Genomic DNA, 55,478 nt, shown 5'->3' with positions numbered 1-55,478 from the left:
CTCGCGGTCTTCAGCAACGATCTCGCGCTTGGCATTGTACAAACGCGCGCTCGGCGTGAATGCCAGCGAGCGGCCTTCCAGCAGATAACGCTGGCCGGCCTCGAAGTGGTCGTAGCGAATGGTCAGGTAGCATAAGCGCTCCACCGGGCCGGTGAGCAGACTGCCACCGCCGCCAAACACTTCGAAGTCGAAACGTACCCGCAGCTCATGGCTACCGGGAGTCACCTGGAAAAAGCGCCCGTCGTTCAAGCGCTGGTTGTCGAGACGCTCGGCCATCAGCAACTTGCCCCCGGGGCTTGGCGTAGAGAAGTCGACCCAGGCCATGTGCGGGTCAACCGGTGGCAATGGCGTCTGGCAACCGGCGACCAGACCGACAACGAGCAACAGCAGCAAGGTACGCATGATGGATATCCGCAGATTCGAATAGCCAGCATAGCGCCGATCAACTGCTCTGGCAGCCCGCCGGTGTGCCCTGGCCGACGACCTTGCGCTGTTCATCATAAAGCTTGGCCCACGGCCGGAAGCCGATGCTGCCCGCCTGCAACTGATAGCGCTGGCCGGCGTTGAAATCCTTGAATTTCACGCTCATCTGGCAATCGCGCCACAGCGGTTCGGCATTCGGGCCGATGTTGGTGGCCTCGACCGGGAATTGATAGCGCACCTTCAGCTCATGGCTGCCGGGCTGCACTTCGAAATAACGTTTGTCGATGGCCTGGGTGGCATCGACTTGTACGGCTTGCAGCGCCGTGTCGTGTTGGCGGGCGTCGAGATCGATCCAGGCTTGCGAGGGGTCGGGGTCGGGCATTCCGAATCCGGCACAACCGGCCAGCGTCAGCAGGCCTCCTGTCAGCATCAACATGCGCATAGCGGTGCTCCTTGAGGCGGGATAGTCTTGGGGCGGACTTTCCGGGAAATTTCTTATTTTGATCAGGCCGTTTACCAGCCTTGGGTTACTTGATCGCGTTTTTCCGATTTTGTTTCCGGGTGTGTTGTTTTTGTTGCTCAACGGTTGCACCAGCGTCAGCTACTACAGCCAGTTGGCCAGCGGCCAACTGCAATTGCTGCGCGCACGGGAGCCGGTGGAGAAAGTCATCGCCGACCCGAACCGCGACGCCAGATTGCGCACGCATCTGGCCCAATCGCAGAAGGCACGCACGTTCGCCAGCGAGCACCTGCATCTGCCGGACAACCAAAGCTATCGTCTCTACGCCGACATCGGCCGGCCGTTCGTGGTGTGGAACGTGTTCGCCACCGCAGAGTTTTCCCTCACCCCGCAGAATCACTGCTTCCCGATTGCCGGCTGCGTGGCCTATCGCGGCTACTACAGCCAGAGCGCCGCCCGTGGCGAAGCGGCGCTTCAACGTCTGCAGGGCATGGACGTGTCGATCGGCGGGGTCGAGGCGTACTCGACGCTTGGCTGGTTCAATGACCCGATCCTCAATTCGATGATGGGCTGGGGCGACGAACGACTGGCCACGCTGATCTTTCATGAACTGGCGCACCAGAAGTTCTATGTGAAGGACGACACCGAGTTCAACGAGTCATTCGCCACCTTCGTCGAGCAGGAAGGCACGCGGCAGTGGCGCGCATCTCGGGGCCTGCCGGCGGAGTCGGATGCCAGGCTCAAGCAGCGTGACCAGTTCATCGGTCTGGTACTCGACACGCGCTCACGACTGGAGAAGCTCTATGCGCAGCCGCTGTCCGCCGAGCAGATGCGAGAGCGCAAAGCGGCGGAATTCGAGCGCTTGCGCCGGGAGTATCGGCTAATGCGCGACAGTCAGTGGGCCGGGGACAAACGCTATGACGCCTGGGTCAATGCGCCGCTGAACAATGCGCGGTTGTTGCCGTTCGGGCTGTATGACCAGTGGGTGCCGGCGTTTGCGGCGGTGTTCAGGCAAGTAGATGGGGATTGGCTGCGGTTTTATGCCGAGGTTGAGCGGTTGGGACGGTTGCCGGTTGATGAGCGTAAGGCGGCGCTGGAAGCGCTGGCCCAGTCCTAAGGAACTCGGAGGCATAACGGCCCTTTCGCGAGCAGGCTCGCTCCCACAGAGGCAGCGAGATCCAATGTGGGAGCGAGCCTGCTCGCGAAGGCTATTTCATCAGCGCTGCAAAAACGCCTGATGCAACTCGTCCAAGGTTTCAAAGTGATAAGCCGGCGCCTCGGCATTCAACTCTTCAAAACTGCCAAACCCATAGCCCACCGCCGCTGCATCGAGACCATTGCTGCGCGCGCCGATCAGGTCGTGCTTGCGATCGCCGATCATCAGGGTCTGTGCCGGGTCCAGGCGTTCTTCTTCGAGCAGATGCGCGATCAGTTCAACCTTGTTGGTTCGCGTGCCGTCCAGCTCGCTGCCGTAGATCACCTTGAAGTGGCGGGCGAAGTCGAAGTGCCGGGCGATCTCGCGGGCGAACACCCACGGCTTGGAGGTGGCGATGTACAACTGCCGCCCCTGCCCGCTCAAGGTTTCCAGCAGCGGCGTGACCCCGTCGAACACCCGATTCTCGTAGAGGCCGGTAACCTTGAAGCGCTCGCGATAGAAATTCACCGCTTCCCAGGCCTTGGCCTCGTCGAAGTCGTAGAACTGCATGAACGCTTGCAGCAGCGGCGGGCCGATGAAGTGTTCCAGTTTGCTCAGGTCCGGCTCGTCGATGCCGAGATTGGCCAGAGCAAATTGAATTGAGCGGGTGATGCCCTCACGCGGGTCGGTCAGGGTGCCATCGAGGTCGAACAGTACGGTCTGGTAATGCATGGAAATTCCCGAGCAGGTGTAGGGCGATTCAGAGCTGGTCGTAGCCTTCGGCCAGATGCAGGTCCTTGAGCTTGACGTAGTTCGCCGCGCTGTAAGTAAAGAAGGCGTTTTCCTTGTCGGTCAGCGGGCGCACTTGCTTGACCGGGCTGCCGACATACAGGAAGCCGCTCTGCAGGCGTTTGCCCGGCGGCACCAGGCTGCCGGCGCCGATGATCACATCGTCCTCGACCACCGCGCCGTCCATGACGATGCTGCCCATGCCGATCAACACGCGGCTGCCAACGGTGCACCCGTGCAGCATGACCTTGTGGGCGATGGTCACGTCATCGCCGATCAGCAAGGGAAAACCGTCCGGGTTGAACGGCCCGGCGTGGGTAATGTGCAACACACAGCCATCCTGCACGCTGGTGCGCGCACCGATGCGGATGCGGTGCATGTCGCCACGGATCACCGTCAGCGGCCAGACCGAGCTGTCTTCGCCAATTTCGACGTCGCCGATCACCACCGCCGAACCGTCGACGAATGCGCCGTTGCTCAGGCGGGGGGTGTGATTCTGGTATTTGCGAAGGGACACGATTAGTTCTCTCTCTGTCGCCGATAGCTGCGGTGAGTGTCGATTGTAATTAAGATGGGCGCATGTTTCTTCCAGCCAAGGTGCCAACCGTGAGCGTGAACAACCCTCTTTTGCAGTCCTACGACCTGCCGCCGTTCTCCACGATCCGTGCCGAACACGTCCTGCCCGCCATCGAAACCATCCTCGCGGACAACCGCGCCGCCATCGCCGAAATCCTCAAGACCCAGGGCAAGAACCCGACCTGGGCCGGTCTGGTGCTGGCGATGGACGAACTCAACGATCGCCTCGGTGCGGCGTGGAGCCCGGTCAGCCATCTTAACGCCGTGTGCAACAGTGCCGAACTGCGTGAAGCCTACGAGTCGTGCCTGCCGGCCCTGAGCGCCTACTCCACCGAAATGGGCCAGAACCGCGAACTGTTCCAGGCGTATGAAGCGTTGGCCAACAGTCCGGAAGCTGCCAGTTTCGACGTCGCGCAAAAGACCATTCTGGAACACGCCCTGCGCGATTTCCGTCTGTCGGGTATCGATCTGCCGGAAGCCGAGCAGAAACGTTATGCCGAAGTGCAGAGCAAACTGTCCGAGCTTGGCAGCCGCTTCTCCAACCAGTTGCTCGACGCCACGCAGGCGTGGACCAAGCACATCACCAACGAAGCCGCCCTCGCCGGCCTCACCGATTCGGCCAAGGCGCAGATGGCTGCCGCCGCGCAGGCCAAAGGCCTCGACGGCTGGCTGATCACCCTGGAATTCCCCAGCTATTACGCGGTGATGACCTACGCGCAAGATCGCGCGCTGCGCGAAGAAGTCTACGCCGCCTACTGCACCCGCGCCTCGGACCAAGGCCCGAATGCTGGCCAGAACGACAACGGCCCGGTGATGGAAGAGATCCTCGACCTGCGTCAGGAACTGGCCCGACTGCTGGGCTTCGCCAGTTTCGCCGAACTGAGTCTGGCGACGAAAATGGCCGAATCCAGCGATCAGGTGCTGAGTTTCCTGCGTGATCTGGCCCAGCGCAGCAAGCCGTTCGCCGCGCAGGATCTGCAACAGCTGCGCGCTTACGCCGCCGAACAGGGCTGCGCCGATCTGCAAAGCTGGGACAGCGGTTTCTACGGCGAAAAACTCCGCGAGCAGCGTTACAGCGTCGCTCAGGAAACCCTGCGCGCCTACTTCCCGATCGATAAAGTCCTCAGCGGCCTGTTCGCCATCGTCCAGCGTTTGTACGGCATCGAGATCGCCGAACTGAAAGGCTTCGACACCTGGCATCCGGACGTCCGCCTGTTCGAGATCAAGGAAAACGGCCAGCACGTCGGCCGCTTCTTCTTCGACCTGTATGCCCGCGCCAACAAGCGTGGCGGCGCCTGGATGGACGGCGCCCGCGACCGTCGACGCACCGTCGACGGTGTGTTGCAGAGCCCGGTGGCCAATCTGGTGTGCAACTTCACCCCGGCCGACAGCGGCAAGCCTGCGCTGCTGACCCACGATGAAGTGACCACTTTGTTCCACGAGTTCGGCCATGGCCTGCATCACCTGCTGACCCGCGTCGAGCACGCTGGCGTATCCGGCATCAATGGCGTGGCCTGGGACGCGGTCGAGCTGCCAAGCCAGTTCATGGAAAACTGGTGCTGGGAGCCGGAAGGCCTGGCGCTGATTTCCGGCCACTACGAGACCGGCGAGCCACTGCCGCAGGATCTGCTGGAAAAAATGCTAGCGGCGAAGAACTTCCAGTCCGGCCTGATGATGGTGCGTCAGCTGGAGTTTTCGCTGTTCGACTTCGAACTGCATGCCACCCATGGCGATGGCCGCAGCGTGGCGCAAGTGCTCGAGGGCGTGCGTGACGAGGTGTCGGTGATGCGTCCACCGGCTTACAACCGCTTCCCCAACAGCTTTGCGCACATCTTCGCTGGTGGTTACGCGGCGGGTTACTACAGCTACAAGTGGGCTGAAGTGCTGTCCGCCGACGCCTTCTCGAAATTCGAGGAAGACGGCGTGCTCAACGCCGACACCGGTCGGGCGTTCCGCGAGGCGATTCTGGCGCGCGGCGGCTCGCAGGCGCCGATGGTGCTGTTCGTCGACTTCCGTGGCCGTGAGCCGTCGATCGACGCGCTGTTGCGCCACAGCGGTCTGAGTGAGGACGCGGCAGCATGAGCGAAGGCCCTGTGATCACCAAGAAGCGCTTTATCGCCGGGGCGGTCTGCCCGGCGTGCAGCGAGCCGGACAAGTTGATGATGTGGAACGAGGATGGCGTGCCGCACCGCGAATGCGTGGCCTGTGGCTACTCCGACACCCTCAACGAGCAGGGCCTGTCGGTGCCCAAAGAGCTGGGCACGCGGGTCAATACCAGCGCGCTGAAACCTGCCGCCGACAAGAAGGTCCAGGCGGTGCAATTCTTCCCCAATCCGAAGTTGAAGAAAAAGCCTGACGAACAACAATGACAGCTACCGCCACCTGCCGATGATCGTCGTCAGGTGGCGGTAACTATCTACCACCTCACCCCCGCGCTTCGTGATTAGGCTGGTCAATCCAGCCCTCTCTCACGGAAGACGCCATGCCTGACACCAACCCCCTCCTGCAACAATGGCAGTTGCCGCCCTGGTCGGCGATACGCGCCGAGCATTTGCTGCCGGCGGTCGAGCGCATCGTTGCCGACAACCTGCTGATCATCGAAAACGTCATCGCCACTCAGGTCGACCACTCCAACTGGGACGATGTGGTCATCGCTGTCGATGAAGCCGACGCGCGTCTGGCTGAAACCATGGCAGTCATTGAATCCCTCTCGGTCAGTCATTCCGATGATCCCGAGTGGTTGTCCCAGGAAGCCCTGAGTACCCACGCCGCACAACGTTACAGAACTGCGAAAGCTGCCAATCGACGACTGCTCCAGGTTTATCAACGATTGGCGCAGAGTCCGGTTGCCGCCAGCTTCAGTGATTCACGCAAAGCCTCGCTGACAAAGTTCCTGCGCAGGTTTCAGCTGGCGGGGGGCGAATTGCCAATTGCGCAACGCGACGAACTGGCGCGCTTGAATGGCGAAATCGATCTGCTGGAAAAACGCTTTCAGAGCAACCTCAAAGCAGTCAACGCCGCCTGGAACAAAGACATCGACGATATCGCGCTGCTCGCGGGACTGCCCGCGCAAACACAGGCGCATCTGGCTGCCAACGCCAAAAAGGCCGGCCTGTCCGGCTGGCGCCTGACACTGGATCAAAACACTTACGACCAGATCATGAAGCGGGCACAGCACCGCGGTCTGCGCGAGGAATGCTTCAAAGCCTGGTGCACCCGCGCCTCGGATCAGGGGCCTTACGCCGGCCGTTTCGACAACGGACCGGTACTGGCAAAGCTCCTGGCCGCGCGTCATGCGAAAGCCCGGCTCCTGGGTTTCGACAACTTTGCCCATCTGCGGCTGCACGACCGCATGGCTGTGGATACCGATCAGGTCCGCCGTTTTCTGCGTCAGCAGATCGCCCTCAATGCAGCGGCGCTGGCGCGCGAAACCGATGATCTGCAAGCCTCTGCCCGCCAGCAGGGCATTGAACGGATAGAAGCGTGGGATCACAACTTCCTCGCCGAGCAATTACGCCTCAAGCAGGTGGGCGGCGGGGTGCAGGACCTGCGCCAGTTCTTCCCGCTGAACGCCACTCTGCAAAGTTTGCGTCGCTTCAGCGAGCACATGTTCGGCATCAGCATCAGCGAAAATTCCCGCCAGGAGCACTTCCACGACAACATTCGCCTGTGGGAAATCAGCGAGCATGATCAACCGATTGGCTTCATCTACATCGATCCCTTCCATCACGAGGCGGGCACCGACTTCGCCTGGACCGGCGTGCTGCGCAATCGACGGATCAATGCCGAAGGCCGACCAGCGCTGCCGATTGCCACGCTGCATTGCAATTTCACGGCCGCCGCGATCGGGCATCCGGACCTGCTTGGACATGACGATTTACGCGTACTGCTGCACGAATTCGGCCATTGCCTGCATCACGTGCTGACGCGTTCGCCGCACTACAATCTGTCCGGTATCTCGCACTTGAGCCGCGACGCGGCCGAGTTTGTCGGGCAACTGTTCGAGCAATGGGCGTTATCCGGGCAATTTCTGCGTTGGCTGGGTACCCATCACCAGACTGGTGAGCGCCTGTCCGAAGCACAGGCCACTGCCGCGTTTTCCACCACCGACGTCCAGCGCAGCCGGGAGACGGCGATACTGTTGCTGAGCGCGCTGTTCGACTTCGAACTGCACCGCTGTCATGGCGACGGGCGCACTGTTCGACAAGTGGTCGAGGATGTGCAAGGCGAGTTCGCGCACCTGTCCATCCCGACCTACTGCCGCTTCGCCAACAGCTGCGATTATCTGGTCACCGGTTACGAGGCGTCGCTTTACGCCTACAAATGGTCCGGTGTGCTGGCGAGCGAGGCGTTCAAACGTTTCGAACGTGAAGGCCTGTTCAACGAGCAGACGGGCCGGGACCTGCGCGAACACTTGTTGGCGGGGGACAGGCAGGCACTGCCCGCCGCACTGCAAGCCTTTCTCGGAAAACCGATCGACAGCGCGCTGTTTCCTGCGCCAGCCGATTGAGCTGATCAACGCTGGACGTGGGCCGAGTCGAACCAGCTCTTCATCGAACACATGGCGAATGCACTGGTGCTGCATTCGCCATTGATCAAGGCTTCGTGCAAGCGGTCGACGTCGGCTTGCATCACGTAGCGCACGCTGTCGTGAAAGCGCTGACTGTCACCAAAGCCACCCTCGGTCATTTCCTTGAGCGCCTGCTCTTTGCTCCAGCCCTGCACCACCACCCGGTACATGGCTGCCATCAGTCCGGTGCGGTCAGAGCCGTGCTTGCAGTGCATCAGCACCGGGCCGTTGGCCTCGGCGGACTGAATCGCGCGCAGAGCCTTGAGCACATCGCTGTCGTCGACGTGGTTGGTGCGATACGGCAGCTGCACTTGCTTGATGCCCGGCGCGGAGAGCCAGTCGCTATCAGCGTCAGGCAGGAAGTTGATTACGGTGACGACATGCAGATCATTCAACAGCGGCACCGCACTGCGACTGGGCAAGGCGCTGCGATACAGCGTCGGTGACATGCGGAACAGGTTGAACTGCGCCTCGACCGGCTGCGCCCACTCGGCCGGGCGAGAGGGCGTGGTGTCGGCAGCTCGGGCGGCAATGCCATGCAACAGCGCGACAAGCGAAAAACACAAAGCGGGGAAAAAGCGCATTCGAGACATGCTGGGCTGACCGATTCGGCAATCTTCATTGAAGGAGTTGCAGCTTCGCCGCCAGGCGGTCAATGCGCCGTGAGCCGGCCGTCAAAGAAACGTGAATCGTCGCCTCGCCGAGCTTTTTTCCGTGCGAACGGTTTTTCTTGATGCTTAGCCTGCTACCATTTGTCACATGATGTTGCAGACGGGACGGCTTTCAGCAGGCCAGTTCCCGATCGTCGCGACGCAAAATTCCTCGAGCTGCTCGCAGAAGCGGCTGATTTCTATGCCTGATGAGGTGCCCACATGTCTGATCAAGATCGAGACAACCCGCGGCGTGAGTTCTTGCGCAAATCCCTGACCCTGATTCCGGTGGTCACGCTTGCCGGTACCGGCCTGGGCAGCAGCGTGCTGCAAGCAGCACCTGAAAGCACACCGGCGCCTGCCGTGCCAAAACCGGCCGCTGCTGGCGCCGGTGAGTATCAGCCGAGCTTTTTCACCGCTGAAGAATGGGCATTCATCAATGCCGCCGTCGCCCAGTTGATCCCCAACGACGCGCAAGGCCCGGGCGCGCTTGAAGCCGGCGTGCCGGAATACATCGACCGCCAAATGAACACCCCGTACGCCGCCGGCGCGCTCTGGTATATGCAAGGCCCGTTCAATGCCGACGCTGCGCCGGAGATGGGCTGGCAGAGCAAACTGGTGCCCAAAGACATCTATCGCCTTGGCATCGCCGCCACGGATCAGTGGGTAAAAGGTCTGAGCGGTAAAACATTTGCCGAGCAAGACAGCGCTACCCGAGACGATTTGCTCAAGCAACTCGAAGCCGGCAAACCGCAGTTCGATGCGGTGCCGGCGAAGATCTTTTTCAATCTGCTGCTGCAAAACACCAAGGAAGGTTTCTTCTGCGACCCGATCCATGGTGGCAATAAAGGCATGGTCGGCTGGACCATGATCGGTTTCCCCGGCGCCCGCGCCGATTTCATGGATTGGGTGGAACGCAACGAGCAATACCCCTTCCCGGCAGTGTCGATTCGCGGCGAGAGGGCGTAAGCATGGCAACGGTAATGAAGAAGGTTGATGCAGTCATCGTCGGTTTCGGCTGGACGGGCGCCATCATGGCCAAAGAGCTGACCGAAGCGGGTCTGAACGTGCTGGCGCTGGAGCGCGGGCCGATGCAGGACACCTACCCCGACGGCAACTATCCGCAGGTGATCGACGAACTCACCTACAGCGTGCGGAAAAAGCTCTTTCAGGACATCTCCAAAGAGACGGTGACCATTCGCCACAGCGTCAACGACATCGCCCTGCCCAACCGCCAGTTGGGCGCGTTCCTGCCGGGGAACGGCGTCGGCGGCGCCGGGCTGCATTGGTCGGGCGTGCACTTTCGTGTCGACCCGATCGAATTGCGTATGCGCAGCCATTACGAAGAACGCTACGGCAAAAGCTTCATCCCCAAGGACATGACCATCCAGGATTTCGGCGTCAGCTATGAAGAGCTGGAACCGTTTTTCGACTTCGCGGAAAAAGTCTTCGGCACCTCCGGCCAGGCCTGGACGGTGAAGGGCCAATTGGTCGGTCAGGGCAAGGGCGGCAACCCATACGCGGCAGATCGCTCCAATCCATTTCCATTGGAAGCGCAGAAAAACACCGTATCCGCACAGCTGTTCGGCAAAGCGGCTACAGAGGTCGGTTACAAACCCTACAACCTGCCTTCGGCAAATACCTCTGGGCCGTACACCAATCCCTACGGCGCACAGATGGGTCCGTGCAATTTCTGCGGGTTCTGCAGCGGCTACGTCTGCTACATGTATTCCAAGGCCTCGCCGAACGTGAACATTCTGCCGGCGCTCAAGCCCCTGCCGAATTTCGAGTTGCGGCCCAACTCCCATGTGCTGCGGGTCAATCTCGACAGCACGAAAAGCAAAGCCACTGGCGTCACCTACATCGACGGCCAGGGCCGCGAGATCGAGCAGCCGGCGGATCTGGTGATTCTCGGCGCATTCCAGTTGCACAACGTGCGTCTGATGCTGCTTTCCGGGATCGGCAAACCCTACGATCCGATCAGCGGCGAAGGCGTGGTCGGGCGTAACTTCGCCTACCAGAACATGGCCACTATCAAGGCCTTCTTCGACAAGGACACCCACACCAACAACTTTATTGGCGCCGGCGGCAACGGCGTGGCGGTGGACGATTTCAACGCCGACAACTTCGACCACGGCCCGCACGGCTTCGTCGGCGGTTCGCCGATGTGGGTCAACCAGGCTGGCAGTCGACCGATTGCCGGTACTTCCAACCCGCCGGGCACGCCGGCCTGGGGCAGTGCGTGGAAACGCGCCACCGCCGATTACTACACCCACCAGGTGTCGATGGACGCCCACGGCGCGCATCAATCCTACCGTGGCAATTACCTCGATCTCGATCCGGTGTACCGCGACGCCTACGGCCTGCCGCTGCTGCGCATGACTTTCGACTGGCAGGAAAACGACATCAGGATGAACCGCTTCATGGTCGAGAAGATGGGCAAGATCGCGCAAGCCATGGGCCCGAAAGCCATTGCGGTGATCGGCAAGCAGGTCGGCGACCACTTCAACACCGCTTCGTACCAGACCACCCACCTCAACGGTGGTGCAATCATGGGCACCGATCCGAAGACCAGCGCACTGAACCGCTATTTGCAGAGCTGGGATGTGCACAACGTGTTCGTCCCGGGCGCCTCGGCGTTCCCGCAGGGCCTGGGCTACAACCCGACCGGACTGGTGGCGGCGCTGACCTACTGGTCGGCGAAAGCGATCCGCGAGCAATACCTGAAAAACCCCGGCCCGCTGGTGCAGGCTTAAGGAGCGATGACCATGAAAACTTTCGTTATCGCCACCCTCGCCCTGCTCGGCAGCACTGCAATTCATGCGGCCGATGTTGATCAAAATCTGATCAAGCAAGGTGAATACCTCGCCCGCGCCGGTGACTGCGTGGCCTGTCACACCGCCAAGGGCGGCAAGCCGTTCGCCGGCGGCCTGCCGATGGAGACGCCGATCGGCACGATCTACTCGACCAACATCACCCCGGATAAAACCGGCCTGGGCGATTACAGCTTCGAGGACTTCGATCAGGCCGTGCGCCACGGTGTGGCCAAAAACGGCAGTACGTTGTACCCGGCCATGCCGTATCCGTCCTACGCGCGGGTCAACCAGGCCGACATGCAAGCGCTGTATGCGTATTTCATGCACGGCGTCGAACCGGTGGCGCAGGAGAACAAGGCCAGCGACATTCCGTGGCCGTTGAGCATGCGCTGGCCGCTGATGGGCTGGCGCTGGCTGTTTGCGCCGAAGGTCGAGGATTACCAGGCCACGTCGGCCGATCCGGTGATCGATCGCGGGGCATATCTGGTCGAAGGCCTCGGCCACTGCGGCGCCTGTCACACCCCGCGCGCGCTGACCATGCAGGAAAAATCCCTGAGCGCGGCGGACGGCAGCGAATTCCTCGCCGGCAGTGCACCGCTTGAAGGCTGGATCGCCAAGAGCCTGCGCGGCGATCACAAGGATGGCCTCGGCAGCTGGAGCGAAGAGCAACTGGTGCAGTTCCTCAAGACCGGGCGCAGTGATCGCAGTGCGGTGTTCGGCGGCATGAGCGATGTTGTTACTCACAGCATGCAATACATGAGCGACGCCGACCTCACCGCGATTGCCCGCTATCTCAAAACACTGCCGGCCAATGATCCAGCGGACCAGCCGCATCAGTACGACGAGAAAGTGGCCAACGCGCTGTGGAACGGCGACGACAGCCAACGCGGCGCGTCGGTGTACATCGACAATTGCGCAGCCTGCCACCGCACCGACGGCCATGGCTACACCCGGGTGTTCCCGGCGCTGGCGGGCAATCCGGTGCTGCAAACGGACGATCCGACCTCGCTGATTCACATCGTGCTCAAGGGCGGAACCTTGCCGGCGACGCACGCAGCGCCATCGACCTTCACCATGCCCGGTTTCGCCTGGCGCCTGTCCGATCAGGAAGTCGCGGACGTGGTGAGTTTCATCCGTGGCAGCTGGGGCAACAAGGGCGCGCCGGTCAGTGCCAAAGAGGTTGCGCATCTGCGCAGCGAAGACATGCAAAGCACCTCCGGCGATGATCTCGGCCAGGTCACTCAACACAACTGAAAATAAAACCCCTGCATGATGTATTGATGCAGGGGGTTTTATTTATGAAGTTGTGGGCGATTACTTCTGCTTACGGATTAATGATAGCCACATAAGCTTTGGCCAAGGCGATCAACTTCGCCTTGTCATCACTATCAATATCGCCGTCACCGTCGACATCTTTCTTGTTGGTGCGAATAGTGAAGGTTTTGCCCTTGTCGGCCGATACCGCTACGACATAGATGGAATCGACCAGAGCCTCGGACGCCAGCTGTTGTTCTGCATCCCAGCCCAGTTCCTTGCGCGCCAGCTGCAGCGAAACAATGGTATTGGAGTCGGTGATGCTGGGCCGCATCATTTGCAGGAAAACACCGCGTTGATTCAAATAAGACATTCAATCAAATCCTTTTAATTAGTTGGCCGGAGTCTGTTGCCGGGAGTTCCAGAGCCTATATAGCGGATCTGTGTTGAGCAATTGCGCATCTGTGTCTTCGATTGTCGTTTATCAGCAAGGATCATCTAACGAACAACTTTATCCACGAGCGGCACCGCCAATTTCCTTAGCATCGCTGAACGGTACTGGATAACAGCGCACAGCCTCGGATACTGTATGCATATACAGAGTAGAGGTTTGTTCGATGATCACTCCAGTCCCGCCCCGCGGTCGCGGCACCGCAACCAACCCGCACAACCGCTTTGCGCCGAGTCGTTCAGTGGCCGAGGACGATGGCTGGTATCAGGAAGTACCGCAGACGCAAAACACCGAAGTGATCATCGAGAAGGCCAAATCGATCATCAGCCGCAATACCTCGCCGGATCTGCCCTTCGACCGTTCGCTCAATCCCTATCGCGGCTGCGAACACGGCTGCATCTATTGCTACGCACGGCCCAGCCACGCCTATTGGGACATGTCACCGGGCCTCGATTTCGAAACCCGCCTGATCGCCAAGACCAATGCCGCCCAGGTCCTTGAAGAACAGCTGAGCAAACCCGGCTATCAATGCGCGCCGATCAATCTCGGTTCCAACACCGACCCGTATCAGCCGATCGAGCGCGAATACCAGATCACCCGACAGACCCTGGAAGTGCTGCTGCGCTACCGACATCCGGTAACCATCGTCACCAAAGGTTCGCTGATTCTGCGCGATCTCGATTTGCTGACCGAGTTGGCGCAGCAACGGCTGGTAACGGTGATGATCAGCCTGACCACCCTGGACGATGAGCTCAAACGCATCCTCGAACCGCGCGCCGCTGCGCCCAAGGCACGCCTGCGCGCGATTCGGGTGATGCGCGAAGCGGGCATTCCGGTCGGCGTGCTGTGTTCACCAATGATTCCGATGATCAACGACAGCGAAATCGAAAGCCTGCTCACCGAGGCTCACGCTGCCGGTGCGCAGAGCGCCGCGTACATGATGTTGCGCCTGCCGCTGGAAGTTGCGCCGCTGTTCGAGGAGTGGTTGCAGGCGCACTATCCGCAACGTGCCGCGCATGTGCTGAGTCTGATCCGCCAGAGTCGCGGCGGTGAACTCTACGACAGCCGATTCGGCGCGCGGATGCGTGGTGAGGGGCCGTTTGCCGACCTGCTCGCACAAAGATTTGCCAAGGCCATCAAAAAACTTGGCCTGAACAAACGCGAGGGCTATAACCTCGACTGCTCGGCCTTCTGTCCGCCGGGTCGCCAGATGTCGTTGATTTAGCGACAATTGGCTTTGGGTTGACGGGTTGGAATCCTTCCGCCGAAACACGCCAGTCACGTTTTTTGTGACCTGGAACACACGTTCTAGAGCGTTTCATTCAGTTTCAGTTAAGTTTCGGCGGCTACCTTGTTCATCGAGTGACTGACGGGTCGGGATGACCCGGATGGTTTAAACAGCCACTGGCTTCATACCGGAATACCGGGGAAGACTCCCTGAATCCGCACAAGAGGATGAATCATGAGTGACAAGGATAAACAGTCGTTGGCTGCCTCGGCGCAAAGCCCTGAAGCACAATCCGCCGATGCAGCACTGCGACAGATCGTTGATGGCTTTTTACGCTTTCATCATGATGTTTTTCCGCAGCAGGAAGAACTGTTCAAGAAGCTCGCCACCGCCCAGGCGCCCAAGGCGATGTTCATCACCTGCGCCGACTCGCGCATCGTTCCCGAGCTGATTACCCAGAGCTCGCCGGGCGATCTGTTCGTCACCCGTAACGTCGGCAATGTGGTGCCGCCCTACGGTCAGATGAACGGCGGCGTCTCCACCGCTATCGAGTACGCGGTACTGGCGCTGGGCGTGCAGCACATCATCATTTGCGGCCACTCCGATTGCGGCGCCATGCGCGCGGTACTCAACCCCGACAGCCTGGAAAAAATGCCGACGGTCAAAGCCTGGCTGCGCCACGCTGAAGTCGCGAAAACCATGGTGCACGACAACTGCAACTGCACCGACGAAAAAGACAGCATGCCGATCCTCACCGAGGAAAACGTCATCGCCCAACTGCAGCACTTGCGTACCCATCCTTCGGTAGCCTCGCGCATGGCGAACGGTCATCTGTTCATCCATGGCTGGGTCTACAACATCGAAACCAGCGAAATCAAAGCTTACGACGCGGACCAGGGTCGTTTCCTGCCTCTCGACGGCAGCCATCCGATTCCTGTGGCGACGCCCAAAGCGCGCTTCTAAATCTTCCCAACAATCTGTGTGGTATGACGCCGGCCGCTGATTCAGCGGCCCGGCCTCGCCACGCCTGAAGAAAACTTCGGGAGAATCGCCATGCGTGCGGCTCAATTGAAAGCTGTGTTGCCACGGGAGCTGCTGGCTTCCGTGGTTGTGTTTCTGGTCGCCCTGCCGCTGTGCATGGGTATCGCGATTGCCTCAGGGCTACCGCCGGCCAAAGGTCTGATCACCGGCATCATCGGCGGTCTGGTGGTCGGTTGGCTGGCGGGTTCGCCATTGCAGGTCAGCGGTCCGGCGGCGGGTCTGGCGGTGCTGGTTTTCGAACTGGTGCGCCAGCATGGCATGGAGATGCTCGGGCCGATCCTGCTGCTCGCCGGATTTCTGCAACTGGTCGCCGGGCGCCTGAAGCTTGGCTGCTGGTTTCGGGTCACGGCGCCAGCGGTGGTCTACGGCATGCTCGCGGGCATTGGCGTGTTGATTGTGCTCTCGCAAATCCACGTGATGCTCGATGCCAAGCCGCAGCCTTCCGGGCTCGACAACCTCACGGCGTTCCCGGCGGCCGTAGCGCAAGCCTTGCCGTCGTTCGGCTGGCAGGCGGGTCTGCTCGGCTTGTCGACGATTGCGGTGATGTGGCTGTGGGAAAAATTCCGCCCGCATTCGCTGCGCTTCATTCCCGGCGCATTGCTCGGTGTGGGTCTGGCGACGGTGGCGAGCCTGATTCTGGCGTTGCAGGTCAAGCGCGTCGAGGTACCGGCGAATCTGGCCGAGGCGATCGATTGGCTCAAGCCAGCCGACCTGATGAATCTGGCCGACCCGACGCTGCTGATTGCCGCGTTCGCCGTCGCATTTATCGCCAGCGCCGAAACCCTGCTATCCGCTGCGGCGGTGGATCGCATGCACAGCGGCGTGCGTTCGGATTTCGACCGTGAACTGTCGGCGCAAGGTGTCGGCAACATGCTCTGCGGTCTGGTCGGCGCGCTGCCGATGACCGGAGTGATCGTGCGCAGTTCGGCCAACGTTCAGGCCGGTGCGACCACGCGCTACTCGACGATTTTCCATGGCCTGTGGCTGCTGGCATTCGTGCTGTTGCTGTCGAGCGTGCTGCAAAGCATTCCGGTGGCGAGCCTGGCGGGTGTGCTGGTGTATACCGGCTTCAAACTGGTCGACCTGAAAGCCTTCCGTGGTCTGGGTCGTTATGGACGCATGCCGATGTTCACCTATGCCGCGACGGCGCTGGCGATCATCTTCACTGATCTGCTCACTGGTGTGCTGATCGGTTTCGGCCTGACCATGTTGAAACTGGCATTCAAGGCTTCGCGCCTGAAGATCAGCCTGATCGACCTGCCGCAGGACGGCGAAATGGAGTTGCGTCTGGTTGGTGCAGCGACGTTCCTCAAAGTGCCGGCGCTGACGCAGGTGCTGGGCAGCATTCCCCACGGCACGACGGTGCATGTGCCGCTGAACAACCTGAGCTACATCGACCATTCGTGTCTCGAGTTGCTTGAGGAATGGGGCCGGGCGAATGCGGCGAAGGGGTCGAAGCTGTTGATCGAATCGCGCGGGTTGAAGCGACGGCTTGAGGGGCGGGTTCGGACCAATACCGGGATTGGTGCGGCCGGCTAGATAATCCATTGTGAACACAAACCCTGTGGGAGCGAGCCTGCTCGCGAAAGCGGTGTATCAGCCAACAGAGATGTTGAATGATCGACCGCATTCGCGAGCAGGCTCGCTCCCACATTGCATCTATGGTGTATGAGGGTTACGCGGCAGGCTGATCCAGCTCAAGCCCCACACCCAACCGGCGGCTCATGCACGGCCAGCGTTTCCACGCCGCGCCAGTGTCCGGGCTACTGAGTTTCTCGCGATAGGCTTCGACCGACTCCAAAGCAAAACTCTCTTCGTTGAGCATCTCGTCGATCGCGTGATGCACCGCTTCGTCCAGTTGGTTGGCAAATTCCTCACCGATCAATTGGTGAGCAATCAGGTTGGCGACCGTCATGTCCAAGGGGATCAATGGCTGGCCGAAGTGCTTGATGTACAGGTCGTTGACCTCTTCGACAAAGCGGTGTGCCAGATAGGCTTCGTCGAGCAGGCTGTCCAGGCCGACGTGCCCGGCCATGATCGCCGGCGGCTGGAGGAAATACTGCTCGGCGATTTTCAGCACCGGTTTGATCTGCGATTCGATTCCCGCTTCCCTGGCGACTTCATTGGCTGCATCCAGCAGGTCCGGTACTTCATCGATGTAGGCGGCAACAAAACGCGTCAGCACGCCTTGGGCGTCGGCTTCCGGCAACTGGATCGCCGGGTGCAGGTGAGGCAGCTTGCTTTCCAGCTGACGGGTCAGCAGGCCGGTGTCTTTTTCGTGCTGTTGGGCTTTTTGGATCTGCTCGCGCAATGCGGCGGTGTTCATGAAAACTCCAGGAAACAAGGCAATGAAATAGGGAAGACATAACTTAGCTGGCTTACGAAAAACGCTAAGACGCATTTGTCATAATTATTTCATCCTTGATGCAGCTGCGTTATATCCATTTGCCACCACTCGTCTGCATCCTTCTCCATTCGGGCACTTGAACGCAAGCGCCGGTTGTTTCAGCTCATTTACGTGTCCGGGTTGCAAATCCCGGGCGCTGTCTATACTCGCCAATGAATGGAGTTAGCTGATGACGCCCGACTGCACCCGCAGCAAGGCCCGGCGATTCAAGTTCGTAGTCTGATGCAGCCGCTCCCTTGCCGCAGGCGATACGCCGGCGGGATAACAAGAACGATAAGGGGAACCCGCAATGATGCGACATCCACATGTCTGGATGGGCCTCCTGTTGTGGTCGATTTTCAGCCCGGCCAACGCGGCATGGACTGTGAATATGGCGCCTGGAGCGACTGAAATCAGTCACGCAGTATTCGACCTGCACATGACCATTTTCTGGATCTGTGTGGTGATCGGGATCATCGTCTTCGGCGCCATGTTCTGGTCGATGATGGTGCACCGCCGCTCTACCGGCCAGGTCGCGGCCAAATTCCACGAAAGCACCGGCGTCGAGATCATGTGGACCATCGTGCCGCTGCTGATCCTGGTAGCCATGGCCGTGCCCGCCACCGCAACGCTGATCAAGATGTACGACACCAGCGAGCCGGACATCGATATCCAGATCACCGGTTATCAGTGGAAGTGGCACTACAAATACCTGGGCCAGGACGTCGAGTTCTTCAGCAACCTGGCCACCCCCGCCGAACAGATTCACAACAAAGAAGCCAAGGGCGAGCATTACTTGCTCGAAGTCGACAAGCCGCTGGTGCTGCCGATCGGCGCCAAGGTGCGCTTTCTGGTGACCTCGGCTGATGTCATTCACTCTTGGTGGGTGCCGGCATTTGCGGTCAAGCGCGATGCGATTCCCGGATTCGTCAACGAGGCCTGGACGCGTATCGACAAGCCCGGCCTCTACCGTGGCCAGTGCGCCGAATTGTGTGGCAAGGATCACGGCTTCATGCCGATCGTGGTCGAGGTCAAGGAACAGGCCGACTACGAAAAATGGCTCGCCGAGCGCAAGGCCGAAGCCGCACAGCTCAAAGAACTGACCAGCAAGGAATGGACCCTCGACGAGCTCAAGGAGCGCGGCGACAAGGTCTATCACACCACTTGCGTGGCCTGTCACCAGGCTGAAGGCCAGGGCCTGCCGCCAATGTTCCCGGCGCTCAAGGGTTCGAAAATCGCCACCGGGCCGATCAAGGATCACCTGAGCATCGTCTACCACGGCAAACCCGGCACCGCCATGGCGGCGTTCGGCAAACAGCTGTCGGAAGTCGATATCGCAGCGGTGGTGACTTACGAACGTAACGCCTGGGGCAACAACAAGGGCGACATGGTCACGCCAAAAGAAGTGCTGGAGCTGAAACAGGCGGAAAGCAAATGAGCCGGTCAATTGCGTATTCAGTGAACCGGTCGGGGCAGCGAGCCCCGGCCTGCCCCATCCACTTTCGTAAAGGAGACCGGCCATGAGCGCTGTCATCGATGACCACGGTCACGCCGACCACGCCCACGGCCCCGCCAAAGGCCTGATGCGCTGGGTGCTGACCACTAACCACAAGGACATCGGCACGCTGTACCTGTGGTTTGCCTTCTGCATGTTCCTGCTCGGCGGTTCGTTCGCCATGGTCATTCGCGCCGAGCTGTTCCAGCCCGGCCTGCAGATCGTGCAGCCGGAATTCTTCAACCAGATGACCACCATGCACGGTCTGGTCATGGTATTCGGTGCGGTGATGCCGGCGTTCGTCGGCCTCGCCAACTGGATGATTCCGCTGATGGTCGGCGCTCCGGACATGGCCCTGCCCCGGATGAACAACTTCAGCTTCTGGCTGTTGCCGGCGGCGTTTCTGCTGCTGGTCTCGACACTGTTCACCCCGGGTGGCGGACCGAATTTCGGCTGGACCTTTTATGCGCCGCTATCGACGACCTACGCACCGGAAAGCGTGACGTTCTTTATCTTCGCCATCCACTTGATGGGCATCAGTTCGATCATGGGCGCGATCAACGTGGTCGCGACCATCCTCAACCTGCGCGCGCCCGGCATGACCCTGATGAAAATGCCGCTGTTCGTCTGGACCTGGCTGATCACCGCGTTTCTGCTGATCGCAGTGATGCCGGTGCTCGCCGGCTGCGTGACGATGATGCTCATGGATATTCACTTCGGCACCAGTTTCTTCAGTGCTGCCGGCGGCGGTGACCCGGTGCTGTTCCAGCATGTGTTCTGGTTCTTCGGCCACCCCGAGGTGTACATCATGATCCTGCCGGCGTTCGGCGCGGTCAGCCAGATCATCCCGACTTTCGCGCGCAAGCCGCTGTTCGGCTACACCTCGATGGTCTACGCCACGGCGAGCATCGCGTTCCTGTCGTTCATCGTCTGGGCGCACCACATGTTCGTGGTCGGCATTCCGCTGGTGGGCGAATTGTTCTTCATGTACGCGACCATGCTGATCGCCGTACCTACGGGTGTGAAAGTGTTCAACTGGGCGAGCACCATGTGGCAGGGCTCGATGACCTTCGAGACGCCGATGCTGTTTGCGGTGGCGTTCGTCATCCTGTTCTCGATTGGCGGTTTCTCCGGGCTGATGCTGGCGATCGCCCCGGCGGACTTCCAGTATCAGGACACCTACTTCGTGGTCGCGCACTTCCACTATGTGCTGGTGCCCGGGGCGATCTTCGGCATCTTCGCCTCGGCCTATTACTGGCTGCCGAAGTGGACCGGGCACATGTACGACGAAACCCTTGGCAAGCTGCACTTCTGGCTGTCGTTCGTCGGCATGAACCTGACCTTCTTCCCGATGCACTTCGTGGGTCTTGCGGGGATGCCACGGCGGATTCCGGACTACAACCTGCAGTTCGCCGATTTCAACATGGTCTCGTCGATCGGCGCATTCATGTTCGGCGCCACGCAGATCTTCTTCCTGTTCATCGTCATCAAGACCATCCGTGGCGGCGCACCGGCCCCGGCGAAACCATGGGACGGCGCCGAAGGGCTGGAGTGGAGCGTGCCGTCGCCAGCGCCGTATCACACCTTCACCACGCCGCCGGAAGTGAAATGAACATGGAGTTCTTTGTGGGAGCGAGCCTGCTCGCGAAGAACGCTGACGCGGTGTGTCTGAAGCACCGCGGCGTCTGCTTCGCGAGCAGGCTCGCTCCCACAAGGGTTCATGTGGAGGCTGAAAATCATGGCTGACTCGATCTCGCTGAAGAAACTCGTCACCCGTCTGCTGCTAGTGGTGGTGGCGATGTTCGTCTTCGGTTTCGCCCTGGTGCCGATCTACGACGTGATGTGCAAAGCCTTCGGCATCAACGGCAAGACCGGCGGGCAGTATGCGGGCGAGCAAGTGGTCGACACCTCGCGCCAGGTGCGCGTGCAGTTTCTCTCGACCAACACCGCCGACATGCCGTGGGACTTTTACCCTAAACACGACGAGCTGACCGCCAATCCCGGTGCGGTGAACGAGATGGTGTTCATCGCGCGCAATCCCACCGACAAGCCGATGAGTGCGCAAGCGGTGCCGAGCATCGCGCCGAGCAACGCCGCGGCGTTTTTCCACAAGACCGAATGCTTTTGTTTTACCCAGCAGGTGCTGCAGCCCGGTGAACAGATCGAAATGCCGGTGCGTTTCATCGTTGACCGCGACATGCCCAAGGAAGTGAAGCACCTGACGCTGTCCTACACGCTGTTCGATATCACCGCCCGACATCCGCCGGTGGCTGTTAACACTGGCGGTTGAGCGTGGCCGATAAGGAGAACAATAAATGGCAACTCATGAGCATTATTACGTCCCGGCCCAGAGCAAATGGCCGATCATCGCCACGCTCGGGATGTTCGTCACCGTCTACGGCCTCGCCACCTGGTTCAACGATCTCAAGGCCGCACGCCCGGATTCCCACGGCCCGCTGATCTTTTTCGTCGGCGGCCTGCTGCTGGCGTACATGCTGTTCGGCTGGTTCGGTGCGGTGATCAAGGAAAGTCGCGCGGGGTTGTACAGCCCACAACTGGACCGTTCGTTCCGCTGGGGCATGAGCTGGTTCATCTTTTCCGAAGTGATGTTCTTCGTCGCCTTCTTCGGCGCGCTGTTTTACGTGCGCCACGTTTCCGGGCCGGCGCTGGGCGGTGAGGGGCCGAAAGGCATCGCGCACATGCTCTGGCCGAACTTCGAATTTGTCTGGCCGCTGCTGAACACGCCAGACCCGAAACTGTTCCCGCCGCCGAAAGAAGTCATCAGTCCGTGGGGCCTGCCGCTGATCAACACGATCCTGCTGGTCAGTTCCAGCGTGACCATCACTATCGCCCACCATGCACTGAAGAAAGGCCATCGCGGCGCGCTGAAACTGTGGCTGGCGATCACCGTGCTGCTGGGCATCGCGTTCCTCGGCTTCCAGGCCGAGGAATACATCCACGCCTACAAAGAGCTGGGCCTGACCCTCGGCTCGGGCATCTACGGCGCGACGTTCTTCATGCTCACCGGGTTCCATGGCGCCCACGTGACCATCGGCACGATCATCCTGTTCGTGATGCTGATGCGCATCATGAAGGGCCACTTCGACAACGAGCACCAGTTCGGTTTCGAAGCGGCGAGCTGGTACTGGCACTTCGTCGACGTGGTGTGGATCGGCTTGTTCTTCTTCGTCTATGTGCTCTGAAAACAGCTGCAAGTGGCGAGCTGCAAGCTTCAAGTCAAAGCGGGATGGCCTCTAACTTGTAGCTTGCCGCTTGAAGCTTGCCGCTCGCGTCTACCACGGCGCATGGGACACCAACTGGCCGCTGTAGAAACCCCAGGCCATCAGGCCGACGGTGATCACGGCCAGTGCCACCCGAACACTCAAGGCGATGACCAGCCGATTGGAGCTGCTGTCGTCCTTGACCAGGAAAAACAGGCCGCTGAACAGGCTGACGACCGTGGCAATCAGCATCAGGACGATCGCTGCTTTGAACATGGCAAGACTCCGGGGGACAGGCGATGCACTTGAGTATAGCGATCGCGATGACTGACTTTATGGCCCGCCCATGAAGCGCTTTCGCCCGGGCGTGATCCCCACCGTAGTGGTCGCCCTGTTGCTGCCGCTGATGGTTGCGCTGGGCTTCTGGCAACTGGGCCGGGGCGCGGAGAAAACCGCGCTGCTGGCCAGTTATGCCGAACGTCGCGTGGCCGAACCGCTGGCCAGCAGTGAACTGCCCGGCAACGCCGACCCGGCTTACCGCCGCGTGCGCCTGCACGGCCAGTTCGACCCCGCCCACACGCTGTTGCTGGACAACCGCCAGCGTGGCGGCAAGGTCGGCGTCGAATTGCTGCAACCGTTTCAGGACCAACGCAGCGGCCTCTGGCTGCTGGTCAATCGCGGCTGGCTGCCATGGCCCGATCGGCGCGTGCCGCCGCAATTCACGACACCGGCCGAGGCGCTGACGCTCGACGCCTGGGTCTATGTCGCCCCCGGCGCAACGTTCCAGTTGCACGCCGATCCGGTCAGCGATGTCTGGCCGCAAACCATTACCGCCGTCGAGCCGGGCAAATTGTGGCAAACCCTGGAGCGCGACGGTTTCGCCTACGAGTTACGCGCCGAACCCGGCCCCGCCAGCTATCAGACCGATTGGCCGGTAGTCGCGATGGGTCCGGAAAAACACCTCGGCTACGCCGTGCAATGGTTCGCCATGGCCACGGCGTTGCTCGGGCTCTACCTCTATTTCGGCTGGCACAACGCAAAGGAGAAACGCCATGGGAAGCGCCATGAATCCACCCAGCATGTCTGAGGCCAAACCCGTTCCCAGCCGCCGGCGCGGGCGCATTCAGTTGTTGCTGATCGTCCTTGGCGTGGTCGGGCCGATGCTGCTCGCCACCGGCATGTACAAATTGCAGTTCTGGGTGCCGGAAGGACGCAGCTATCACGGCGAGCTGATCGGTAACGGCCAGACTCGCGCCGACCTCGGCGTGCAGGCCGATGAGCAGCGCTGGCAGATTCTGGTCACGGCGCCGAAGGATTGCGCCGTCGATTGTCAGCAACTGGTTTATCTGGCGCGGCAGATCCAGATCAGCCTCGGCCGCGAAGCCGGGCGCGCCAGCCACGCCCTCGCCGCCGCGCAACCACTGAGCACCGATTACGCCGCCAAACTCGACCGCGAATATCCGCAGTTGCAGCGCTATCCGCTGGATGCCGGCATGTTCAACAAGACCACCGGCGACAAAGCCGTGCCGCAGCTGTGGATCGTCGACCCGCACGGCAATCTGGTGCTGCGTTACGAGCCGAATGTGAAGGGCAAGGATCTGCTCAACGACCTGCGGCATCTGCTGAAACTGTCGAACATCGGATAAGGGCATCGTCATGGCCAAACCTGGATTTCGCCTCGCGCTGTTTGCCACCCTGCTGGCACTGATTGTGGTGTTGCTCGGCGCCTATACGCGCCTGACCCACGCCGGCCTCGGCTGCCCGGACTGGCCAGGCTGCTACGGCTTTATCAGCGTGCCAAAAAGCGAGGCGCAACTGGCCCATGCCGAACTGCATTTCCCTGACGCGCCAGTGGAGGCGCACAAGGGCTGGAACGAGATGATCCACCGCTACTTCGCCGGCACCCTCGGCTTGCTGATTTCAGTTTTGGCCGGGCGCGCCTGGGCCAACCGGCGCCATCCGGGCCAGCCGGTGAAACTGCCGCTGTTTCTGCTGGCGGTGGTCATCGCCCAAGCGGCGTTCGGTATGTGGACGGTGACGCTCAAGCTCTGGCCGCAAGTGGTCACCGGGCATTTGCTCGGCGGCTTTGCCACGTTGAGTCTGCTGTTCCTGCTGACGCTGAGGTTGTCCGGCGTGCTGCCGGCGCTGACCGTACCGAAGCGCCTGCAATATTGGGCGACGGCGGGGCTGCTGCTGGTGATCGGCCAGATCGCCTTGGGCGGCTGGGTCAGTTCCAACTACGCAGCGGTGGCCTGCATCGACTTCCCCACCTGCCACGGCCAATGGCTGCCGCAGGCGGACTTCGCCAACGGTTTTCACCTGACCCAGCACATCGGCCCGAATTATCTCGGCGGACAACTCGATAGCGATGCGCGCACGGCGATTCACCTGACCCATCGCATCGGCGCTTTGCTGGTGACGGTCGTACTGCTCGGTCTGGCCTGGCAGTTGAAAGCGGTAGGCATGACCCGACTGGCCGGGTTGCTGCTGATCGCCCTCGCCGCGCAGATCACCCTTGGCATCAGCAACGTGCTGTTTCATCTACCGCTACCAGTGGCCGTCGCGCATAACGCTGGCGGCGCGGCGCTGTTACTGACGCTGGTGCTGGTCAATTATCACGCGCGCACCAGCCTGCTGCGGGTGAGCCAACCGGTGCTGGCGCGCTGGCGCTTGAGTGCGCACAAACCTGTCGTCGCGCCCATCGCATTGAAAGGAGAAACGCCATGGCGAGTCTGATTGGCCAGCGGGCGGCGCAAGCGCTGTGGCGCGATTATCTGGAGCTGACCAAGCCGAAAGTCGTGGTGCTGATGCTGATCACCTCGCTGGTCGGCATGTTCCTCGCTACCCGCGCCGGCGTGCCGTGGACAGTGCTGGTGTTTGGCAATCTGGGCATTGCCTTGTGCGCCGGCGGCGCGGCGGCGGTCAATCATGTGGTCGATCGGCGCATCGATGCGGTAATGGCGCGCACGCACAAACGTCCGCTGGCCGAAGGCCGGGTCTCACCTGCGGCGGCGTTGACCTTCGCCCTGGTGCTGGCATTGCTCGGCCAGGCGCTGCTGCTGACGTTCACCAATCAATTGACCGCGTGGCTGACTCTCGCATCACTGCTGGGTTACGCGGTGGTCTACACCGGTTTTCTCAAGCGTGCGACGCCGCAGAACATCGTCATCGGTGGCCTCGCCGGTGCCGCGCCACCGCTGCTGGGCTGGACCGCCGCCACCGGCCATGTCAGCGCCGAACCGCTGTTGCTGGTGCTGATCATCTTCGCTTGGACTCCGCCACATTTCTGGGCGCTGGCGATTCATCGCAAGGAGGAATACGCCAAGGCCGACATTCCGATGCTGCCGGTGACCCATGGCGAGCACTACACCAAAGTGCACATTCTCCTCTACACCTTCGCGCTGCTGGCAGTGAGTCTGCTGCCGTACGTGATTCACATGAGCGGCGCGCTGTATCTGGTCTGTGCGCTGGTGTTGGGCGCAAGGTTTCTGCAATGGGCCGTGGTGCTGTACCTTGGCACTCGGCCGCACGCGGCGATCAACACCTTCAAGTACTCTATTTATTACTTGTTCCTGTTGTTCATCGCCCTGCTCGTAGACCACTACTTACTGTTGAACCTATGACCCGAACCCAGAAAACCGTCTTCATCCTCGTCGCCGTGATCGCGCTGATCCTCGGGCTTACCGTGAATAAAGTGCTGAACGGCAAAGGCCAGGGCGATCCGACTGCGCTGATCGACGCCGGCATTATCCTGCTGCCGCAGAGCCGCAACCTGCCGGACGTGACCATGACCGATCAGGACGGCAAACCAGTTGCCATCGACGAGTTGAAAGGCAAGTGGAGTCTGTTGTTCTTCGGCTACACCTTCTGCCCGGACATCTGCCCGACCACCCTGGCGCAACTGCGGCAGATCAAGAGTGAATTGCCGAAAGAGGCTGTGGATAAATTGCAGATCGTGCTGGTCAGCGTTGACCCCAACCGCGACACGCCGAAGCAGTTGAAGCAGTACCTGGGCTACTTCGATCCGCAGTTCATTGGCCTGACGCCTTCATCTATCGAGGAGCTGCAGAAGGTGGCGAACGCGGTGAGCATTCCGTTCATTCCCGCCGATACCAGCAAGCCGAACTACACCGTGGATCACAGCGGCAATCTCGCCGTGATCGGCCCGGACGGCACACAGCGCGGGTTTATCCGCGCGCCGTTGAACAATGCCAAGCTGGTGGCGCAGTTGCCGGCGATGCTTGAGCGCAATTGACAGTTCAAAAGCTAAATAGCCCCTCACCCTAACCCTCTCCCAGAGGGAGAGGGGACTGACCGAGGTGTTTATTCGAATTGCGCCGACCTGCAATTGTGAGTCGAACTCAGGCTCGAAAAGCTTGAAGGTCGGCCCCCTCTCCCTCGGGAGAGGGCTGGGGTGAGGGGAAGCTTCAAGGCAGGTCGCAAGCCAGGCACCAGACACAAAAAAGGGGACGCCATTGGCGTCCCCTTTTTCATTGCAGCAACCTGAATCAGAACGCCGGCAACACCGCGCCTTTGTACTTCTCGGTAATGAACTGCTTCACTTCCGGGCTGTGCAGCGCAGCAGCCAGTTTCTTCATCGCGTCGCTGTCCTTGTTGTCCGCGCGGGACACGAGGATGTTCACGTACGGCGAGTCGTTGCCTTCGATCACCAGCGCATCCTTGGACGGATCAAGCTTGGCTTCCAGCGCGTAGTTGGTGTTGATCAACGCCAGATCGACCTGGGTCAGCACGCGCGGGATGGTCGCGGCTTCCAGTTCACGGAATTTCAGGTCTTTCGGGTTTTGCTCGATGTCTTTGAGGGTCGACAGAATGTTGCTCGGATCCTTCAAAGTGATCACGCCAGCCTTGGCCAGCAGCAACAGCGCACGGCCGCCGTTGGTGGCGTCGTTCGGGATCACCACGTTGGCACCACCGGGCAGGTCTTTCAGATCCTTGAGCTTGCTCGAATAAGCGCCCAGCGGCTCCAGGTGCACGCCGGTCACGGCGACGAGGCTGGTGCCCTTGGCCTTGTTGAACTCATCCAGGTACGGCTGGTGCTGGAAGAAGTTGGCGTCCAGACGCTTCTCCGCTACCTGTACGTTCGGCTGGATGTAGTCGGTGAAGACCTTGACCTTCAGATCCACGCCTTCCTTGGCCAGGGCCGGTTTGACGAACTCGAGGATTTCCGCGTGCGGCACCGGGGTGGCGGCAACGGTCAGGGTCTCGGCGTGGGCCGAAAACGCCGCAACAGCGGCGAAAGCAGCGATCAGTTTTTTCATTCAGCTAACTCCTTGTGAGGGCGCCCGCCAGCGAATGGCCCGCGCCTCTTGATTAAAAAACCGCTTATTTGCGCGAGAAATGCACGACCAGGCGGTCGCCAACCATTTGCAGCACTTGCACCAGAATCAACAGCAGCACCACGGTGACGATCATTACGTCGGTCTGGAAACGCTGGTAGCCGAAACGGATCGCCAGGTCACCCAGACCACCGGCGCCGACCACACCGGCCATCGCCGTGTAGGACACCAGTGTAATCGCTGTCACCGTAATCGCTGCGAAGATGCCCGGACGGGCTTCCGGCAGCAAGGCGTTCATGATGATCTGCCGCGTGGTCGCGCCCATCGACTGGGTCGCTTCGATAATGCCGCGATCGACTTCGCGCAGCGCGGTTTCCACCAGACGCGCGAAGAACGGCGTAGCACCGACCACCAGCGGCGGGATCGCCCCGGCCACACCCAGCGAGGTGCCGGTGATCAGCACGGTGAACGGGATCATCACGATCAGCAGGATGATGAACGGCAGCGAACGCAAGATGTTCACCACCAGCGACAGCACCGCGAAGAGGCCACGGTTTTCCAGCAATTGACGCGGGCTGCAGAGAAACAGCAGCACGCCCAGCGGCAGGCCGAGCAGCACGGTGAACAGCAGCGAACCGCCGAGCATCAGCATGGTGTCGCCAGTCGCCAGCCAGATTTCGTACCAGTCGATATTGGCGAAGAAACTCATCAGGTCAGCCATTAGCGCAACACCTCCATGTGAACGTCAGCGGCGGTGAAGCGGGCAAACGCCGCCTCCATGTCGCCACCGGTGACAGCGAGGGTCAGTTGCCCGTACGGAATGTCTTTGATGCGGTCAATGCGACCGGCGAGGATGCTGTAGTCGACGCCGGTTTCCCGGGCGACGGTGCCGAGCAACGGCGCATAGGTCGCTTCGCCCTGGAAGGTCAGACGCACGATGCGCCCGGGCACGTGTGCGAAGTCGTCACGCTGCTCGCTCTCGTCAATCTGCTCGCTTTCCTGGACGAAACGCTTGGTGGTCGGGTGCTGCGGATGCAGGAACACATCGGCCACCGGACCCTGCTCGACGATCACGCCGGCGTCCATCACCGCGACCTGATCGCAGACGCGCCGGATCACGTCCATTTCGTGGGTGATCAGGACGATGGTCAGTTTCAGTTCGCGATTGATTTCGGCCAGCAGTTGCAGGACCGATGCCGTGGTCTGCGGGTCGAGGGCGCTGGTGGCCTCGTCGCACAGCAGAATCTTCGGCTTGGTCGCCAGCGCACGGGCAATGCCGACGCGTTGCTTCTGACCGCCGGACAATTGCGCCGGGTACTTTTTCGCGTGGTCGGACAAACCGACCCGCGCCAGCAACTCGGCCACGCGTTGGTTGATTTCGCTGCTCGACAACTCACCGGCCAGGGTCAGCGGCAAAGCGACATTGTCGGCGACAGTCTTGGAGGCGAGCAGATTGAAGTGCTGGAAGATCATCCCGACCTGCTGGCGGAAACGGCGCAGGCCGTTGGCGTCCAGTGCAGTGACTTCTTCGCCGTCGACGATGATCTTGCCGCCACTGGAATCTTCCAGGCGATTGATCAGACGCAGCAGGGTACTTTTGCCCGCACCGGAATGGCCAATCAGGCCGAACACCTGACCGTTCTCGATGGCGAGACTGGTCGGGTGCAGCGCGGGAATATCCTTACCGGCAACGCGGTAAGTCTTGTGGACGTTTTGAAACTCGATCACGTAGCGAACCTTGTGGGGCGCGTTGGAAAAGGATCAGCGGTTAGCCGGGCGCGCATTTTAGCCTGTCCGTATAGAGGTTCTTAGCATTTATTTCGCAATTAACCTTCAATTTGGCAATAACGCGATCAAAGGTCAGATAAACGGAACGGCTGAAACGCTCATCAGTCACTACTTAAGCGACTTGAAACCCTGGGTGCCGTGCCCGGGAATCACTCAAGGGTCTGCGGAAGGCATCCGGGGCCAAACGAGGAGTTTACGTCTGATGAGCATCAAAAAGCCTGCACCCGATAAAAGCGAGATGGCCGGAACCGACACCCCGGATCGCGCCAACACCAACGCCAAGCTCGACAGCCTGGAAGAATTCCGTTCGGACGCCACCGGTCAGGCACTGCGCACCAATCAGGGCGTGAAGATCGCCGACAACCAGAACACCCTCAAAGCCGGGCCGCGCGGGCCGTCGCTGCTGGAAGACTTCATCATGCGTGAAAAAATCACGCACTTTGACCATGAGCGCATTCCGGAGCGCATCGTCCATGCTCGCGGCACTGGCGCGCACGGTTTCTTTCAGACCTACGAGAACCATGCAGCGCTGACCAAGGCCGGTTTCCTACAGGATCCGGGCAAGAAAACCCCAGTGTTCGTGCGCTTTTCCACGGTGCAGGGGCCAAGGGGTTCCGGCGATACCGTGCGTGACGTGCGCGGCTTTGCGGTGAAATTCTTTACCGATGAAGGCAACTTCGACCTGGTCGGCAACAACATGCCGGTGTTCTTCATTCAGGACGCGATCAAGTTCCCGGACTTCGTCCATGCGGTGAAACCCGAGCCGCACAACGAAATCCCCACCGGCGGCTCGGCTCACGATACGTTCTGGGACTTCGTCTCACTGGTGCCGGAATCGGCGCACATGGTCATCTGGGCGATGTCCGACCGGGCGATCCCGAAAAGCCTGCGCAGCATGCAGGGCTTCGGCGTGCACACCTTCCGCCTGATCAACGCCGAGGGCAAATCGCGCTTCGTCAAATTCCACTGGCGCCCAACCGCCGGCACCTGCTCGCTGGTGTGGGACGAGGCGCAGAAGCTCGCCGGTAAAGACACCGATTACCACCGTCGCGACCTGTGGGAAGCGATCGAGATGGGCGACTACCCGGAATGGGAACTGGGCGTGCAGATCGTCGAAGAAGAAAACGAGCACGACTTTGATTTCGACATCCTCGACCCGACCAAGATCATCCCCGAAGAAATCGTGCCGATTACGCCACTGGGCAAAATGACCCTGAATCGCAACCCGGACAATTTCTTCGCGGAAACCGAGCAGGTTGCTTTCTGCCCGGGCCACATCGTGCCGGGTATCGACTTCTCCAACGACCCGCTGCTGCAAGGTCGGCTGTTTTCCTACACCGACACGCAGATCAGCCGACTCGGCGGGCCGAACTTCCATGAGCTGCCGATCAACCGTCCGGTGGCGCCGTTCCACAACGGCCAGCGTGACGCACAGCACCGCACCACCATCGACAAGGGCCGCGCTTCTTACGAGCCAAACTCGATCGACGGCGGCTGGCCGAAAGAAACCCCGCCGGCGGCACAGGACGGTGGTTTCGAGAGCTACCCGGAGCGCATCGACGCAGCGAAGATCCGTCAGCGCAGCGAATCGTTCAGCGATCACTTCTCCCAGGCCCGCTTGTTCTTCAACAGCATGAGCGACCACGAGAAAGAGCACATCATCGCTGCCTACAGCTTCGAGCTGGGCAAGGTCGAGCGTGAGTTCATTCGTGCCCGTGAAGTGAACGAGATCCTTGCCAATATCGACCTGACCCTGGCCAAACGCGTGGCGGAGAACCTCGGTTTGCCGGCACCAGCCAAAGGCACGGTCGAAGTGCGCAAGACCTCGCTGGAGCAATCGCCAGCGCTGAGCCAGGCCAACCTGCTGCCAGGCAATATCAAGACGCGCAAGGTGGCGATCCTTGCTGCCAATGGTGTTGACGCTGCAGCCATCGATGCGATGAAGAAAGCGCTGGAAGCCGAAGGCGCCCATGCGAAACTGCTTGGCCCGACCTCGGCGCCAGTCAAGACAGCTGACGGCAAGGCGTTGCCGGTGGATGCGTCGATGGAAGGCATGCCTTCAATCGCTTTCGACGCCGTGTTCGTACCGGGTGGCGCGGCGTCGATTACTGCGTTGAGCGGTGATGGAGTGGCGTTGCATTACCTGCTGGAAGCGTACAAGCACCTGAAGGCGATCGCGCTGCACGGCGAGGCCAAACAATTGCAGGACTTGCTGAAGCTCGATGCGGATGCGGGGTTGTTGCAGGGCGCGGATGTGGGGGCGTTGACCAAGCCGTTCTTCGCCGCGATTGGCGAGCATCGGGTCTGGGCGCGGGAGCCTAGGGCCAAGGCGATTCCGGCTTAAGATCTTTATTGGCTGAGAGGACGTTTTCGCGAGCAGGCTCGCTCCCACAGGTACGCTGTTGCACCTGTGGGAGCGAACCGGCTCCGGGCGGCGTTCCGACGAAGCTTTTTATGGCTTGCGCGGGCTTAAAACCATCTGCGCCGGCACTGTGCGCAAGATCTGCTTTTCGATCAGCAAATCAAAATCAGGATCAAGCTTCTTTACTCGCTTGCTCAACAACGTCGCCAGCCACGGATAATCTGCGGTGCGCGGGGCCTGGATACTGACAGCGCACTCATAACTCACCACATCGGCGGCGATGGCGTCGAGTTGTCGTTGCAGCTTGTGAATATCGCCGATGTTCAACGCAACCGTCGTGCTCTCGGCGGTCGGGTCGATGACCTTGGCTTTCGGCCTGGCTTCGGCAGCCAGCAGCGCGGCCTCAGCCTTTTCCAACTCGGCCTTGCGCGCTTCGGTGATCGCGCCGTTGACGCCGCCGGTCAGCGCGGGCGCTTTGGGCATCAGGGCGCGAGCACGGCTCAATGCAGTGGCTGCAGCGTTGACATCACCCTTCTGCAGGACGATCTGGCTGCGGCGCAAATACGCCTCGGCCAGCTGCCGCTGGTACTGCTCAAGGGATTGATCGTTGGGGGTGTCGGCCTGTAACGCGGCTAACTGGTCTTCGGCGGTGGCCAGTTCGCTGCTGGCCAGGCTTTGCTCCAGCTGTGCGATGGCCGTAGCCCGCGCATCCGGGACTTCAGCCACCGGCGGCGTGCTTTGGCAGGCGCCCAGCAGCACTGAAAATGCGACAAGGAGCAGATAACGGGAGGCGAACGGCTTCATTCCTGCGACTCTCTAATTGCGCAAAAAGCGGCCAAGTCTACACCCCACGACGGGGCAGAACAAAACTCAACAGAAACAGCGCGGCTGCCGTCACAACGATCGACGGCCCCGCCGGGGTGTCCTTGAACCACGATAACGCCAGCCCGCCGCACACCGCGAGCATGCCCAGCAGGCTCGCGCCCAGCGCCATCTGCTCCGGCGAACGGGCGTGACGCTGTGCCGCAGCCGCCGGGATGATCAGCAGCGAAGTGATCAGCAGCACCCCGACGATTTTCATCGCCACGGCGATCACCACCGCGATCAACAGCATCAGCGCCAAGCGCAAACCCGCAACCGGAAGGCCTTCGACCCGCGCCAGTTCTTCGTGCACGGTGACCGCCAGCAGCGGCCGCCACAGCGTCACCAGCAACACCAGCACCGCCGCGGTGCCACCGAGAATCCACGCCAGGTCGCTCGGACTGATCGCCAGCAAGTCGCCAAACAGATAGGCCATCAGGTCGATCCGCACTTCATGCATGAAGCTTAGTACCACCAGGCCGAGAGAGAGCGTGCTCGGTGCAAGAATTCCCAACAGCGTGTCGGATGCCAGTGGCTGACGCTGTTGCAGCGTCACCAAGAGCACCGCCAGCAGCAGGCAACCGACCGTCACCGCCACGGTCGGGCTGACGTCCAGCAAAAACCCCAGTGCCACGCCAAGCAACGCGGCGTGAGACAGGGTGTCGCCGAAATAGGCCATGCGCCGCCACACCACAAACGAACCGAGCGGCCCTGCCACCAGCGCCAGGGCCAGACCTGCAAGCAGGGCATACAACAGAAAATCAGCCATGCTTGCAGCCGTCTCCATGAACATGAGGTTGCCCGCCGAGCGGGCCTTTGACCACCGAACCGTGCAGGTCGTGGGCGTGGTCGTGATGGTGGTGATAGATCGCCAGACTCGGCGCATTCTTGCCGAACAGCTCGACGAATGCCGGATCGCCGCTGACCTGCTCGGGATGCCCGGAGCAGCAGACGTGGCGGTTGAGGCAGACCACCTGATCGGTGGTGCTCATCACCAGATGCAAATCGTGCGACACCATCAGCACGCCGCAACCGTGGCGGTCGCGCAGCCTGGTAATCAGGCTGTACAACTCGGCCTGCCCGGCGACGTCGACGCCCTGCACCGGCTCGTCGAGTACCAGCAACTCCGGCTCGCGCAGCAGCGCCCGAGCCAGCAGCACGCGCTGCATTTCGCCGCCGGAAACGCTCTGCACCGGGCTGTCGATTACGTGTTCAGCGCCGACTTCCTTCAACGCGGCCAAGGCGCGTGGTCGGTCGACGCCGGGCACCAGGCGCAGGAAGCGCAGCACTGACAGCGGCAGGGTCGGGTCGACATGCAGTTTCTGCGGCATGTAACCGACGCGCAGCTTCGGTTTGCGCCAGACGCTGCCGCTGTTTGGCTTCAACAGCCCGAGCACGGCGCGTACCAGCGTGGTCTTGCCGGCGCCGTTGGGGCCGATCAGGGTGACGATCTGCCCTGGCTCGACGCTCAGCTCAATGTTGTCCAGCACGGTCTGCCCGGCAAACGTGACGGCGACCTGTTCCAGACGGATCAGCGCATTGCTCATCAGGCCCCCTGGCAACCGGCGCACAGGCCAACCACTTCGACGGTCTGCGCTTCGACGATGAAACCGACCTCTTTGGCGCTGCTGATGATCGCGTCGCTGATCACTTTTTGCTCAAGTTCGATAGCGGCGTGGCACTCGCGACAGATCAGGAACTGGCCCTGATGCGCGTGTTCCGGGTGTACACAGCCAACGAAGGCGTTGAGCGACGAAATGCGATGAACCAAGCCGTTTTCCAGCAGGAAATCCAGCGCGCGGTACACCGTTGGCGGCGCGGCGCGGCGGCCGTCCTGTTCGCTGAGCACAGCGAGGATGTCGTAGGCACCCAGCGGCTTGTGGCTTTGCCAGACCAGTTCCAGCACGCGGCGGCGCAGGGCAGTCAGACGCAAGCCCTTTTGCGCGCACAAGGTATCGGCCTCGGACAAAGCGCTGTGCACGCAATGGGAGTGGTCGTGGGGACGGCTGGCAATCGGTGTAATAGGCATGAGCGGCGACGAGATTTGCTGGAGACGTTATTATGTTACCCGTTCTCGCTTCCTTGAGTGGTCATCGTGTCCCGACTTTTTTCTGTTTTTGTGGCTTTTGTTGCCAGTTTTCTGCTGATCGGTACGGCTCAGGCCGAGGTCAAAGTGCTCACCAGCATCAAACCGTTGCAGTTGATTGCCGCTGCCGTGCAGGACGGCGTGGCGATTCCCGAGGTGCTGCTGCCACCGGGTGCCTCGCCGCACAATTACGCCCTGCGCCCGTCCGACGTACGGAAGGTGCAGTCGGTCGATCTGCTCTACTGGATCGGCCCGGACATGGAAGGTTTCCTGCCGCGCGTGCTCGGCGGTCGCAGCCTGCCGAGCGTTGCGGTGCAGGATCTGCCAGGGCTGAAGCTGAGGCATTTCGGCGCGGACAACCATTCCCATGCCGAAGAAGCCAACGAGCATGATCACGATCATCGCCCCGGCTCGCTGGATGCACATTTGTGGCTGTCACCGGTCAATGCGCGGGTGATCGCCGACAAAATGGCCGCCGACCTCAGCGCCGCCGACCCGGCCAATGCCCAGCGTTATCAGAGCAATGCCAAAGCCTTCGATGCACGTCTGGATGCGCTCGATCAGCGTTTAAAGAAGCGTCTGGCCAATGTCGAAGGCAAGCCGTACTTCGTCTTTCATGAAGCATTTGATTATTTCGAAGACGCTTACGGCCTGAAGCACGCCGGGGTGTTCGCGGTAGCCGCCGAAGTCCAGCCCGGCGCCCAGCACGTGGCGGCGATGCGCAAGCGCTTGCAGGAAACGGGCAAGACCTGTGTGTTCAGCGAGCCACCGTTGCGTCCGCGCTTGGCAGAAACACTGGTGGCCGGTTTGCCAGTGAAACTGGCCGAGCTGGATGCGCTGGGTGGTTATACGCCGGCGACCGCTCAGGGATATGAGCAGGTCCTGGAAAAACTCGGCAATGATCTGGCCGGATGCCTGGAATCTCTGTAACAACACAAACCCTGTGGGAGCGAGCCTGCTCGCGAAAGCGGTGGGTCAGTCAGCAAAAATGCTGAACGGGCCGCCGCCTTCGCGAGCAGGCTCGCTCCCACAGGTTCATGTTTGCTTGGCGAATCTACTCAGAGGGCGAAGGGCAACGGTGTATTGACCTTCTGCCGCTGCGCCAGGCGCTGCTCGAACTCTTGCGGATCGTGAATCAACACATCCTGCCCGGCGAACTGCTCGGCGGCGATCAGGCGTGACAGCCAGAACCGCACACAAGCGACACGCAGCATCGTTGGCCAGAGCTCAGCCTCCGCCGCCGTGAACGGGCGCAGCGCCGCATAGGCACCGAGAAACGCACGCGCACGCGGGCCATCGATCACGCCCTCCTCGTCCGAACACCAGTCATTCAACGCGATCGCCACGTCGTACAGCATCGGCCCCGAGCAGGCGTTGTAGAAGTCGATCAGCCCGGTCAGGTGAGTGCCTTCGAACATCGCATTGTCGCGGAACAGGTCGGCGTGAATGTTCGCCCGAGGCAGTGCAAGGATCTTGTCTTTGCGCTCGGTGATCTCATCCAGCGCCTTTTGCAGCAAGGCACGCGGCTCATCGCTCAGGTGCGAGAGAAATTCAGTGCCCTCCTCCAGCATCCAGTCCAGACCGCGATCGGTCTTGCGCTTGATCATGCGCTCGCCCTGGGTCGCCAGGTGCAGATGCGCCTGCAACTCGCCGACCTGGGCGCAGTGCTGGGCGTTGGCGACCTTGATGTGCTTGCCGGACAGGCGCGGTTGCAGCAGCGCCGGTTTGCCTTTGAGCTCACGCAGGGCCAAGCCGTCGGTGGTGCGCAGGGCGTAAGGCACCGGCAGATCGGCTTCGTGCAGCACGTCGAGCAGGTCGATGAAGAACGGCATCTCCTGCACCGGGCCGCGTTCGACCAGGGTCAGGACAAACTCGCCCTGCTCCAGGCTGATGAAGAAATTGGTGTTTTCGCTGCCGGCGGCGATCCCCTGGAAATCAAGCAGACGGCCGAGCCCATAAGGGGCGAGAAAGGTTTCCAGCTCGGGCCGAGCCAGGGGAGTGAACACAGACATTGAAAACTGCTCAGTTTTGGCGCCGCAGTCAGGCGACGCCGATTAAAAATCGGGAAGCTTACTTCCAGGTAAAGATTTCCCACGACGGAATCAGCATATCCGGCTGGTCGGATCTGATGTAATTGGCGTCCGAACCATCGGCGCGCACCAGGAAATACGGTTTGCCCTTCTTGGGCGTGACCTTGATCGCATAGACGAAGCCATTCCGGCTGTACTCCTGAATGGTTTTGTCCCCCTCCGTGCGAATGGTGACCTCGGGGTCGCCGCCCGGCGCATCATCCGCCGCCATCGCGGCCAGTGGTGAGACAGCGATCAACCCGACCAGCAGCAAGCGATTTAACGTACGCATGATAACCTTGTCCCTTTGTCGTCAACGGTCCCGCTATTCTAGCCCCGGACCCGCCGAAAAGGTTGATCCTGCTCATGAGCCAAGCCCCCCTCGTCCTGGTGGACGGTTCGTCTTACCTGTACCGCGCCTTTCATGCACTGCCGCCACTGACCACGTCCAAAGGCCTGCCGACCGGTGCGGTTAAAGGCGTGCTGAACATGCTCAAGAGTCTGCGCAAGCAGTACCCGGACAGCCCCTTCGCGGTAGTGTTCGACGCCAAGGGCGGGACATTTCGCGATGAGATGTACGCCGAATACAAGGCCAACCGGCCAAGCATGCCCGATGACATGCGCGTGCAGATCGAGCCGCTGCACCAGAGCGTGATCGCCCTCGGCTTCCCGCTGCTGTGCGTCGACGGCGTCGAGGCCGACGATGTGATCGGCACCCTCGCCCGCAGCAGCGCGGCCGCCGATCGCCCGGTGATCATCTCCACCGGTGACAAGGACATGGCGCAACTGGTCGATGGCCACATTACCTTGGTCAACACCATGTCCGGTAGCTCGATGGATGTGGAGGGCGTTAAGGAGAAATTTGGCGTCGCACCGGAGCAGATCATCGATTATCTGGCGCTGATGGGCGATTCGTCCGACAACATTCCGGGCGTGCCGGGCATCGGCCCGAAGACGGCGTCCGGCCTGCTGGTCGGCGTCAACGGTGGTCTGACCGAGCTGTACGCCAACCTCGACATCGTGCCGAGCCTGCCGATCCGTGGCGCAAAAACCTTGCCGGCCAAGCTCGAAGAGCACCGGGAGATGGCTTTCCTGTCCTATCAACTGGCGACCATCAAGGTCGACGTGCCGCTGGATATCGGCCTCGATGATCTGCAGATGGGCCAGGAAGATCCGGCCAAACTTTACGAGCTGTACACCCTGCTGGAATTCAAGAGCTGGCTCAATGATCTGGATCGCGATGCCAAGCGTCTGGAACTGAGCGCGGCGGCCGAACCTGCGCCGGCGGGCGATCTGTTCAGCGCCCCGCAAGCCGAGGCACCTGTTGCTCCTGTCGAGGCCGCATACGAAACCATCCTAGACCAGGCGCGCTTCGACGTCTGGCTGGAAAAACTGCGCAACGCCAGGCTGATCGCCTTCGACACCGAAACCACTGGCATCGACGCGCAGCAGGCGCAACTGGTCGGTCTGTCGTTTGCGGTGCAGGCCAACGAAGCTGCGTACATCCCGCTGACCCATTCCTACATCGGCGTGCCGGAGCAGCTGGATCGCGACACCGTGCTGCGCGCACTCAAGCCGATTCTGGAAGACCCGAACAAACTCAAGGTCGGCCAGCACGCCAAGTTCGACATGAACATTCTGGCCAACTGCGCCATTGGCGGCGATCAGAGTGAAGGCATCAGCGTGCGCGGCATCGCCTTCGACACCATGCTTGAGTCCTACGTACTCAATTCCACCGCGACCCGTCACGACATGGACAGCCTCGCGCAAAAGTATCTCGACCACACCACGGTGAGCTTCCAAGACATCGCCGGCAAAGGTGCCAAGCAGCTGACCTTCGACCAGATCGCCCTGGAACAGGCCGGGCCCTACGCCGCCGAAGACGCCGACATCACCCTGCGCCTGCACCAGACCCTGTTCGACAAGCTCAGCGCAATTCCGAGCCTGGCCAGCGTGCTGACCGACATCGAAATCCCGCTGGTACCGGTGCTGGCGCGCATCGAACGCCAGGGTGCGTTCGTCGATGCCGAGTTGCTGGGCATTCAGAGCATTGAGCTGGGCAACAAAATGGTCGCGCTGGAGCGTGAAGCCTTCGAAATCGCCGGGGAAGAATTCAACCTCGGCTCGCCGAAGCAGCTGGGCGTGATTCTTTATGAAAAGCTCGGCCTGCCGGTGCTGAAGAAAACCGCCAAGGGCCAGCCGTCCACCGCTGAAGAAGTGCTGGCGAAACTCGCCGAAGACGATCACCGCTTGCCGAAGGTGCTAATGGAGCACCGCTCGATGAGCAAGCTGAAAAGCACCTACACCGATCGCCTGCCGGAGCAGATCAACCCGCGCACCGGGCGCATCCACACCTCGTATCACCAGGCTGTGGCTTCAACCGGGCGCCTGTCCTCCAGTGATCCGAACCTGCAGAACATTCCGGTGCGCACCGCCGAAGGCCGACGCATTCGTCAGGCGTTCGTCGCACCCAAAGGCTACAAACTGCTGGCGGCGGACTATTCGCAAATCGAACTGCGGATCATGGCCCACCTGTCCCGCGACGAAGGCCTGATGAACGCTTTCCGCAACAATCTCGACGTGCACACTGCAACCGCTGCCGAAGTATTCAAGGTCGAGCTTGATCAAGTGACCTCCGACCAGCGTCGCAGCGCCAAGGCGATCAACTTCGGTCTGATCTACGGCATGGGCGCGCAGAAGCTCGGCAAGGACATCGGCGTCGACACCAAGACCGCCAAGGCTTACATCGACACCTACTTCGCCCGTTATCCAGGCGTGCGCGAATACATGGAGCGCACCCGCGCGCAAGCGGCGGATCAGGGTTACGTCGAAACTTTCTTCGGTCGTCGCCTGTACTTGCCGGAGATCAACTCGAACAAGCCGCAGGAACGCGCTGCTGCTGAACGCACGGCGATCAACGCGCCGATGCAGGGCACGGCAGCGGATATCATCAAGAAAGCCATGGTGGCTGTGGATAACTGGCTGGCGACGTCGGGTCTGGACGCCCGGGTCATCCTGCAAGTGCACGACGAACTGGTGCTGGAGGTTCGCGAGGATCTGGTCGAGCAGGTCAGCGCCGAAATTCGTACGCACATGAGCGAAGCGGCGAAACTGGATGTGCCGCTGCTGGTGGAAGTTGGCGTGGGCAACAACTGGGATGAGGCGCACTGAGTCATTGTTGCGCAACCGTCGCCGCGACCTGCCGTCGCGGCAACGGCCGAAATCCGGCTTAGATCGAAAAACGCTTTAGGCTATTCCAAAGCTTTTTGAAAAAAATCTGAACTAATCTGCCGGCGGAACACTCAGAGGTACTGAATGGCTGGTGAAGCCCTTCGATGCTCCTATGTTGTGTTAAGTGTTGGCAGATATCTGAACCCCGCCCTAGCGGTTCGGAACTTGAACCCCGGAACTTCTCCCTCCCCAATGAAGTCCGGGGCTTTTTTTGCCCAAAAATCGGCTGTAGCGCGGCCATGCTGCGTTAAAAGCATCGCTAAAAATGCTCATTTAGGTTCCCTAAACTCCGCTTTTTAGCCCTACTTTCGCCTTGCCTGACAGCACCACAGTCAGTTTTGAAATTGTCTTACTCGGCTGCCGCCTCGGCGCCTTTGTCTGCGAGTTCCATCCAGTCGGCCAGTACAGTGTAGGCCTCTTCCAGGCCCATGCGTTTTGGTGCGGAGAACAACTGGATGGTGATCGAGTCGCCCCAGCCTTTGCGGATTTCCGACTGTACTTTCAGCAGGGTGTTCTTGGCTGCGCCGTAGGTGAGCTTGTCGGCCTTGGTCAGCAGGATGTGCATCGGCATGCCGGCGGCGACGGCCCAGTCGAGCATCAGCAGGTCGAAGTCGGTCATCGGATGGCGGATGTCCATCATCAGAATCAGACCTTTCAAACTCTCCCGACCACCGAGGTAAGCCTCGAGGTGGCGCTGCCAGTGTTGCTTGAGCGGGATCGGTACTTTTGCATAACCGTAGCCCGGCAGGTCGACCAGACGGCGATCATCGTCTAGCTTGAAGAAGTTCAACAGCTGTGTGCGACCCGGAGTTTTCGAGGTGCGCGCCAGGCTGGCGTGGGTCAGGGTGTTCAGCGCGCTGGATTTGCCAGCGTTGGAACGACCGGCAAACGCCACTTCGAAGCCTTCGTCGTCTGGGCATTGATCGACTTTGGCGGCACTGAGCATGAACGTGGACTGTTGGCACAGGCCGAGGATGGGATTCTTGAGTTGCATGGGATTTCCGATGTGGGCGGCGCCGGGATTGGGCGCGGAACGCGGTGTCGCTTCCGTTTCAGTGACGCCAGTATATAATGCCGCAGATTTTGTGTGTGCTTTGTCCCAGCGAAGGATGAAGTTCACGAGAGCGACAGACTTTGATTGCGCATTAGAACGCAGAACGCTCTCAACCCTGAAAAGGTCGTTTTATGACGAAATGGCTGCTGGCTGCCGGAGTCTTGATGCCGCTTTACAGCGCACAGGCTACACAGGATCCGGAAGCTGTGTACAACCGTGTTTGTGGTGCCTGTCATTCCGGCCAACTACCCATGGCGCCCGCAAGAGGCGATCAGGAAGCTTGGACGCCGAGGTTGGCGAAAGGTATGGGGACGCTGGTGCAACACGTGACCCAGGGTTTCAAGGCGATGCCGCCGCGTGGTTTGTGCATGGACTGCAGTGCCGAGGATTACCAGGCCATCATCCTTTGGATGAGCGAGAGTAAGCCCGGTCCATAACTTAACCCTTAGCCGTAGTTGGATTAGCTGATGAACAAATTGATCGTGAGTCTGCTGTTGACCGTGGGAATTTCAGGTGTCGCCCATGCTGCCGGCGATGCCGCAGCAGGCCAGGCCAAAGCTGCCGTGTGCGGAGCCTGCCATGGCCCGGACGGCAACAGCATGGCGCCAAACTTTCCGAAACTGGCAGGTCAAGGGGAACGCTACCTCGACAAGCAATTGCACGACATCAAGTCGGGCAAGCGCGTGGTGCTGGAAATGACCGGGCTGCTGACCAACCTGAATGACCAGGATCTGGCCGACATCGCCGCGTACTTCGCCAGTCAGAAAGGCAGCGTCGGCGCCGCCGGTCCGAAGATCGTCGCTCGCGGTGAAGCGCTGTTCCGTGGCGGCAATCTGGAAAAAGGTCTGCCAGCCTGCACCGGCTGCCATTCGCCGAACGGCGCCGGCAATGCTGCAGCAGGCTTCCCCCATCTGGGTGGCCAGCATGCGCAATACATCGCCAAGCAACTGACCGATTTCCGCAAGGAAGAAGGCGGTCGCGCCAACGACGGCGACGCGATGACCATGCGCACCATCGCACGCAAGCTGAGCGACGAAGACATCGCTGCGGTTTCCAGCTACATCCAGGGCCTGCACTGAGGCCCTGAATCGAGGGCTGAACGAGGCGCGCAGCGCCGGCCACGTTAACGCTCGATTAATCCTTCGCAGCAAGTATAAAAAGGGTGGCTTTGGCCGCCCTTTTTTGTGGCCGCTGCCGTTACACTACAGCACTCATGCCCGCCAGGATCTGTGTCGAAACAGGTCGAGCGAGGCGACTCAAATTGTTCAGGAGTAAAGCATGCGTAATCTGATCATCAGCGCCGCCCTCGTCGCTGCCAGCCTGTTCGGCGTGACCGCCCAGGCCGCTGAAGCCCCTGCCGCCCCGTATGTCGAACTGGCCAACCCGGTCCCGGTTGCAGTGCCTGGCAAGATCGAAGTGGTCGAGCTGTTCTGGTACGGCTGCCCGCATTGCTACGCCTTTGAACCCGTGATCAATCCATGGGTTGAAAAACTGCCGTCCGACGTCAATTTTGTACGCATCCCCGCCATGTTCGGCGGCCCATGGGACGCTCACGGGCAGATGTTCCTGACTCTGGAAGCCATGGGTGTCGAGCACAAGGTTCACGCTGCGGTATTCAACGCCATTCAGAAAGAACACAAGAAGCTCACCGACAAGAACGACATGGCCGACTTCCTCGCCACTCAAGGCGTGGACAAGGACAAGTTCCTCGCCACCTTCGACTCGTTCGCCATCAAGGGTCAGATCGTCAAGGCCCGTGAACTGGCCAAGAAGTATGAAATCACTGGCGTGCCAACCATGATCGTCAATGGTAAATACCGCTTCGACATCGGCTCTGCCGGTGGTGCCGAGCAAGCGCTGAAACTGGCTGATGATCTGGTCGCCAAAGAGCGAGCGGCTAACAAGGCGGCTGCCAACTAAGCGCGGCATTCGCCATGCGCCGCTGGAAGTCCGAACGCATCGTTGGCCTGCATGATCCGCAGGTCAACGAACATCACCTGGCGTCTACGGGCCTGCCCGCAGACCAGCGTCTGCGCTTGCTCAGTTTCAACATCCAGGTCGGCATCAGCACCGAGCGCTATCGGCATTACCTGACCCGCAGCTGGCAGCATCTGCTGCCGCACACCGGGCGTTCCGGCAATCTGCAGAAGATCGGTGACCTGCTCGGCGACTTCGATCTGGTCGCGCTGCAGGAAGCCGATGGCGGCAGCCTGCGCTCGGGCTACGTCAATCAGGTCGAACATCTGGCCCACCTCGGCGCCTTTCCCTACTGGTATCAACAACTCAATCGCAACCTCGGTCGACTGGCCCAGCACAGCAATGGCGTGCTCAGTCGCCTGAAGCCGTGGGCGATCGAGGATCACCCGCTGCCCGGCCCGAAAGGTCGCGGCGCGATCCTGCTGCGCTTCGGCGAAGGTCCGGAGGCACTGGTGGTGGTGATGATGCACCTGGCCCTCGGCGCACGGACGCGCAGCCTGCAACTGGCCTACATTCGTGACTTGATCAGCGGCTACAAGCATCAGGTGCTGATGGGCGACATGAATACCCATGCCAGCGACCTGCTCGAACACTCGCCGTTACGCGATCTCGGCCTGCTGGCCCCGCAGGTGGAAGCGACCTTCCCCAGCTGGCGCCCACAGCGTTGCCTTGATCATATTCTGCTCAGCCCGACCCTGACCCTGGAAAAGGTCGAGGTGCTGGCCCAGCCCATTTCCGATCACCTGCCGGTCGCGGTGGAAATTCGTCTGCCGGGTTCGCTCACGGCCGACGCATTGCCCGCGTTGAGCCCTGCCCCTCGCGGAACCTGTGAATGAGCGACGACGCCCAGCGCTGGAAAGAGAAGTACCTCAAGAGCATCGAACAGCAGGACAAGCTCGAACGCCGCTGGGCCGCGCGACTCGACCTGCTGCGACGCGGTCTGGTGCGCAGCACGCTGGCGGCCGAGGGCACCGACAAGGTCGTCGATCAGTGTATGAAGGAAATGCGCGAAGTCGTGCGTACCGATGACATGGACGCCGGCCTCGCCGCCCTGCTGCCGCGTCTGGAAAAAGCCGTGCTCGACTCCGAGCAGCGCCGTGAGACCCGCATTGATCAGGTCAGCACCGCGCTGACCGCGCTGGTCACCCAGTTGCAGGCCTTGCCATTGCCACGCGAAGTCGCGCAACCGCTGAAGAAATTCGCCAAACAACTGGACAGTCGCGTCGGTCAGGCACGGGAAATGCCGCTGCTGTTGAGCGAACTCAGTGGCTTGCAGGGCAAGGCCTTGAGTCAGTTGGAGACGCCGGCCGAGCCGGGCCGGCCGGGGTTGTTGCAACGTTTGTTCGGTAGTCGTGACAGTGAGCAAGACACTGCTCCAACGGCAGAGGCATCAGTAACTTCAGCGCCGCAGCCGGTTGCCACCGCGCAACCTGAACCGGAGCCTGCGCAAATGGCACCGGTCGCAGACGCTGAGCCGGCGATTGTTACTCCCGCCGCCGTCGAGGCGCCTGTGCTGGAAGCACCCGAACCCGAAACCGCAGCGCTCGGTACACCTGCTGTCACAGTCGAAGCGGAGCCCACGCCGGTTGAGCCAGCCGCTCCCGCCGCACCAAGCCCCGTTGCGCCAGCGCTTGCCACCGAGGCACTCAACCCCGACGAACTGAGCCACCCCGGCGATCCTTTCCCGCTGACTCTCGACAGCCTGCCCCTGCCCGAGCCGATCGCTCAGGCCTTGGCCGCCATCGACCCGGAGCAGTCGGAGCACGACATCCTCTTCGCGCTGCCGGATTCTCCGGAGCCGTCCTACAGCTCCGTGGCCAGACATATCGAAGATACGCTGATCGGCCTGCTCGACGACCTGACCCTGCCCGAGCGCCACCGGCCGCAAGCCGAAGCCATGCGCGAGCGGCTCAAACACGGGTTGAACTGGTACGAACTGTTGCCGATCCTCGACGATCTCGCGACTTTGATGCTGGCGATTACCGACAGCGGTCAGCACGAATTCGAAGCCTATCTGCAACAACTCAACGAACGCCTCGAAGCGTTTCAGAGCAACCTGCAAGCGGCCAGCGAAGGGCATGCCGACAATAGCTCGGCGGCGCGGGCCATGGACACGCAGATTCGCGAGCAGGTCGACGGCTTGCAGAGCAGCGTCCAGCAAGCGGCGGACCTCGATGACCTCAAGCATGTGCTGGAGAATCATCTGGAAGGCCTGCTGGGAACGATGGACCAGCACCAGAAGCAGCGCGACGCCCGCGAGCAGGAAGTCGCCGCCAGGTTGAAGAGCCTGTCGGAGCGCGTGGCGCATATGGAGCAGGAAGCCATGGGCTTCCGTGAACACCTTGAAGAGCAGCGGCAGAAAGCCCTGATCGATCCTTTGACCGGCCTGCCCAACCGCGCGGCGTGGAGCGGACGCCTGGAGCATGAAATCCAGCAATGGCAGCAGCACGGCAACACCCTCAGCCTGGCCATGCTCGACCTCGATCACTTCAAGCGGATCAACGACAGCTATGGTCATCTGGCCGGCGACAAAGTGCTGAAGATCATCGCCACGGTATTGCGCAAACGCCTGCGCGGCTCGGATTTCATCGCCCGTTTCGGCGGTGAGGAGTTCGTGCTGTTGCTGCCGGCGACGCCACCAGCGGTGGGCGCGAAACTGCTGGAAACCCTGCGCGCGGCGATCGAAGCCTGCCCGTTTCATTTCAAGGGCGAGCGAGTGACTATCACCATTTCCATGGGACTCGCGTCATTCCGGGTGGGAGAACACAGCGATCTGGTGCTGAAAAGAGCCGATCAGGCGCTGTACCGAGCAAAAAACGCCGGGCGCAACCGAGTCGAGCTCGGCTAAGGCAATTGTTCCATTTTGTTTAAATCCGCCCGCTGGCGGACTCTGAGCAAATCCGTACGTTACACTGTTGCATTATCGTTTTCAGCGTATCGTCCTCTGCCATGAAAGTCCTCGCCCTTGTTGCCTCGCTGCTCGTCCTCGCTGGTTGCGCCAGCGGTCCGCGCTATGACACCAGCCACCCTTCGGCCAATTACGACAGCCGCATCCAGTTCGTTGTGGTGCATTACACCTCGGCGTCTCTGGAGCGCTCGCTGCAATTGCTGACCCATGGCGACGTGAGCAGCCATTATCTGATCGGCGATGACAAAAGCGGCACGATCTACAAGCTGATGGACGAAAACCAGCGCGCCTGGCACGCCGGCGAAAGTCAGTGGCAGGGCCGCACCTGGCTCAACTCCAGTTCCATCGGCATCGAAATCGTCAATCCCGGCTACAAGGACACACCGACCGGGCGCCTGTGGTATCCGTACAGCGAAGCGCAGATCCAGTCGTTGATCACCCTGCTCAAGGACATCAGCAAGCGCAACGGCATCAGCCCGCGGCACATCATCGGTCACAGCGACATCGCGCCGTTGCGCAAGCTTGACCCGGGGCCACTGTTCCCCTGGAAACGTCTCGCCGCCGAAGGCCTTGGCCTGTGGCCGAACGAGCAAGCGGTGGCGCGTCAGCAGGCGGTTTTCAACAGCAACCCGTTGCCGGAGATCGGCTGGTTCCAGGCGCAACTCGCGCGTCTGGGTTACGACACGCCGCAGACCGGCGAGCTTGATGTCGCCACGCGCCATGTCCTCGCGGCATTCCAGATGCACTATCGCCCTGCGCGCTTCGACGGCACCCCGGATGCGCAAACCGCAGCACTTCTTCTGGTCCTCAATCAGACAAAATAATGACGCCCGCCCGACGGTCAGGGCGAAATCACAATCAGCAGCTATAACTCATGGTAATTCTTCGGAAAATCCCTGATGGCTGCGACCCGAGAGACGCTGCGTAGCTGGTTTTATCGCCCTGTTTTTTTGGCGATGATCGCGGCTGTCCTCAGCGCCAGCCTGTTGATCGCCGGCGGTATGTTCGCGGCGATGCGCCAGATGGAAATGCGCGAGAGCCAGGAAATGAACGCCCAGGGCGAACGTTTCCTCGCGCGCCTCGAACAATTGTTCGGCCAGTTGCGCGAAAGTCTCGACGACCTTGAAGCCCAGCCGTTGCGCGGCTGCGACGAAGAAATGATCGCGACCCTGCAGCAAGTCACGTTCAACTACCGCTTCGTCTACGAAGCCGCGTACATGGACGCCTCGCGGTTCTGCTCCAACCGTCCGCGCCAGGAAGGTCTGTCGTTGGTGCGCGCGCCGGACATTCAGGGTCCGACCTACAGCTATTGGCTGAACACCACCACCGAACCCGATGAAAACCGCGCGGCGCTGATGCTCGGTCGCGGTAACTTTCGTGTCGCTACCTCGCGCGGGCATTTGACCGACATGGTCGATCTGTCGCCCGGCAGCAGCCTGCTGGTGGTACTCGATCACGGCACTCGCGCGATTCCGGTGCTCGGCACCGCACAGACCTGGCCACCGACCGAACCCTGGCCACCGAAGAGCCCTGATTCGCTGCAAGTCACGCAAACGCGGCTGATCTATCGCATGCCCACCGACAACCCGGAATATCAATTGGTGCTGATTACGCCGCGCACGGGCATGCACGTCCCGGCGGTGTGGTGGTGGCTGTTGCCGGTGTGCCTGATCGCCGGCGCCGTCGTCGGTTTTCTGACCTTGCTGCTGGTGCGTCAGCGCCAGTCGCTAAATGCCGAGCTGCACGGGGCGATCCGCCGGGGTGAGTTGCAGGTGCTGTATCAGCCGATCTTCGATCTCGACAGCCGCAACTGCGTCGGCGCCGAAGCGCTGCTCCGCTGGCGGCGCCCGGACGGCACGCTAACCAGCCCCGACCTGTTCATTCCGATGGCGGAGAACACCGGACAGATCCGGCAGATGACCGACTTCGTCTTGCAGCGTCTGCTCGAACAACTGGGCCAGTTACTGCGCGCCAACCCGCAGCTGTATATCTCGGTGAACCTCGCGGCCTGCGATGTCATGGTGCCGCGCATCGGCCAAGTCATGGCGCGGCTGCTCGCGCTGCACCGTGTCGCCGCGCGGCAAATAGCCTTCGAAGTCACTGAGCGCGGCCTGATTGATGTGGTGGTGGCGCGGGAGAACCTGCAAGCCTTGCGCGACGTTGGCCATCAGGTGCTGATCGATGATTTCGGCACCGGCTATTGCAGCCTCGCCTATCTGCAGACCTTGCCGGTGGACTGTTTGAAAATCGATAAGGCGTTTATCGATGCGCTCGGCCATGACGCGGCGAGCAGCGGCGTCGCTCCGCACATCATTCACATGGCGCAGGCGCTGGACCTGAAAGTGATTGCCGAAGGCATCGAGCTGGAATCCCAAGCCGCACTGCTCAGCAGTGAGGGGGTCAAGTTCGGTCAGGGCTGGCTGTTCGCCCACGCACTGAGCGCCGTGCAGTTCATCGAACTGATCACCCGCGGCAGGCGCCTCGCCGCGCGGCGTATGGACGACGAAGCCTAAACGGCCAGCGCCATGTAGAACTGGGTGCCCTGCCCCGGCCGCGAATAAACGCCCATGCGCCCGCCGTGCAGCTGGACGATTTCCTTGCACAGCGCCAGGCCAAGGCCGGCACCGCCCTTTTTGCGCCCGACCTGCACGAACGGCTCGAAAATCCGCCCCTGCTGGCCGTAGGCGATGCCTTCGCCATTGTCTTCGACGCTGATGATGACCCGCTCGCCATGGCGGCGTGCCTGCAGACGGATCTGCCCGTCGCGGGCGGTGTGGCGCAAGGCGTTGTCGATCAGATTGTCGAGGACTCGATCGAGTTGCGCCTGATCAGCCTGCAACCTCGGCAGCGGCCCTTGAATCTCGACGTTCAGCGCAACACCTTTGGCCGCAGCCACGTCGGCAAAGCGCAGCTGCGCCTGCTCCAGCAGGTCATCAATGGAACATGGCGCCAGAGTGAGTTTCTGTAGGCCGTTCTGGTAGCGCGAGAAGTTGAGCAAGTCGTTGATCAACTGCATCAGACGCTGCATTTCTTCGTTAACCGTATCCAGCAGGTCAGCTTCGCGCGATTCCGCCGGGAATTTCGTCCGCTCGCGGAACAGCCCGAAGGCCATGTGCATGCCCGTCACCGGCGTGCGCAGTTCGTGGGAAGCGCGCAAGACAAACTCACTGCGCACGCGCTCGAACGCGCGTTGCTCGGTGACGTCGTGCAGCACCATCACCGCGCCGAGAATATGCCCCTGGGTATGACTGACCGGCGTCAGGCTGTAGGTCAGCAGGCGCGATTCGCCATCGACTTCGATACTCAGATCTTCCGGCGCGCGCTCCAGCGTGCCGCCGCGCAGGACCAATTGCAGTTGCGCATCCAGCTCCGGACGGCCAAGTGCAGTACCCAGGCCTTGGCCGAGCCGGTCGTCTTCCCAACCCAACTGGCGCTGAGCAACAGGGTTGAGGTGTTCGAGCTGGCCCTGGCGATCAATCATCAACAAACCGTCGTCGATACTGTCGAGCACCGCTTGCAAACGCTGCTGACCGGCCAACAGTTCGTCGACATTCATCGCCTGGTGCTCACGCAACGCCTCAGCCATCAGGCCGAAGCGTCGCGACAGCAGGTTGACTTCCATCGCCGTAGAGATCGGCAGGGTCACGTCATAGTTGCCCTGGCCGATATTGTCGGCAGCCTTGGCCAGCGCTTCGATCGGCGCGCCGAAACGTCGGGCGATGCCTTGGGCGGTGACGAAACCGATGATCAGCACCGCCAGCCCGACCAGACCAAGCAGCCCGGCAATCAACAAGGCACGTTCGCGAGCGGCGTGTTGCACCTCATTGATACTGTCCAGCGCGTGCTTGTGCTCAGCGATCAAACCGTTACGGAGAATATTGAAACGCTCGCGGAAATCCGCGCTGGTACTGGCGTTCTTCGCCGCTTCGGCGGTCACGTCGAATGAGGCGAGGAAGTTCAGGTAGTCGGCCTTGGCCTGGCGGAAACCGTAAGGCTGGTCATCGCCCTCCGGCTGCTGGGCGATGCCTTGGTCGAGCAACTCGAAGTAGTGCTGCCTGGACGCTTCGAACGCAACGGGATCGGGTTTTTCGGCGAGCATGATGATCAATTGATCACCCAGGGTCTGGCGCAGCTTGAGGCCCAGATCCAGGGTGACGAAGTTGCTGCGCACCAGCGCTTCCTGCGAACCGGCCATCTGCATCACGCTGACCAGCCCGAGCAAGAGCCCGAGCAAGGCCACGGTGATCAACGCAGAAATGCTCAGGAACAGGCGCGTGCGCAGCTTGATCGCCAGTTTCATCGCGCAGTGCTCACAGGTTGTACTGCTTGCGTTTGCGATACAGGGTCGAGGCGTCGATGCCGAGGGTTTTCGCCGCTTGGTCCAGAGTGCCGGCGGTGGCCAGCACCGCGCCGATGTGCGCTTTCTCCAGCTCGTCCAGGCTCAGTGCCGCGCCGACCCGTGGCGCATTGTTGGCCGGTTGTTCGGCCATGCCCAGGTGGCTGATTTCCACGCGTTCCTGTGGGCAGATGATGCTGGCCCGCTCGACCACGTTGCGCAGTTCGCGGATATTGCCCGGCCAGCGATAACCGAGCAGTGCTTCGCGCGCCTCATCGCTGAAGCCGCGCGCTGGGCGTGCGTACTCTTTGACGAAACGTGCAAGGAAGCGATCGGCGAGGGTCAGGATGTCTTCGGCGCGCTCGCGCAATGGCGGCAGATGCAGGGTAATGACGTTGAGGCGATAGAGCAGGTCTTCGCGGAAGCGTCCGTCGCGGACCATGTCTTCGAGGTTGAGGTTGGTGGCGGCGAGGATGCGCACATCGGCACGGCGAGTGACCGGATCGCCGACCCGCTCGTATTCCTTGTCCTGGATGAAGCGCAGCAACTTGGGTTGCAAAGTCAGCGGAAAGTCGCCGATCTCGTCGAGAAACAGCGTACCGCCGTCCGCCTGGTTGACCCGACCCAAAGTACTCTCGCTGGCGCCGGTGAACGCGCCACGGCTATGGCCGAACAGCTCGCTTTCCATCAGCTCGGCAGTCAGCGACGGGCAGTTGATAGTGACGCAGGATTTCTTCTCGCGCTTGCTCCAGCCGTGGATCGCACGGGCCAGTTCACCTTTACCCGTACCGGACTCGCCAAGGATAAGAATGTTGGCGTCGGTGCTTGCGACCTGCCGTGCGGTTTCCAGCACGACTTTCATCGCCGGGCTGTGGGAATCGAGACCGTCTTTCGGTTTGCGGATCTCGCCTTCCAGCGCTTCAAGGCGCGCGGAGAGCTGGCGCACTTCCAGCTGCTTGGCGGTGGCCAGGCGCAGTTGATCAGGGCTGCACGGCTTGACCAGATAATCGGCGGCACCGGCCTGGATGGCGTCAACCGCGGTGTCGACTGCTGAATGAGCAGTGACAATCACTACGCGCATCCACGGCGCCTGAATGCGCATTTGCGCGAGGACGTCGAGACCGTTGTCCTCGCCCAGGCGCAAATCAAGGAAGCACAGATCGAAGACCTGACGTTGCAGCAAAGCATCGGCCTGGGCCGCGCTATTGGCGGTGGCTACCGTATAGCCTTCGTCTTCGAGGCAATAACGAAACGTACGCAGGATGGCGGATTCATCGTCCACCAGCAGAATGCGGCCTTGTTGCTCAGTGGCAGATTCCATTTTTCCTACGCTCCATAGTGATTAGTCTTGGGTTAGTCCCGGAAAAATCGGGCAAGTTGCATGGTTGATTCTGAACGATACCAGCCATAGGAGGGTAGCTCTCTGCTGCCATAACGGCCAATTCATTGATTTCGTTGAGTTTTAAAACATTCTGCGTTTTGCAGGGCAGATCCTGCATCCTCTTCTGACATCTGCGTACCGGTAGCAATTCCATATCATCGAAATTTCCCACGAAATAATCGTGCATTGCGCACGACCGCAGAAGAGCCATCGTGCAGGATGCGTCTTAGGAAATTTCTCAACCAAGCATAACTCATTGTTTTAATTGGTTTTTTCACAGATGAAAAAACTGGCATGCAGGCTGCAATACCTCACTCAGCCCGGGCGGAACAGCACTGCCCCAACAGAACAAGCGTGAGGAACACAGGATGACTCGCCCAATCGCCGCCCAAGTACGTATTTCGCCACTGCAGATCCAGCAAGGTCTGTTCGGTGTACTGGCGTTGCTGATCACCCTGATCGTTTGCCAGCAGTACATGAGCTGGGAAAACAGCCGTAAACCCGAGCCACTGATTTCGATGCAGCACAGCACTCAAACGCACTTCAGTGCCGTGAGCAGCAGCCAGGCCGAGAACGCTTCGATGCACATGATCGATGTCGACCAGGCGCAACCGTTGGATCAATTGCCACGGGAAGAGCGCTGGGTTTTCTAAGCCTTTGAACACATTCGGGCGCGTAGCGTCGGAAACCGGAAACACCCCTAAATAGAGAAGTAAGGAGAATCACCATGTTGAGCTGGGCAATTACATTCTTGATCATTGCCATCATCGCCGCCGTTCTGGGCTTCGGTGGTATCGCGGGCACCGCCACGGGTATCGCCAAGATTCTCTTTGTCGTGTTCCTGGTGATGTTCATCGCTTCCTTCTTCTTTGGCCGTCGCGGCCGAGGTTAACGATGATCGGTCTCAAGACATTGGCCGCCGCCCTGCTTCTGGGCGGCAGTGCCATGGCCATGGCGGCCAATGACGGCCAGACCCGGGTCAACGAACTGCTCGCCTCCGACGCGCAGTACCGTGAAACCTGGGAAGGCGTGATCAAAAAGGAAGAGCGCGTACCGGAATGGGTGATCAACCTGTCCGGCACCTCCGAACAACAGATGCATGCCGTTACGGAAGATGGCGATCAGTATCTGGTCGGCCCGCTCTGCGAGAGTCAGGACAAGTGCCTGAATCACCGCTTGATCGTTGCCTTCAGCTTCGACAAGGATGACGCCTACGCCATGCTGGTCGATGTGCCGGAAGGTCTGCCGCAGGACAAGTCGCCGACGCGACACGCGACTTATCGCTTCTTCGGCAAACCCGATCAGGGCATGCAGGATCTGCTGATGGAAACCCTGAAGAAAGATCCGAAGTGGTACTGATGCAGGACGCGTAAAGATTTCGAACACGAAAGCAGCGCCCCGCTGCTTTCCATTGCACCGTCCGATGAGGGTCGGTGCATGACCAGGGGGCCGGGATGTTCTGACTGATACAGGGTCGGAGTGACCTACGGGTACAGGGAGTACCTGCGCAAGGGCCGGGTCAGGGTAAAAGCTGCGCCGCAGGTTCGTCGACCCGGTGGTCTGACGAATCTGCGCTGGGCTTTGAATCCGCTAAAACATTGATCCAGCACGCCAAATTCCTTTTTTCAATCGTCGACACTGCGAGGAAAACATTTCGTGGTGTTTCCTGGCGACCGTATATCGACAAAGATCGCGCTCGTTCCGTGTGACTTCTAGTCTTGCGATTCAGACTTTTTCCGGAAATTTCTGCCGGTTTTGCCTGTGCAAAATTTAACCAGCCTACGCTGTAACGGCCGGTTCACGGCACTTATGCCGGCACAAATGTCACAATCGAACCGCTTGGGACGCCAGTTTCAAATGAAAAAGCTCATGCCGATTAGGCATAGGGTAGGCGTTTACGGCATTAGACGGCGCCACCTTGCATCGGAATAGTTGCGCCTTTTTTCGCCTGCCGAAGAGCCGTAAACACGCGCTTCGGGGCACCTTATACGGAGGCAGATGCACAGACTTTTCCGCTGATGAGCGTTCCAGTTCCTGCATGTGCCTGAGTCAAACGCAAGTAAGGGTAAAGATAATGAAGAAGGCAAAAATCAGCCTCGCCTGGCAGATCCTCATCGGTCTGATTCTGGGGATTGCAATTGGTGCGTTGCTCAACCACTTCAGTGCTGAAAAGGCCTGGTGGATCAGCAACGTCCTGCAACCGGCAGGCGATATCTTTATCCGTCTGATCAAGATGATCGTGATCCCGATCGTCATCTCCTCGCTGATCGTCGGTATCGCCGGCGTCGGCGACGCCAAGAAGCTCGGGCGTATCGGCCTGAAGACCATAATCTATTTCGAGATCGTCACCACCATCGCCATCGTCGTCGGCCTGGTGCTGGCCAACGTGTTCCATCCGGGCACCGGCATCGACATGAGCACTCTGGGCACGGTCGACATCTCGAAGTACCAGGCGACCGCCGCCGAAGTGCAGCATGAACATGCGTTCATCGAAACCATCCTCAACCTGATCCCGTCGAACATCTTCGCGGCCATGGCTCGCGGCGAAATGCTGCCGATCATCTTCTTCTCCGTGCTGTTCGGTCTCGGCCTGTCGAGCCTGCAGTCGGACCTGCGCGAGCCGCTGGTGAAGATGTTCCAGGGCGTTTCGGAAAGCATGTTCAAAGTCACCCACATGATCATGAACTACGCCCCGATCGGCGTGTTCGCACTGATCGCGGTGACCGTGGCCAACTTCGGCTTCGCCTCGCTGCTGCCGCTGGCGAAACTGGTGATTCTGGTTTACGTCGCCATCGCCTTCTTCGCCTTCGTCGTGCTGGGCCTGATCGCCAAGCTGTTCGGCTTCTCGGTCCTGAAGCTGATGCGTATCTTCAAGGATGAGCTGGTGCTGGCCTACTCCACCGCCTCCTCGGAAACCGTGCTGCCACGTGTCATCGAGAAGATGGAAGCCTACGGCGCACCGAAAGCCATCTGCAGCTTCGTGGTACCGACCGGTTACTCGTTCAACCTAGACGGCTCGACCCTGTACCAGTCGATCGCGGCGATCTTCATTGCCCAGCTGTATGGCATCGACCTGTCGATCAGCCAGCAACTGCTGCTGGTGTTGACGCTGATGGTCACCTCCAAAGGCATTGCCGGCGTACCGGGCGTGTCCTTTGTGGTGCTGCTGGCCACTTTGGGCAGCGTCGGCATTCCGCTGGAAGGTCTGGCGTTCATCGCCGGTGTCGACCGCATCATGGACATGGCGCGTACCGCACTGAACGTGATCGGTAACGCCCTGGCGGTGCTGGTTATCGCGCGCTGGGAAGGCATGTACGACGACGCCAAGGGCGAGCGCTACTGGAACTCCCTGCCGCACTGGCGCAGCAAGGAAAAACTGCCGGCTGGCGAGATTTCCAAGAACTGATGCAAAACCCTGTGGGAGCGAGCCTGCTCGCGAAGACGGTGTATCAATCTACAGAGATGTTGAATGTGCCGGCCTCTTCGCGAGCAGGCTCGCTCCCACAGTGATTGATGCACGCCCCACCAACGAACCCCGGAGCAATCCGGGGTTTGTCGTTTCTGGCGACCCCGCTATCATTCGCCGCATTCTTCGGGGGATTTGACTGATGCTTAATGGCCTGTGGCTTGGCT

At 60.7% G+C, this 55,478-nt stretch carries 54 protein-coding genes (2 of these 54 cut by a window edge); 34 read left to right on the top strand and 20 right to left on the bottom strand.

What is annotated here, in order from left to right; translation table 11 throughout:
- On the bottom strand, nucleotides 1–402 hold the 5' portion of the coding sequence (locus tag PspCFBP13508_RS12040) for a hypothetical protein (RefSeq protein ID WP_125917046.1). The gene continues 18 nt to the left of window position 1, outside the view; only the first 402 of its 420 coding nucleotides appear in the window; its start codon is at nucleotides 400–402; the stop codon falls past the left edge of the window.
- 40 nt (nucleotides 403–442) lie between these two features.
- On the bottom strand, nucleotides 443–865 hold the full coding sequence (locus PspCFBP13508_RS12035; RefSeq protein WP_125917044.1) for a hypothetical protein: 423 nt from the start codon (nucleotides 863–865) through the stop codon (nucleotides 443–445).
- Nucleotides 866–923: 58 nt separating this feature from the next.
- Here PspCFBP13508_RS12035 and PspCFBP13508_RS12030 point away from each other — a divergent pair, with 58 nt between their 5' ends.
- Entirely contained in the window at nucleotides 924–2,000 is a 1,077-nt protein-coding gene (locus PspCFBP13508_RS12030; protein WP_137214580.1) for an aminopeptidase, read from the top strand.
- A 99-nt stretch (nucleotides 2,001–2,099) separates the two neighbouring features.
- Here the strand turns inward: PspCFBP13508_RS12030 and PspCFBP13508_RS12025 are convergent, their stop codons facing one another.
- Both PspCFBP13508_RS12025 and PspCFBP13508_RS12020 read right to left on the bottom strand, forming a co-directional pair.
- A complete protein-coding gene (locus tag PspCFBP13508_RS12025) occupies nucleotides 2,100–2,750 on the bottom strand; it encodes an HAD family hydrolase (RefSeq protein WP_024015022.1) in 651 nt (216 codons plus the stop codon).
- Nucleotides 2,751–2,778: 28 nt separating this feature from the next.
- Nucleotides 2,779–3,324, bottom strand: coding sequence for a gamma carbonic anhydrase family protein (locus PspCFBP13508_RS12020; protein WP_137214578.1), 546 nt, complete (start codon nucleotides 3,322–3,324; stop codon nucleotides 2,779–2,781).
- A gap of 89 nt (nucleotides 3,325–3,413) precedes the next feature.
- On the opposite strand from PspCFBP13508_RS12020, the gene prlC reads away from it, so the two are divergent.
- From prlC to PspCFBP13508_RS12005, 3 genes are all read left to right on the top strand, one after another.
- Complete coding sequence (gene prlC / locus PspCFBP13508_RS12015) at nucleotides 3,414–5,465, top strand: oligopeptidase A (protein WP_137214576.1); 2,052 nt, start codon at nucleotides 3,414–3,416, stop codon at nucleotides 5,463–5,465.
- Nucleotides 5,462–5,752 carry a YheV family putative zinc ribbon protein gene (locus PspCFBP13508_RS12010; protein WP_137214575.1) on the top strand — a complete coding sequence of 97 codons (291 nt, stop codon included), beginning with the start codon at nucleotides 5,462–5,464 and terminating at the stop codon, nucleotides 5,750–5,752. Before prlC ends, PspCFBP13508_RS12010 begins: the two co-directional genes overlap by 4 nt.
- A 113-nt stretch (nucleotides 5,753–5,865) precedes the next feature.
- The gene (locus PspCFBP13508_RS12005; RefSeq protein ID WP_137214573.1) at nucleotides 5,866–7,893 is read left to right on the top strand and encodes a M3 family metallopeptidase; all 2,028 of its coding nucleotides are present in this window, start codon (nucleotides 5,866–5,868) and stop codon (nucleotides 7,891–7,893) included.
- A 5-nt stretch (nucleotides 7,894–7,898) separates the two neighbouring features.
- On the opposite strand, the gene PspCFBP13508_RS12000 is transcribed toward PspCFBP13508_RS12005, so the two are convergent.
- The gene (locus PspCFBP13508_RS12000; RefSeq protein WP_137214572.1) at nucleotides 7,899–8,546 is read right to left on the bottom strand and encodes a tyrosine-protein phosphatase; all 648 of its coding nucleotides are present in this window, start codon (nucleotides 8,544–8,546) and stop codon (nucleotides 7,899–7,901) included.
- 279 nt (nucleotides 8,547–8,825) lie between these two features.
- Here PspCFBP13508_RS12000 and PspCFBP13508_RS11995 point away from each other — a divergent pair, with 279 nt between their 5' ends.
- From PspCFBP13508_RS11995 to PspCFBP13508_RS11985, 3 genes are read left to right on the top strand one after another with little or no spacing between them, the layout of a single operon-like run.
- On the top strand, nucleotides 8,826–9,572 hold the full coding sequence (locus tag PspCFBP13508_RS11995; protein WP_137214570.1) for a gluconate 2-dehydrogenase subunit 3 family protein: 747 nt from the start codon (nucleotides 8,826–8,828) through the stop codon (nucleotides 9,570–9,572).
- A gap of 2 nt (nucleotides 9,573–9,574) precedes the next feature.
- On the top strand, nucleotides 9,575–11,359 hold the full coding sequence (locus PspCFBP13508_RS11990; RefSeq protein ID WP_137214568.1) for a GMC family oxidoreductase: 1,785 nt from the start codon (nucleotides 9,575–9,577) through the stop codon (nucleotides 11,357–11,359).
- Nucleotides 11,360–11,371: 12 nt separating this feature from the next.
- A complete protein-coding gene (locus PspCFBP13508_RS11985; protein WP_137214566.1) occupies nucleotides 11,372–12,673 on the top strand; it encodes a cytochrome c in 1,302 nt (433 codons plus the stop codon).
- A 70-nt stretch (nucleotides 12,674–12,743) separates the two neighbouring features.
- Here PspCFBP13508_RS11985 and PspCFBP13508_RS11980 read toward each other — a convergent pair whose 3' ends face one another.
- Complete coding sequence (locus tag PspCFBP13508_RS11980; RefSeq protein WP_130911332.1) at nucleotides 12,744–13,046, bottom strand: hypothetical protein; 303 nt, start codon at nucleotides 13,044–13,046, stop codon at nucleotides 12,744–12,746.
- Nucleotides 13,047–13,290: 244 nt separating this feature from the next.
- Here PspCFBP13508_RS11980 and PspCFBP13508_RS11975 point away from each other — a divergent pair, with 244 nt between their 5' ends.
- The 3 genes from PspCFBP13508_RS11975 to PspCFBP13508_RS11965 all read left to right on the top strand — a co-directional run bounded on the left by PspCFBP13508_RS11975 (nucleotide 13,291) and on the right by PspCFBP13508_RS11965 (nucleotide 16,932).
- Nucleotides 13,291–14,349: a PA0069 family radical SAM protein gene (locus tag PspCFBP13508_RS11975; protein WP_137214564.1), complete on the top strand. Its 1,059-nt coding sequence runs from the start codon at nucleotides 13,291–13,293 to the stop codon at nucleotides 14,347–14,349.
- Nucleotides 14,350–14,586: 237 nt separating this feature from the next.
- Nucleotides 14,587–15,315 carry a carbonic anhydrase gene (locus PspCFBP13508_RS11970; protein ID WP_016772323.1) on the top strand — a complete coding sequence of 243 codons (729 nt, stop codon included), beginning with the start codon at nucleotides 14,587–14,589 and terminating at the stop codon, nucleotides 15,313–15,315.
- Nucleotides 15,316–15,405: 90 nt separating this feature from the next.
- Nucleotides 15,406–16,932, top strand: a complete 1,527-nt coding sequence (locus PspCFBP13508_RS11965) for a SulP family inorganic anion transporter (protein ID WP_137214563.1) — start codon at nucleotides 15,406–15,408, stop codon at nucleotides 16,930–16,932.
- A gap of 136 nt (nucleotides 16,933–17,068) precedes the next feature.
- Here PspCFBP13508_RS11965 and PspCFBP13508_RS11960 read toward each other — a convergent pair whose 3' ends face one another.
- Nucleotides 17,069–17,719, bottom strand: a complete 651-nt coding sequence (locus PspCFBP13508_RS11960; protein WP_024015006.1) for a hypothetical protein — start codon at nucleotides 17,717–17,719, stop codon at nucleotides 17,069–17,071.
- Nucleotides 17,720–18,089: 370 nt separating this feature from the next.
- Between PspCFBP13508_RS11960 and coxB the strand changes: the two genes are divergently transcribed.
- From coxB to PspCFBP13508_RS11940, 4 genes are all read left to right on the top strand, one after another.
- Nucleotides 18,090–19,217, top strand: coding sequence for a cytochrome c oxidase subunit II (gene coxB / locus PspCFBP13508_RS11955; RefSeq protein ID WP_016772326.1), 1,128 nt, complete (start codon nucleotides 18,090–18,092; stop codon nucleotides 19,215–19,217).
- Nucleotides 19,218–19,299: 82 nt separating this feature from the next.
- Nucleotides 19,300–20,886 carry a cytochrome c oxidase subunit I gene (gene ctaD / locus PspCFBP13508_RS11950; protein WP_016772327.1) on the top strand — a complete coding sequence of 529 codons (1,587 nt, stop codon included), beginning with the start codon at nucleotides 19,300–19,302 and terminating at the stop codon, nucleotides 20,884–20,886.
- Between the two features lie 126 nt (nucleotides 20,887–21,012).
- A complete protein-coding gene (locus tag PspCFBP13508_RS11945; RefSeq protein WP_016772328.1) occupies nucleotides 21,013–21,564 on the top strand; it encodes a cytochrome c oxidase assembly protein in 552 nt (183 codons plus the stop codon).
- Between the two features lie 25 nt (nucleotides 21,565–21,589).
- Nucleotides 21,590–22,477, top strand: coding sequence for a cytochrome c oxidase subunit 3 (locus PspCFBP13508_RS11940; protein WP_137214561.1), 888 nt, complete (start codon nucleotides 21,590–21,592; stop codon nucleotides 22,475–22,477).
- A gap of 90 nt (nucleotides 22,478–22,567) precedes the next feature.
- Here PspCFBP13508_RS11940 and PspCFBP13508_RS11935 read toward each other — a convergent pair whose 3' ends face one another.
- Nucleotides 22,568–22,771, bottom strand: a complete 204-nt coding sequence (locus PspCFBP13508_RS11935) for a twin transmembrane helix small protein (RefSeq protein WP_130911866.1) — start codon at nucleotides 22,769–22,771, stop codon at nucleotides 22,568–22,570.
- 70 nt (nucleotides 22,772–22,841) lie between these two features.
- Between PspCFBP13508_RS11935 and PspCFBP13508_RS11930 the strand changes: the two genes are divergently transcribed.
- From PspCFBP13508_RS11930 to PspCFBP13508_RS11910, 5 genes are read left to right on the top strand one after another with little or no spacing between them, the layout of a single operon-like run.
- On the top strand, nucleotides 22,842–23,582 hold the full coding sequence (locus tag PspCFBP13508_RS11930) for an SURF1 family protein (protein ID WP_137214559.1): 741 nt from the start codon (nucleotides 22,842–22,844) through the stop codon (nucleotides 23,580–23,582).
- Nucleotides 23,548–24,141 (top strand): hypothetical protein, encoded by a 594-nt coding sequence (locus tag PspCFBP13508_RS11925; protein ID WP_137214558.1) that lies wholly within the window; start codon nucleotides 23,548–23,550, stop codon nucleotides 24,139–24,141. Before PspCFBP13508_RS11930 ends, PspCFBP13508_RS11925 begins: the two co-directional genes overlap by 35 nt.
- 10 nt (nucleotides 24,142–24,151) lie before the next feature.
- Complete coding sequence (locus PspCFBP13508_RS11920) at nucleotides 24,152–25,231, top strand: COX15/CtaA family protein (protein WP_137214556.1); 1,080 nt, start codon at nucleotides 24,152–24,154, stop codon at nucleotides 25,229–25,231.
- Complete coding sequence (cyoE, locus tag PspCFBP13508_RS11915) at nucleotides 25,219–26,118, top strand: heme o synthase (RefSeq protein ID WP_137214555.1); 900 nt, start codon at nucleotides 25,219–25,221, stop codon at nucleotides 26,116–26,118. Before PspCFBP13508_RS11920 ends, cyoE begins: the two co-directional genes overlap by 13 nt.
- Nucleotides 26,115–26,750 (top strand): SCO family protein, encoded by a 636-nt coding sequence (locus tag PspCFBP13508_RS11910; protein WP_024014996.1) that lies wholly within the window; start codon nucleotides 26,115–26,117, stop codon nucleotides 26,748–26,750. The genes cyoE and PspCFBP13508_RS11910 overlap by 4 nt, the downstream gene beginning before the upstream one ends.
- A gap of 253 nt (nucleotides 26,751–27,003) precedes the next feature.
- On the opposite strand, the gene PspCFBP13508_RS11905 is transcribed toward PspCFBP13508_RS11910, so the two are convergent.
- The 3 genes from PspCFBP13508_RS11905 to PspCFBP13508_RS11895 form a co-directional block, all read right to left on the bottom strand.
- Nucleotides 27,004–27,774 (bottom strand): MetQ/NlpA family ABC transporter substrate-binding protein, encoded by a 771-nt coding sequence (locus tag PspCFBP13508_RS11905; protein WP_039757123.1) that lies wholly within the window; start codon nucleotides 27,772–27,774, stop codon nucleotides 27,004–27,006.
- 64 nt (nucleotides 27,775–27,838) lie between these two features.
- On the bottom strand, nucleotides 27,839–28,513 hold the full coding sequence (locus PspCFBP13508_RS11900; RefSeq protein WP_137214552.1) for a methionine ABC transporter permease: 675 nt from the start codon (nucleotides 28,511–28,513) through the stop codon (nucleotides 27,839–27,841).
- On the bottom strand, nucleotides 28,513–29,520 hold the full coding sequence (locus PspCFBP13508_RS11895; protein WP_016772338.1) for a methionine ABC transporter ATP-binding protein: 1,008 nt from the start codon (nucleotides 29,518–29,520) through the stop codon (nucleotides 28,513–28,515). Before PspCFBP13508_RS11895 ends, PspCFBP13508_RS11900 begins: the two co-directional genes overlap by 1 nt.
- 262 nt (nucleotides 29,521–29,782) lie before the next feature.
- Between PspCFBP13508_RS11895 and katE the strand changes: the two genes are divergently transcribed.
- A complete protein-coding gene (gene katE / locus PspCFBP13508_RS11890) occupies nucleotides 29,783–31,924 on the top strand; it encodes a catalase HPII (protein WP_137214550.1) in 2,142 nt (713 codons plus the stop codon).
- Nucleotides 31,925–32,032: 108 nt separating this feature from the next.
- Here the strand turns inward: katE and PspCFBP13508_RS11885 are convergent, their stop codons facing one another.
- The 4 genes from PspCFBP13508_RS11885 to PspCFBP13508_RS11870 are packed head-to-tail and all read right to left on the bottom strand — an operon-like array spanning nucleotide 32,033 to nucleotide 34,832.
- Entirely contained in the window at nucleotides 32,033–32,746 is a 714-nt protein-coding gene (locus tag PspCFBP13508_RS11885) for a PA5502 family lipoprotein (protein ID WP_137214548.1), read from the bottom strand.
- Between the two features lie 37 nt (nucleotides 32,747–32,783).
- On the bottom strand, nucleotides 32,784–33,572 hold the full coding sequence (znuB, locus tag PspCFBP13508_RS11880; protein ID WP_016772340.1) for a zinc ABC transporter permease subunit ZnuB: 789 nt from the start codon (nucleotides 33,570–33,572) through the stop codon (nucleotides 32,784–32,786).
- A complete protein-coding gene (gene znuC / locus PspCFBP13508_RS11875) occupies nucleotides 33,565–34,350 on the bottom strand; it encodes a zinc ABC transporter ATP-binding protein ZnuC (protein WP_101159662.1) in 786 nt (261 codons plus the stop codon). Before znuC ends, znuB begins: the two co-directional genes overlap by 8 nt.
- Complete coding sequence (locus PspCFBP13508_RS11870) at nucleotides 34,350–34,832, bottom strand: Fur family transcriptional regulator (protein WP_137214546.1); 483 nt, start codon at nucleotides 34,830–34,832, stop codon at nucleotides 34,350–34,352. Before PspCFBP13508_RS11870 ends, znuC begins: the two co-directional genes overlap by 1 nt.
- Nucleotides 34,833–34,898: 66 nt before the next feature.
- On the opposite strand from PspCFBP13508_RS11870, the gene PspCFBP13508_RS11865 reads away from it, so the two are divergent.
- Nucleotides 34,899–35,819, top strand: a complete 921-nt coding sequence (locus PspCFBP13508_RS11865) for a zinc ABC transporter substrate-binding protein (protein WP_137214544.1) — start codon at nucleotides 34,899–34,901, stop codon at nucleotides 35,817–35,819.
- A gap of 128 nt (nucleotides 35,820–35,947) precedes the next feature.
- Here PspCFBP13508_RS11865 and PspCFBP13508_RS11855 read toward each other — a convergent pair whose 3' ends face one another.
- Together PspCFBP13508_RS11855 and PspCFBP13508_RS11850 are read right to left on the bottom strand one after the other, a co-directional pair.
- Nucleotides 35,948–36,901, bottom strand: a complete 954-nt coding sequence (locus PspCFBP13508_RS11855) for a homoserine kinase (RefSeq protein ID WP_137214541.1) — start codon at nucleotides 36,899–36,901, stop codon at nucleotides 35,948–35,950.
- A 58-nt stretch (nucleotides 36,902–36,959) separates the two neighbouring features.
- Nucleotides 36,960–37,250 (bottom strand): DUF2782 domain-containing protein, encoded by a 291-nt coding sequence (locus PspCFBP13508_RS11850; RefSeq protein ID WP_024014988.1) that lies wholly within the window; start codon nucleotides 37,248–37,250, stop codon nucleotides 36,960–36,962.
- A gap of 74 nt (nucleotides 37,251–37,324) precedes the next feature.
- On the opposite strand from PspCFBP13508_RS11850, the gene polA reads away from it, so the two are divergent.
- Nucleotides 37,325–40,129: a DNA polymerase I gene (gene polA, locus PspCFBP13508_RS11845; RefSeq protein WP_137214540.1), complete on the top strand. Its 2,805-nt coding sequence runs from the start codon at nucleotides 37,325–37,327 to the stop codon at nucleotides 40,127–40,129.
- A gap of 409 nt (nucleotides 40,130–40,538) precedes the next feature.
- On the opposite strand, the gene yihA is transcribed toward polA, so the two are convergent.
- Nucleotides 40,539–41,183, bottom strand: a complete 645-nt coding sequence (gene yihA / locus PspCFBP13508_RS11840) for a ribosome biogenesis GTP-binding protein YihA/YsxC (RefSeq protein WP_039757139.1) — start codon at nucleotides 41,181–41,183, stop codon at nucleotides 40,539–40,541.
- 191 nt (nucleotides 41,184–41,374) lie between these two features.
- Here yihA and PspCFBP13508_RS11835 point away from each other — a divergent pair, with 191 nt between their 5' ends.
- The 7 genes from PspCFBP13508_RS11835 to PspCFBP13508_RS11800 all read left to right on the top strand — a co-directional run bounded on the left by PspCFBP13508_RS11835 (nucleotide 41,375) and on the right by PspCFBP13508_RS11800 (nucleotide 48,641).
- Nucleotides 41,375–41,680 (top strand): c-type cytochrome, encoded by a 306-nt coding sequence (locus PspCFBP13508_RS11835; RefSeq protein ID WP_016772347.1) that lies wholly within the window; start codon nucleotides 41,375–41,377, stop codon nucleotides 41,678–41,680.
- A 30-nt stretch (nucleotides 41,681–41,710) separates the two neighbouring features.
- The gene (locus PspCFBP13508_RS11830) at nucleotides 41,711–42,322 is read left to right on the top strand and encodes a c-type cytochrome (RefSeq protein ID WP_137214538.1); all 612 of its coding nucleotides are present in this window, start codon (nucleotides 41,711–41,713) and stop codon (nucleotides 42,320–42,322) included.
- Between the two features lie 199 nt (nucleotides 42,323–42,521).
- Nucleotides 42,522–43,163: a thiol:disulfide interchange protein DsbA/DsbL gene (locus PspCFBP13508_RS11820; RefSeq protein ID WP_137214536.1), complete on the top strand. Its 642-nt coding sequence runs from the start codon at nucleotides 42,522–42,524 to the stop codon at nucleotides 43,161–43,163.
- A 14-nt stretch (nucleotides 43,164–43,177) separates the two neighbouring features.
- The gene (locus tag PspCFBP13508_RS11815) at nucleotides 43,178–44,056 is read left to right on the top strand and encodes an endonuclease/exonuclease/phosphatase family protein (protein WP_024014985.1); all 879 of its coding nucleotides are present in this window, start codon (nucleotides 43,178–43,180) and stop codon (nucleotides 44,054–44,056) included.
- The gene (locus PspCFBP13508_RS11810) at nucleotides 44,053–46,068 is read left to right on the top strand and encodes a GGDEF domain-containing protein (protein ID WP_137214534.1); all 2,016 of its coding nucleotides are present in this window, start codon (nucleotides 44,053–44,055) and stop codon (nucleotides 46,066–46,068) included. Before PspCFBP13508_RS11815 ends, PspCFBP13508_RS11810 begins: the two co-directional genes overlap by 4 nt.
- Nucleotides 46,069–46,169: 101 nt before the next feature.
- Nucleotides 46,170–46,952 (top strand): N-acetylmuramoyl-L-alanine amidase, encoded by a 783-nt coding sequence (locus PspCFBP13508_RS11805; protein ID WP_137214532.1) that lies wholly within the window; start codon nucleotides 46,170–46,172, stop codon nucleotides 46,950–46,952.
- 75 nt (nucleotides 46,953–47,027) lie between these two features.
- Nucleotides 47,028–48,641 (top strand): EAL domain-containing protein, encoded by a 1,614-nt coding sequence (locus tag PspCFBP13508_RS11800; RefSeq protein ID WP_178084483.1) that lies wholly within the window; start codon nucleotides 47,028–47,030, stop codon nucleotides 48,639–48,641.
- Here PspCFBP13508_RS11800 and PspCFBP13508_RS11795 read toward each other — a convergent pair.
- Together PspCFBP13508_RS11795 and algB are read right to left on the bottom strand one after the other, a co-directional pair.
- On the bottom strand, nucleotides 48,638–50,428 hold the full coding sequence (locus tag PspCFBP13508_RS11795) for an ATP-binding protein (RefSeq protein WP_137214527.1): 1,791 nt from the start codon (nucleotides 50,426–50,428) through the stop codon (nucleotides 48,638–48,640). The two genes, PspCFBP13508_RS11800 and PspCFBP13508_RS11795, sit on opposite strands and share 4 nt — an antisense overlap.
- A 10-nt stretch (nucleotides 50,429–50,438) precedes the next feature.
- A complete protein-coding gene (gene algB / locus PspCFBP13508_RS11790) occupies nucleotides 50,439–51,785 on the bottom strand; it encodes a sigma-54-dependent response regulator transcription factor AlgB (RefSeq protein WP_024014980.1) in 1,347 nt (448 codons plus the stop codon).
- A gap of 428 nt (nucleotides 51,786–52,213) precedes the next feature.
- Between algB and PspCFBP13508_RS11785 the strand changes: the two genes are divergently transcribed.
- The 5 genes from PspCFBP13508_RS11785 to PspCFBP13508_RS11760 all read left to right on the top strand — a co-directional run.
- The gene (locus PspCFBP13508_RS11785) at nucleotides 52,214–52,498 is read left to right on the top strand and encodes a hypothetical protein (RefSeq protein WP_024014979.1); all 285 of its coding nucleotides are present in this window, start codon (nucleotides 52,214–52,216) and stop codon (nucleotides 52,496–52,498) included.
- Nucleotides 52,499–52,572: 74 nt separating this feature from the next.
- Nucleotides 52,573–52,737: a DUF1328 domain-containing protein gene (locus PspCFBP13508_RS11780; RefSeq protein ID WP_003177151.1), complete on the top strand. Its 165-nt coding sequence runs from the start codon at nucleotides 52,573–52,575 to the stop codon at nucleotides 52,735–52,737.
- 2 nt (nucleotides 52,738–52,739) lie between these two features.
- Nucleotides 52,740–53,204 (top strand): inhibitor of vertebrate lysozyme family protein, encoded by a 465-nt coding sequence (locus PspCFBP13508_RS11775; RefSeq protein WP_016772356.1) that lies wholly within the window; start codon nucleotides 52,740–52,742, stop codon nucleotides 53,202–53,204.
- A gap of 715 nt (nucleotides 53,205–53,919) precedes the next feature.
- Nucleotides 53,920–55,251, top strand: coding sequence for a glutamate/aspartate:proton symporter GltP (gene gltP, locus PspCFBP13508_RS11770; RefSeq protein ID WP_024014978.1), 1,332 nt, complete (start codon nucleotides 53,920–53,922; stop codon nucleotides 55,249–55,251).
- Between the two features lie 202 nt (nucleotides 55,252–55,453).
- Nucleotides 55,454–55,478 carry the start of a spore maturation protein gene (locus PspCFBP13508_RS11760; protein ID WP_071173947.1) on the top strand. The gene runs 1,205 nt beyond the window's last position, so the window shows 25 of its 1,230 coding nt (coding positions 1–25); the start codon lies at nucleotides 55,454–55,456; the stop codon falls past the right edge of the window.

This window comes from Pseudomonas sp. CFBP13508 (genome assembly GCF_005233515.1).
Lineage (GTDB): Bacteria > Pseudomonadota > Gammaproteobacteria > Pseudomonadales > Pseudomonadaceae > Aquipseudomonas > Aquipseudomonas mercuritolerans.
The sequence above is the reverse complement of the archived record's forward strand: the minus strand, read 5'-3'. Positions and strand labels throughout refer to the sequence as shown.

Coding starts and splice junctions, on each gene's coding strand:
- PspCFBP13508_RS12035 (WP_125917044.1), bottom strand. CDS start 865: ATGCGCATGTTGATGCTGACAGGAGGCCTGCTGACGCTGGCCGGTTGT.
- PspCFBP13508_RS12025 (WP_024015022.1), bottom strand. CDS start 2,750: ATGCATTACCAGACCGTACTGTTCGACCTCGATGGCACCCTGACCGAC.
- PspCFBP13508_RS12010 (WP_137214575.1), top strand. CDS start 5,462: ATGAGCGAAGGCCCTGTGATCACCAAGAAGCGCTTTATCGCCGGGGCG.
- PspCFBP13508_RS12005 (WP_137214573.1), top strand. CDS start 5,866: ATGCCTGACACCAACCCCCTCCTGCAACAATGGCAGTTGCCGCCCTGG.
- PspCFBP13508_RS12000 (WP_137214572.1), bottom strand. CDS start 8,546: ATGTCTCGAATGCGCTTTTTCCCCGCTTTGTGTTTTTCGCTTGTCGCG.
- PspCFBP13508_RS11995 (WP_137214570.1), top strand. CDS start 8,826: ATGTCTGATCAAGATCGAGACAACCCGCGGCGTGAGTTCTTGCGCAAA.
- PspCFBP13508_RS11990 (WP_137214568.1), top strand. CDS start 9,575: ATGGCAACGGTAATGAAGAAGGTTGATGCAGTCATCGTCGGTTTCGGC.
- PspCFBP13508_RS11985 (WP_137214566.1), top strand. CDS start 11,372: ATGAAAACTTTCGTTATCGCCACCCTCGCCCTGCTCGGCAGCACTGCA.
- PspCFBP13508_RS11980 (WP_130911332.1), bottom strand. CDS start 13,046: ATGTCTTATTTGAATCAACGCGGTGTTTTCCTGCAAATGATGCGGCCC.
- PspCFBP13508_RS11975 (WP_137214564.1), top strand. CDS start 13,291: ATGATCACTCCAGTCCCGCCCCGCGGTCGCGGCACCGCAACCAACCCG.
- PspCFBP13508_RS11970 (WP_016772323.1), top strand. CDS start 14,587: ATGAGTGACAAGGATAAACAGTCGTTGGCTGCCTCGGCGCAAAGCCCT.
- PspCFBP13508_RS11965 (WP_137214563.1), top strand. CDS start 15,406: ATGCGTGCGGCTCAATTGAAAGCTGTGTTGCCACGGGAGCTGCTGGCT.
- PspCFBP13508_RS11960 (WP_024015006.1), bottom strand. CDS start 17,719: ATGAACACCGCCGCATTGCGCGAGCAGATCCAAAAAGCCCAACAGCAC.
- coxB (WP_016772326.1), top strand. CDS start 18,090: ATGATGCGACATCCACATGTCTGGATGGGCCTCCTGTTGTGGTCGATT.
- ctaD (WP_016772327.1), top strand. CDS start 19,300: ATGAGCGCTGTCATCGATGACCACGGTCACGCCGACCACGCCCACGGC.
- PspCFBP13508_RS11945 (WP_016772328.1), top strand. CDS start 21,013: ATGGCTGACTCGATCTCGCTGAAGAAACTCGTCACCCGTCTGCTGCTA.
- PspCFBP13508_RS11940 (WP_137214561.1), top strand. CDS start 21,590: ATGGCAACTCATGAGCATTATTACGTCCCGGCCCAGAGCAAATGGCCG.
- PspCFBP13508_RS11935 (WP_130911866.1), bottom strand. CDS start 22,771: ATGTTCAAAGCAGCGATCGTCCTGATGCTGATTGCCACGGTCGTCAGC.
- PspCFBP13508_RS11930 (WP_137214559.1), top strand. CDS start 22,842: ATGAAGCGCTTTCGCCCGGGCGTGATCCCCACCGTAGTGGTCGCCCTG.
- PspCFBP13508_RS11925 (WP_137214558.1), top strand. CDS start 23,548: ATGGGAAGCGCCATGAATCCACCCAGCATGTCTGAGGCCAAACCCGTT.
- PspCFBP13508_RS11920 (WP_137214556.1), top strand. CDS start 24,152: ATGGCCAAACCTGGATTTCGCCTCGCGCTGTTTGCCACCCTGCTGGCA.
- cyoE (WP_137214555.1), top strand. CDS start 25,219: ATGGCGAGTCTGATTGGCCAGCGGGCGGCGCAAGCGCTGTGGCGCGAT.
- PspCFBP13508_RS11910 (WP_024014996.1), top strand. CDS start 26,115: ATGACCCGAACCCAGAAAACCGTCTTCATCCTCGTCGCCGTGATCGCG.
- PspCFBP13508_RS11905 (WP_039757123.1), bottom strand. CDS start 27,774: ATGAAAAAACTGATCGCTGCTTTCGCCGCTGTTGCGGCGTTTTCGGCC.
- PspCFBP13508_RS11900 (WP_137214552.1), bottom strand. CDS start 28,513: ATGGCTGACCTGATGAGTTTCTTCGCCAATATCGACTGGTACGAAATC.
- katE (WP_137214550.1), top strand. CDS start 29,783: ATGAGCATCAAAAAGCCTGCACCCGATAAAAGCGAGATGGCCGGAACC.
- PspCFBP13508_RS11885 (WP_137214548.1), bottom strand. CDS start 32,746: ATGAAGCCGTTCGCCTCCCGTTATCTGCTCCTTGTCGCATTTTCAGTG.
- znuB (WP_016772340.1), bottom strand. CDS start 33,572: ATGGCTGATTTTCTGTTGTATGCCCTGCTTGCAGGTCTGGCCCTGGCG.
- znuC (WP_101159662.1), bottom strand. CDS start 34,350: ATGAGCAATGCGCTGATCCGTCTGGAACAGGTCGCCGTCACGTTTGCC.
- PspCFBP13508_RS11870 (WP_137214546.1), bottom strand. CDS start 34,832: ATGCCTATTACACCGATTGCCAGCCGTCCCCACGACCACTCCCATTGC.
- PspCFBP13508_RS11855 (WP_137214541.1), bottom strand. CDS start 36,901: ATGTCTGTGTTCACTCCCCTGGCTCGGCCCGAGCTGGAAACCTTTCTC.
- PspCFBP13508_RS11850 (WP_024014988.1), bottom strand. CDS start 37,250: ATGCGTACGTTAAATCGCTTGCTGCTGGTCGGGTTGATCGCTGTCTCA.
- polA (WP_137214540.1), top strand. CDS start 37,325: ATGAGCCAAGCCCCCCTCGTCCTGGTGGACGGTTCGTCTTACCTGTAC.
- yihA (WP_039757139.1), bottom strand. CDS start 41,183: ATGCAACTCAAGAATCCCATCCTCGGCCTGTGCCAACAGTCCACGTTC.
- PspCFBP13508_RS11835 (WP_016772347.1), top strand. CDS start 41,375: ATGACGAAATGGCTGCTGGCTGCCGGAGTCTTGATGCCGCTTTACAGC.
- PspCFBP13508_RS11830 (WP_137214538.1), top strand. CDS start 41,711: ATGAACAAATTGATCGTGAGTCTGCTGTTGACCGTGGGAATTTCAGGT.
- PspCFBP13508_RS11820 (WP_137214536.1), top strand. CDS start 42,522: ATGCGTAATCTGATCATCAGCGCCGCCCTCGTCGCTGCCAGCCTGTTC.
- PspCFBP13508_RS11815 (WP_024014985.1), top strand. CDS start 43,178: ATGCGCCGCTGGAAGTCCGAACGCATCGTTGGCCTGCATGATCCGCAG.
- PspCFBP13508_RS11810 (WP_137214534.1), top strand. CDS start 44,053: ATGAGCGACGACGCCCAGCGCTGGAAAGAGAAGTACCTCAAGAGCATC.
- PspCFBP13508_RS11805 (WP_137214532.1), top strand. CDS start 46,170: ATGAAAGTCCTCGCCCTTGTTGCCTCGCTGCTCGTCCTCGCTGGTTGC.
- PspCFBP13508_RS11800 (WP_178084483.1), top strand. CDS start 47,028: ATGGCTGCGACCCGAGAGACGCTGCGTAGCTGGTTTTATCGCCCTGTT.
- PspCFBP13508_RS11795 (WP_137214527.1), bottom strand. CDS start 50,428: ATGAAACTGGCGATCAAGCTGCGCACGCGCCTGTTCCTGAGCATTTCT.
- algB (WP_024014980.1), bottom strand. CDS start 51,785: ATGGAATCTGCCACTGAGCAACAAGGCCGCATTCTGCTGGTGGACGAT.
- PspCFBP13508_RS11785 (WP_024014979.1), top strand. CDS start 52,214: ATGACTCGCCCAATCGCCGCCCAAGTACGTATTTCGCCACTGCAGATC.
- PspCFBP13508_RS11780 (WP_003177151.1), top strand. CDS start 52,573: ATGTTGAGCTGGGCAATTACATTCTTGATCATTGCCATCATCGCCGCC.
- PspCFBP13508_RS11775 (WP_016772356.1), top strand. CDS start 52,740: ATGATCGGTCTCAAGACATTGGCCGCCGCCCTGCTTCTGGGCGGCAGT.
- gltP (WP_024014978.1), top strand. CDS start 53,920: ATGAAGAAGGCAAAAATCAGCCTCGCCTGGCAGATCCTCATCGGTCTG.